Source organism: Endobacterium panacihumi, from assembly GCF_050847465.1.
Taxonomy (GTDB): domain Bacteria; phylum Pseudomonadota; class Alphaproteobacteria; order Rhizobiales; family Rhizobiaceae; genus Neorhizobium; species Neorhizobium panacihumi.
Window position 1 is genome coordinate 57,464 of the sequence record NZ_JBOZRA010000010.1, and the last position, 55,749, is coordinate 113,212.

57 protein-coding genes and 1 pseudogene (2 of these 58 only partly in view) are annotated in these 55,749 nt (G+C 59.0%); 28 read left to right on the forward strand and 30 right to left on the reverse strand.

The features are described from left to right. The 5 genes from ACRQ1B_RS27345 to ACRQ1B_RS27365 form a co-directional block, all read right to left on the reverse strand. On the reverse strand, positions 1–524 hold the 5' portion of the coding sequence (locus ACRQ1B_RS27345) for an efflux transporter outer membrane subunit (protein WP_432297346.1). The gene continues 985 nt to the left of window position 1, outside the view; only the first 524 of its 1,509 coding nucleotides appear in the window; it begins with the start codon at positions 522–524; the stop codon falls past the left edge of the window. A 107-nt stretch (positions 525–631) separates the two neighbouring features. Next, positions 632–3,787 (reverse strand): multidrug efflux RND transporter permease subunit, encoded by a 3,156-nt coding sequence (locus tag ACRQ1B_RS27350; protein WP_432297347.1) that lies wholly within the window; start codon positions 3,785–3,787, stop codon positions 632–634. Positions 3,788–3,796: 9 nt separating this feature from the next. Beyond that, on the reverse strand, positions 3,797–4,990 hold the full coding sequence (locus tag ACRQ1B_RS27355) for an efflux RND transporter periplasmic adaptor subunit (protein ID WP_432297348.1): 1,194 nt from the start codon (positions 4,988–4,990) through the stop codon (positions 3,797–3,799). 48 nt (positions 4,991–5,038) lie between these two features. Beyond that, positions 5,039–5,590, reverse strand: a complete 552-nt coding sequence (locus ACRQ1B_RS27360) for a TetR/AcrR family transcriptional regulator (protein ID WP_432297349.1) — start codon at positions 5,588–5,590, stop codon at positions 5,039–5,041. Positions 5,591–5,738: 148 nt separating this feature from the next. Further along, positions 5,739–6,275, reverse strand: a complete 537-nt coding sequence (locus ACRQ1B_RS27365) for a TetR/AcrR family transcriptional regulator (RefSeq protein WP_432297350.1) — start codon at positions 6,273–6,275, stop codon at positions 5,739–5,741. Positions 6,276–6,364: 89 nt separating this feature from the next. Between ACRQ1B_RS27365 and ACRQ1B_RS27370 the strand changes: the two genes are divergently transcribed. The 17 genes and pseudogenes from ACRQ1B_RS27370 to ACRQ1B_RS27450 all read left to right on the forward strand — a co-directional run bounded on the left by ACRQ1B_RS27370 (position 6,365) and on the right by ACRQ1B_RS27450 (position 24,588). Then, entirely contained in the window at positions 6,365–7,858 is a 1,494-nt protein-coding gene (locus ACRQ1B_RS27370) for an MFS transporter (protein WP_432297351.1), read from the forward strand. 185 nt (positions 7,859–8,043) lie between these two features. Further along, positions 8,044–8,256: a hypothetical protein gene (locus tag ACRQ1B_RS27375; protein WP_432297497.1), complete on the forward strand. Its 213-nt coding sequence runs from the start codon at positions 8,044–8,046 to the stop codon at positions 8,254–8,256. Then, positions 8,253–8,447: a BA14K family protein gene (locus ACRQ1B_RS27380; RefSeq protein WP_432297477.1), complete on the forward strand. Its 195-nt coding sequence runs from the start codon at positions 8,253–8,255 to the stop codon at positions 8,445–8,447. Before ACRQ1B_RS27375 ends, ACRQ1B_RS27380 begins: the two co-directional genes overlap by 4 nt. A gap of 129 nt (positions 8,448–8,576) precedes the next feature. Continuing rightward, positions 8,577–8,858, forward strand: a complete 282-nt coding sequence (locus ACRQ1B_RS27385; RefSeq protein WP_432297352.1) for a hypothetical protein — start codon at positions 8,577–8,579, stop codon at positions 8,856–8,858. A gap of 515 nt (positions 8,859–9,373) precedes the next feature. Continuing rightward, positions 9,374–9,664: pseudogene (locus ACRQ1B_RS27390) on the forward strand (helix-turn-helix domain-containing protein); the annotation flags it as partial. Between the two features lie 435 nt (positions 9,665–10,099). Beyond that, positions 10,100–11,149, forward strand: a complete 1,050-nt coding sequence (locus ACRQ1B_RS27395; RefSeq protein ID WP_432297354.1) for an endonuclease/exonuclease/phosphatase family protein — start codon at positions 10,100–10,102, stop codon at positions 11,147–11,149. Between the two features lie 349 nt (positions 11,150–11,498). Further along, positions 11,499–11,675, forward strand: coding sequence for a hypothetical protein (locus ACRQ1B_RS27400; protein WP_432297356.1), 177 nt, complete (start codon positions 11,499–11,501; stop codon positions 11,673–11,675). A gap of 179 nt (positions 11,676–11,854) precedes the next feature. After that, the gene (locus tag ACRQ1B_RS27405) at positions 11,855–12,889 is read left to right on the forward strand and encodes a DUF3991 domain-containing protein (protein WP_432297358.1); all 1,035 of its coding nucleotides are present in this window, start codon (positions 11,855–11,857) and stop codon (positions 12,887–12,889) included. Between the two features lie 64 nt (positions 12,890–12,953). Further along, positions 12,954–13,559, forward strand: coding sequence for a DUF1419 domain-containing protein (locus ACRQ1B_RS27410; RefSeq protein WP_432297360.1), 606 nt, complete (start codon positions 12,954–12,956; stop codon positions 13,557–13,559). An 89-nt stretch (positions 13,560–13,648) separates the two neighbouring features. Further along, on the forward strand, positions 13,649–18,760 hold the full coding sequence (locus ACRQ1B_RS27415) for a DEAD/DEAH box helicase family protein (protein ID WP_432297361.1): 5,112 nt from the start codon (positions 13,649–13,651) through the stop codon (positions 18,758–18,760). After that, positions 18,723–19,259, forward strand: coding sequence for a hypothetical protein (locus tag ACRQ1B_RS27420; protein WP_432297363.1), 537 nt, complete (start codon positions 18,723–18,725; stop codon positions 19,257–19,259). Before ACRQ1B_RS27415 ends, ACRQ1B_RS27420 begins: the two co-directional genes overlap by 38 nt. A gap of 177 nt (positions 19,260–19,436) precedes the next feature. Continuing rightward, positions 19,437–19,769 (forward strand): hypothetical protein, encoded by a 333-nt coding sequence (locus ACRQ1B_RS27425; protein ID WP_432297365.1) that lies wholly within the window; start codon positions 19,437–19,439, stop codon positions 19,767–19,769. A 381-nt stretch (positions 19,770–20,150) separates the two neighbouring features. Next, complete coding sequence (locus ACRQ1B_RS27430) at positions 20,151–21,899, forward strand: ParB N-terminal domain-containing protein (RefSeq protein WP_432297366.1); 1,749 nt, start codon at positions 20,151–20,153, stop codon at positions 21,897–21,899. A gap of 85 nt (positions 21,900–21,984) precedes the next feature. Further along, positions 21,985–22,881, forward strand: coding sequence for a DUF7007 domain-containing protein (locus ACRQ1B_RS27435; protein ID WP_432297368.1), 897 nt, complete (start codon positions 21,985–21,987; stop codon positions 22,879–22,881). A gap of 11 nt (positions 22,882–22,892) precedes the next feature. Beyond that, the gene (locus ACRQ1B_RS27440; protein WP_432297370.1) at positions 22,893–23,225 is read left to right on the forward strand and encodes a hypothetical protein; all 333 of its coding nucleotides are present in this window, start codon (positions 22,893–22,895) and stop codon (positions 23,223–23,225) included. Between the two features lies 1 nt (position 23,226). After that, positions 23,227–23,679 carry a hypothetical protein gene (locus tag ACRQ1B_RS27445; protein WP_432297371.1) on the forward strand — a complete coding sequence of 151 codons (453 nt, stop codon included), beginning with the start codon at positions 23,227–23,229 and terminating at the stop codon, positions 23,677–23,679. Positions 23,680–24,000: 321 nt separating this feature from the next. Beyond that, on the forward strand, positions 24,001–24,588 hold the full coding sequence (locus ACRQ1B_RS27450) for a hypothetical protein (RefSeq protein ID WP_432297373.1): 588 nt from the start codon (positions 24,001–24,003) through the stop codon (positions 24,586–24,588). A 102-nt stretch (positions 24,589–24,690) separates the two neighbouring features. Here ACRQ1B_RS27450 and ACRQ1B_RS27455 read toward each other — a convergent pair whose 3' ends face one another. After that, positions 24,691–24,984 (reverse strand): hypothetical protein, encoded by a 294-nt coding sequence (locus ACRQ1B_RS27455; RefSeq protein ID WP_432297374.1) that lies wholly within the window; start codon positions 24,982–24,984, stop codon positions 24,691–24,693. Positions 24,985–25,297: 313 nt separating this feature from the next. Here ACRQ1B_RS27455 and ACRQ1B_RS27460 point away from each other — a divergent pair, with 313 nt between their 5' ends. Then, complete coding sequence (locus ACRQ1B_RS27460; protein ID WP_432297479.1) at positions 25,298–26,224, forward strand: ArdC family protein; 927 nt, start codon at positions 25,298–25,300, stop codon at positions 26,222–26,224. A gap of 22 nt (positions 26,225–26,246) precedes the next feature. Here the strand turns inward: ACRQ1B_RS27460 and ACRQ1B_RS27465 are convergent, their stop codons facing one another. Further along, positions 26,247–26,423, reverse strand: coding sequence for a hypothetical protein (locus ACRQ1B_RS27465; RefSeq protein WP_432297375.1), 177 nt, complete (start codon positions 26,421–26,423; stop codon positions 26,247–26,249). A 446-nt stretch (positions 26,424–26,869) separates the two neighbouring features. Between ACRQ1B_RS27465 and ACRQ1B_RS27470 the strand changes: the two genes are divergently transcribed. Further along, a complete protein-coding gene (locus ACRQ1B_RS27470; protein ID WP_432297376.1) occupies positions 26,870–27,181 on the forward strand; it encodes a DUF736 domain-containing protein in 312 nt (103 codons plus the stop codon). A 317-nt stretch (positions 27,182–27,498) separates the two neighbouring features. Then, positions 27,499–27,669, forward strand: a complete 171-nt coding sequence (locus tag ACRQ1B_RS27475) for a hypothetical protein (protein WP_432297378.1) — start codon at positions 27,499–27,501, stop codon at positions 27,667–27,669. A 74-nt stretch (positions 27,670–27,743) separates the two neighbouring features. Here the strand turns inward: ACRQ1B_RS27475 and ACRQ1B_RS27480 are convergent, their stop codons facing one another. The 6 genes from ACRQ1B_RS27480 to traC form a co-directional block, all read right to left on the reverse strand. Then, positions 27,744–28,250, reverse strand: a complete 507-nt coding sequence (locus ACRQ1B_RS27480) for a hypothetical protein (RefSeq protein WP_432297380.1) — start codon at positions 28,248–28,250, stop codon at positions 27,744–27,746. After that, on the reverse strand, positions 28,195–28,635 hold the full coding sequence (locus ACRQ1B_RS27485; RefSeq protein ID WP_432297382.1) for a thermonuclease family protein: 441 nt from the start codon (positions 28,633–28,635) through the stop codon (positions 28,195–28,197). Before ACRQ1B_RS27485 ends, ACRQ1B_RS27480 begins: the two co-directional genes overlap by 56 nt. Then, the gene (locus ACRQ1B_RS27490) at positions 28,632–28,940 is read right to left on the reverse strand and encodes a WGR domain-containing protein (RefSeq protein ID WP_432297481.1); all 309 of its coding nucleotides are present in this window, start codon (positions 28,938–28,940) and stop codon (positions 28,632–28,634) included. Before ACRQ1B_RS27490 ends, ACRQ1B_RS27485 begins: the two co-directional genes overlap by 4 nt. Positions 28,941–29,363: 423 nt before the next feature. Further along, positions 29,364–31,316, reverse strand: a complete 1,953-nt coding sequence (gene traG, locus ACRQ1B_RS27495; protein ID WP_432297384.1) for a Ti-type conjugative transfer system protein TraG — start codon at positions 31,314–31,316, stop codon at positions 29,364–29,366. After that, positions 31,306–31,518: a type IV conjugative transfer system coupling protein TraD gene (gene traD / locus ACRQ1B_RS27500; protein WP_132280347.1), complete on the reverse strand. Its 213-nt coding sequence runs from the start codon at positions 31,516–31,518 to the stop codon at positions 31,306–31,308. Before traD ends, traG begins: the two co-directional genes overlap by 11 nt. 4 nt (positions 31,519–31,522) lie before the next feature. Then, the gene (gene traC / locus ACRQ1B_RS27505; protein ID WP_132280473.1) at positions 31,523–31,795 is read right to left on the reverse strand and encodes a conjugal transfer protein TraC; all 273 of its coding nucleotides are present in this window, start codon (positions 31,793–31,795) and stop codon (positions 31,523–31,525) included. Between the two features lie 252 nt (positions 31,796–32,047). Here traC and traA point away from each other — a divergent pair, with 252 nt between their 5' ends. Genes traA through ACRQ1B_RS27525 form a run of 4 tightly spaced genes read left to right on the forward strand, consistent with a single transcriptional unit; the run spans position 32,048 to position 38,029 of the window. Then, the gene (gene traA / locus ACRQ1B_RS27510; protein WP_432297385.1) at positions 32,048–35,680 is read left to right on the forward strand and encodes a Ti-type conjugative transfer relaxase TraA; all 3,633 of its coding nucleotides are present in this window, start codon (positions 32,048–32,050) and stop codon (positions 35,678–35,680) included. 17 nt (positions 35,681–35,697) lie between these two features. Then, positions 35,698–36,243 (forward strand): conjugative transfer signal peptidase TraF, encoded by a 546-nt coding sequence (traF, locus tag ACRQ1B_RS27515; RefSeq protein WP_432297386.1) that lies wholly within the window; start codon positions 35,698–35,700, stop codon positions 36,241–36,243. Beyond that, a complete protein-coding gene (locus ACRQ1B_RS27520; protein WP_432297387.1) occupies positions 36,233–37,396 on the forward strand; it encodes a conjugal transfer protein TraB in 1,164 nt (387 codons plus the stop codon). Before traF ends, ACRQ1B_RS27520 begins: the two co-directional genes overlap by 11 nt. Before the next feature lie 27 nt (positions 37,397–37,423). Beyond that, positions 37,424–38,029: a TraH family protein gene (locus tag ACRQ1B_RS27525; protein WP_432297389.1), complete on the forward strand. Its 606-nt coding sequence runs from the start codon at positions 37,424–37,426 to the stop codon at positions 38,027–38,029. A gap of 29 nt (positions 38,030–38,058) precedes the next feature. Here ACRQ1B_RS27525 and ACRQ1B_RS27530 read toward each other — a convergent pair whose 3' ends face one another. The 12 genes from ACRQ1B_RS27530 to ACRQ1B_RS27585 form a co-directional block, all read right to left on the reverse strand. Next, positions 38,059–38,898 (reverse strand): transporter substrate-binding domain-containing protein, encoded by an 840-nt coding sequence (locus ACRQ1B_RS27530; RefSeq protein WP_432297390.1) that lies wholly within the window; start codon positions 38,896–38,898, stop codon positions 38,059–38,061. Between the two features lie 24 nt (positions 38,899–38,922). Continuing rightward, a complete protein-coding gene (alr, locus tag ACRQ1B_RS27535) occupies positions 38,923–40,083 on the reverse strand; it encodes an alanine racemase (protein ID WP_432297392.1) in 1,161 nt (386 codons plus the stop codon). After that, positions 40,080–40,838 carry an ABC transporter permease gene (locus ACRQ1B_RS27540; RefSeq protein WP_132280368.1) on the reverse strand — a complete coding sequence of 253 codons (759 nt, stop codon included), beginning with the start codon at positions 40,836–40,838 and terminating at the stop codon, positions 40,080–40,082. The genes alr and ACRQ1B_RS27540 overlap by 4 nt, the downstream gene beginning before the upstream one ends. 10 nt (positions 40,839–40,848) lie before the next feature. Continuing rightward, positions 40,849–41,526: an ABC transporter permease gene (locus ACRQ1B_RS27545; protein WP_432297395.1), complete on the reverse strand. Its 678-nt coding sequence runs from the start codon at positions 41,524–41,526 to the stop codon at positions 40,849–40,851. Next, on the reverse strand, positions 41,523–42,329 hold the full coding sequence (locus tag ACRQ1B_RS27550) for an ABC transporter ATP-binding protein (RefSeq protein ID WP_432297396.1): 807 nt from the start codon (positions 42,327–42,329) through the stop codon (positions 41,523–41,525). Before ACRQ1B_RS27550 ends, ACRQ1B_RS27545 begins: the two co-directional genes overlap by 4 nt. A 140-nt stretch (positions 42,330–42,469) precedes the next feature. Next, positions 42,470–42,982 (reverse strand): hypothetical protein, encoded by a 513-nt coding sequence (locus ACRQ1B_RS27555; protein ID WP_432297397.1) that lies wholly within the window; start codon positions 42,980–42,982, stop codon positions 42,470–42,472. 71 nt (positions 42,983–43,053) lie between these two features. Beyond that, positions 43,054–44,058, reverse strand: coding sequence for an Abi family protein (locus ACRQ1B_RS27560; RefSeq protein ID WP_432297398.1), 1,005 nt, complete (start codon positions 44,056–44,058; stop codon positions 43,054–43,056). A 163-nt stretch (positions 44,059–44,221) separates the two neighbouring features. Continuing rightward, positions 44,222–45,039 (reverse strand): IS5 family transposase gene (locus tag ACRQ1B_RS27565; RefSeq protein ID WP_432297399.1). Its coding sequence is split into 2 segments (ribosomal slippage): positions 44,222–44,943 and positions 44,943–45,039, totalling 819 coding nucleotides; the frame shifts between segments, so codons are not numbered across the junction. A gap of 134 nt (positions 45,040–45,173) precedes the next feature. Beyond that, positions 45,174–45,968: a helix-turn-helix domain-containing protein gene (locus ACRQ1B_RS27570; protein WP_432297401.1), complete on the reverse strand. Its 795-nt coding sequence runs from the start codon at positions 45,966–45,968 to the stop codon at positions 45,174–45,176. Positions 45,969–46,063: 95 nt separating this feature from the next. Further along, positions 46,064–46,588 (reverse strand): helix-turn-helix domain-containing protein, encoded by a 525-nt coding sequence (locus ACRQ1B_RS27575; RefSeq protein ID WP_432297403.1) that lies wholly within the window; start codon positions 46,586–46,588, stop codon positions 46,064–46,066. Positions 46,589–46,941: 353 nt separating this feature from the next. After that, positions 46,942–48,159 (reverse strand): MFS transporter, encoded by a 1,218-nt coding sequence (locus ACRQ1B_RS27580; RefSeq protein WP_432297405.1) that lies wholly within the window; start codon positions 48,157–48,159, stop codon positions 46,942–46,944. A gap of 107 nt (positions 48,160–48,266) precedes the next feature. Then, complete coding sequence (locus ACRQ1B_RS27585; RefSeq protein WP_432297406.1) at positions 48,267–48,986, reverse strand: helix-turn-helix domain-containing protein; 720 nt, start codon at positions 48,984–48,986, stop codon at positions 48,267–48,269. A 402-nt stretch (positions 48,987–49,388) separates the two neighbouring features. Here ACRQ1B_RS27585 and ACRQ1B_RS27590 point away from each other — a divergent pair, with 402 nt between their 5' ends. Together ACRQ1B_RS27590 and traR are read left to right on the forward strand one after the other, a co-directional pair. Next, positions 49,389–50,390: a class I SAM-dependent methyltransferase gene (locus ACRQ1B_RS27590; RefSeq protein WP_432297407.1), complete on the forward strand. Its 1,002-nt coding sequence runs from the start codon at positions 49,389–49,391 to the stop codon at positions 50,388–50,390. 140 nt (positions 50,391–50,530) lie between these two features. Next, the gene (traR, locus tag ACRQ1B_RS27595; RefSeq protein WP_432297409.1) at positions 50,531–51,235 is read left to right on the forward strand and encodes an autoinducer-binding transcriptional regulator TraR; all 705 of its coding nucleotides are present in this window, start codon (positions 50,531–50,533) and stop codon (positions 51,233–51,235) included. A 7-nt stretch (positions 51,236–51,242) separates the two neighbouring features. On the opposite strand, the gene ACRQ1B_RS27600 is transcribed toward traR, so the two are convergent. After that, the gene (locus tag ACRQ1B_RS27600) at positions 51,243–51,545 is read right to left on the reverse strand and encodes a transcriptional repressor TraM (RefSeq protein ID WP_432297483.1); all 303 of its coding nucleotides are present in this window, start codon (positions 51,543–51,545) and stop codon (positions 51,243–51,245) included. 234 nt (positions 51,546–51,779) lie between these two features. Here ACRQ1B_RS27600 and ACRQ1B_RS27605 point away from each other — a divergent pair, with 234 nt between their 5' ends. Further along, positions 51,780–52,088: a type II toxin-antitoxin system TacA family antitoxin gene (locus ACRQ1B_RS27605; RefSeq protein WP_432297485.1), complete on the forward strand. Its 309-nt coding sequence runs from the start codon at positions 51,780–51,782 to the stop codon at positions 52,086–52,088. After that, complete coding sequence (locus ACRQ1B_RS27610; RefSeq protein ID WP_432297411.1) at positions 52,088–52,639, forward strand: GNAT family N-acetyltransferase; 552 nt, start codon at positions 52,088–52,090, stop codon at positions 52,637–52,639. Before ACRQ1B_RS27605 ends, ACRQ1B_RS27610 begins: the two co-directional genes overlap by 1 nt. Positions 52,640–52,855: 216 nt before the next feature. On the opposite strand, the gene ACRQ1B_RS27615 is transcribed toward ACRQ1B_RS27610, so the two are convergent. The 4 genes from ACRQ1B_RS27615 to trbI all read right to left on the reverse strand — a co-directional run. Continuing rightward, positions 52,856–53,194 (reverse strand): DUF6616 family protein, encoded by a 339-nt coding sequence (locus ACRQ1B_RS27615; RefSeq protein WP_432297413.1) that lies wholly within the window; start codon positions 53,192–53,194, stop codon positions 52,856–52,858. 20 nt (positions 53,195–53,214) lie between these two features. After that, positions 53,215–53,994: a DNA alkylation repair protein gene (locus tag ACRQ1B_RS27620; RefSeq protein ID WP_432297415.1), complete on the reverse strand. Its 780-nt coding sequence runs from the start codon at positions 53,992–53,994 to the stop codon at positions 53,215–53,217. After that, positions 53,994–54,503, reverse strand: coding sequence for a MarR family winged helix-turn-helix transcriptional regulator (locus tag ACRQ1B_RS27625; protein ID WP_432297417.1), 510 nt, complete (start codon positions 54,501–54,503; stop codon positions 53,994–53,996). Before ACRQ1B_RS27625 ends, ACRQ1B_RS27620 begins: the two co-directional genes overlap by 1 nt. Positions 54,504–54,656: 153 nt before the next feature. Continuing rightward, positions 54,657–55,749, reverse strand: partial view of an IncP-type conjugal transfer protein TrbI gene (trbI, locus tag ACRQ1B_RS27630; RefSeq protein ID WP_432297418.1) — the 3' portion only. It continues 209 nt past the right edge of the window; 1,093 of the gene's 1,302 nt are visible here — the last part of the coding sequence; the start codon falls outside the window, past its right edge; its stop codon occupies positions 54,657–54,659.

The following is a 55,749-nucleotide window of genomic DNA, read 5'->3' on the forward strand; positions in this document are numbered from 1 at the left end:
TTACGGAGTTCTTCTTCTGCGGCATCAAGGCCATACTTTGCCGCTTCGACGCCGCGGCGTTTGCCACCGAACAAATCGATTTCCCAGCTTACATCGAAGCCACTCTGGTACTGAGTAAAGACATTATCCGTGTTTGCAACCGCGGCCGTTTCGGACGTCTTGGTTCTGTTGACCCTTGACGATGTTTCGAGACTTGGCGCCAGCTTACCGGTCTCTTGACCAAGAGTAGCACGAGCTTCCCTCACACGAGCCTTCGCGACGTCGACGGATTTGTTGCTATGGATGGCACGCGTGATCAACAGATCGAGTTGCGGGTCTCTAAGGTTTGCCCACCAGTACGCCAGTTCGGCCGGACGGGTGGACTGGTTGTCGCGGGCGGTCGACCAGTTTGCTGGGACAAACAGATTTGGCGCTTGGTAATCTGGTCCGACCATGCAGCTTGCGAGCGTAGCCACGAGCGTGACGGTTGCTGTGAGCTTGGCAGCCCGTCTGAGGCCGTTCGCTGGGAGGGATCGCTTCAACATTTCTACTTTCCTGGGGGGTCTTGCGGAGGAAGTTGCCCCACCCCGGTGAATAGGGGTGTAGGGTGGGGCTTACCGGTCGGGTGGGGTTTGCCCGGACGGATTCCTTGTCAGTGAGGTGCGTCTGGCGAAGCCTGTGGTGTCGGACTGTGATGATCAGCGTCATCGGCTTCCGGACGTTTTGTTTTGAACAGGTTCAACACAAAGACGAAGAAGGCTGGCACGAAGAACACTGCAAGGATCGTGGCCGATATCATCCCGCCAAGGACTGCCGTACCGATGGCGTTCTGGCTCGCAGCACTAGCGCCCGAAGCGATCGCCAGCGGCACTACGCCGAGCGTGAAAGCGAGCGACGTCATGATGATCGGACGGAAGCGGAGCTTTGCAGCCTCGATCGCCGACTCCAACAGCGGCTTGCCCTCGGCGTAGTTGTCCTTGGCGAACTCGATGATCAGGATCGCGTTTTTGGCGGACAGTCCGATGATCGCGATCAGACCGACCTTGAAGTAAATGTCGTTGGGCATGCCCATCAACATCACCGCAAGGACGCAGCCGATGACACCGAGAGGCACCACGAGCATAACCGAGAGCGGGATCGACCAGCTTTCGTACAGACCTGCGAGAAGCAGGAAGACGAACAGAAGGCTGATGCCGAACAGGAAGGGTGCCTGTGAGCCAGACTTGATCTCCTCGAGGGATTGACCGGTCCACTCAAAGCCGATGCCATCCGGCATTTCGCCTGCGAGACGCTCCATCTCTGCGATGGCCGCACCCGACGAGTTGCCCGGAGCAGGCTCACCGGCGATACGCACTGTCGGATAACCGTTGTAACCGACGATCTGCGGCGATCCCTTCTGCCACTGTGCGATGGCGAATGATGACAGCGGAACCATGCCGCCGCTGGCGTTGCGAACGTTGAGCTTGAGCAGGTCCTCGACCTGAAGGCGGCTCTGATCCTTCGCTTGCACGATGACGCGCTGCATGCGGCCAGCGTTCGGGAAGTCGTTGATGTAGGACGAACCGAGGTTGGCCGTGATCGTGTTATTGATATCCGTGAAAGTGACGCCAAACGTGTTCGCCTTCTCGCGGTCGATCACCAGCAGAACCTGTGCGGCATCGGGCAGACCCTCGACGCGCATGCCTGTCAGCAGCGGGCTCTGGCTGGCCTTCGCCATCAGATCGGCCCCGGCAGCAGATAGTGCCGCCTGGCCCACGCCGTTACGGTCCTGCAGGCGGAAGGCAAAACCGCCGGTGGCACCAAAACCTTCGATGGCCGGGGGCGACAGAGCATAACTGGTCGCATCCTTGAGACCGAACAGAGACATGTTCACGCGGTCGGCGATCGCCTGTGCGGAATTGTCCGCGTCGCGCTCGCTCCAGTCCTTCAGGGTCACGAACATCAATGCCGCGTTGGCGCCCGAGCCGGAGAAACTGAAGCCCTGGATGGCGATAACGTCCTTCACGCCCGCTTCCGCCTTGAAGATCTCTTCGATCTGCTTCACGGATGCCTGCGTACGGTTGGCACTCGCTTCCGGTGGCCCCTGAATGTCGACCAGCAGCGTGCCCTGGTCTTCTGCCGGAACGAAGGCCGATGGCAGGTTGATGAACAGGTAGCCGAGGCCTGCGACGAGTGCGAGATAGATGACCATCATCCGGCCCGCACGGCGCGCCATGCCGAGCGTGACCTTGGTATAGCCGTTGGTCAGCCCGTCGAACTTGCGATTGAACCAGCCAGCAAGCCCCTTCTTCTCATGATGTCCCTTGGGGATCGGCTTGAGGAAGGTGGCGCACAGTGCAGGTGTGAGCGACAGTGCCAGGAAAGCAGAGAACAGGATCGACACGACCATGGTCAGCGAGAACTGGCGGTAGATGATACCTGTCGACCCGGGGAAGAACGCCATCGGAATGAAGACGCAGGCAAGCACCAGCGTGATGCCGAGGATCGCGCCCGTGATCTGGCCCATGGCCTTGCGGGTCGCGGCTTTCGGCGACAGGCCTTCGTCGGCCATGATGCGCTCGACATTTTCGACCACCACGATTGCGTCATCGACGAGAATTCCGATCGCGAGGACCATGGCGAACATGGTCAGCACGTTGATGGAGAACCCGGTCGCGTACATGATCGCGCAGGTGCCGAGCAGCGCCACAGGCACAACAAGTGTCGGAATGACTGTGTAACGAAAATTCTGCAGGAACACGAACATCACGATGAAGACCAGCACGACGGCTTCGATCAGCGTATGAACGACCTTCTCGATCGAAGCCGAGACGAACGGGCTTGTGTCGTAGGGTGTTGCGTACTCAACTCCCTTCGGGAAGAACTTCGACAACTCGTCAAGCTTTGCTTTCACCGCTGAAGACGTGGCGACAGCATTGCCCGTCGATGACAACTGAATGCCGACTGCGGCACTCGGCCGACCATTGAGGCGGCTGGTGAAGTTGTAGTTTTCGGCGCCAAGCTCGATCCGGGCGACGTCCTTCAGAAGGACCGCGCTTCCGTCCGGGTTGGCACGCAGAATGATCTCGCCGAACGCTTTGGGATCGGAAAGCTGGCCCTGGACAAGGACTGTGGCCGTCAGATCCTGACTGACCGGGTTGGGTGCAGCGCCGATCTGCCCTGCGGCAACCTGCGCGTTCTGAGCTGTGATGGCGGCGTTGATGTCGGCGGCGGTCAGGTTGAGGCCGACCATCTTGTCGGGATCGATCCACACGCGCATGGCGCGCTGGGCGGCAAACATCTGGGCGCGACCGACGCCATCAAGGCGGCGGATTTCGCCGAGCACGTTGCGATTAAGGTAATCGCCAAGCTGGACTTCGTCCATGCTGCCGTCGGTGGACGTCAGCGTGACCATCATCAGGAAGCCAGAGGCGGCTTCTTCGACGTTGACACCCTGAGATGTGACGGCTGAGGGAAGCCGTGACTCGACACGTCGGATGGCATTCTGGACGTTAACCGAAGCCTGATCGATGTCCGTTCCAGCCTCGAACGTCGCGTTGATGCTGACTGAGCCAGACGTATCCGAGGTTGACTCGAAATACATCATATTGGCGACTCCGTTGAGCTCTTCCTCAATCAGACGTGTCACGCCTTGGTAGATTTCCTGCGGCGACGCGCCCGGATAGGCCGTCGAAATTGTAAGCTGCGGAGGCGCGACCTTCGGGTACTGCGCGATGGGCAGGAAGGGCAGGGCGATGATGCCCGCAATGGAGATGAACAGCGCGAAGACCCAGGCAAGGATCGGTCTGTTGATGAATAACTGTGCCATGGTCCTACCTTATTGGCCCGTCGCTGCCGGGGCTGTTTCCCCGCCGGACTGCTTCTGTTCGCCCGGTGTCCAGGGCTCCGGAGCGACCTTCGCCTCCGGCTGCAATTTCTGAACGCCATCGACGACGAGCTTTTCGCCGTCCTTCAGGCCACTTTCGACGACCCATTCCTGGCCGAGAGCCTGGCCCAGCTCGATGTCACGAAGTTTTGCGGTGTCGCCTTCGACCACGTAGACCTGCGCCTTACCGTCCTGCGTCCGCAGCACTGCGCGCTGTGGCGCGGTGATTGCATCCTGCCGCACGGCCTGTTCGACTTTCACGCGGACATACATGCCGGGCAGGAGATCGCTGTTGGGGTTGGGGAATTCGGCCCGCAGCGTGACCTGGCCGGTTGTGGAGTCCACATTGGCGCTGGAAAACAGCAGCTTGCCCTTTTCCCCATAGACATCACCGCCATCGAAAACGAGTTCCACGCTGGCCTGCCCGGGGGCGGGGCTTGCGAGTTTGCCGTCGGTGACCGCGCGCCGGAGCGACAATAGATCCTGTGCGGATTGCGTGAAGTCCGCATAGGCAGGATCGATTTGCTGGATAAGCGCAAGGTTTGAAGTACCGTCGGCGGTGACGAGCGCACCTTCAGTGACAAGTGCGCCACCGATGATGCCGGTAATAGGGGCCCGGACCTCGGTGTATTCGAGATTGATCTTGGCCTCTTCAAGCGCTGCCTGTTGAAGGGCCACGTCTGCTTCGGCCTGCGCGAGATTGACGGCGGCAGTATCGTAATCAATGCCACTGGCGACATTGCGTTCACGCAGAGTCTTCTGACGTTCAAGCTGGACCTTTGCATTGTCGCGTGTAGCTTCTGCACGGCGCAGTGTTGCTTCGGCGCTCGCGACCCGAACTTTGAACAATCGCGGATCGATCCGGTAGAGAACATCGCCTTCCTTAACCAGTGCGCCCTGTTCAAAAACACGTTCCTGGAGAATGCCGGACACGCGAGCGCGAACTTCCGACACGCGCGTGGCGGCCACGCGTCCGGGTAACTCGCTGATGACGGGGATTGGATGGGCCTTCAGGTCAATCACGCCCACGGCGGCAGGCGGCATTTCTTCACCTTCCTGCGCGTTGACGGTCGTCGCTGTGAGGGCGAGAATGGAGGTCGCGATAAGGCACGCCTTTAGGCGCGGCAGTTGTCTGCTACGGTACATGGTTTCTTCCTTGGATCATTGTGTTATCGGCGCGCTCAGGGCTATCGATTAACTATCGGGGTAAGACTTGTAGATGCTCTCAACCCCTTCAAGTATCTGCGATTGTTCTTCGTCACTCCATGCGTAGAACCCGAAGGTCTGCATGGAATAAAAGCCGCAAAGGGCCAGATAGGACATTAGCGCTGCATTCGGGCGCGGACCGCGTGCCATTGCGTCGAGGTCGTTCTCAGAGTGCCCTCTTATTTTCTGCTGCAACCCTTCCTCACTTGAAACGGAGATTGCGATTGCCAGAGCTGCGGCGCGTTTGTCATCTTTGAGCGTCACCGCTGCCGAACTAATCCGGCCAAACAGCTCAGGATGTTCCGTGCCGGCCGCGTTTGCCACGAACATCGCCTCCCGCTCAAGCTCTGAGTTCAGCCAACGATCGACAACCATCTCAAGAAGCGAATGCTTGCCTCCCCCGTAAACGACGCGCGATTTGCTGACACCTGCCTCTTTCGCTACGGTGTCAATAGACAGGCTCTTGGTGCCCTTACGAAGCACAACGCGTTCCGCTGCGTCGAGAATTTCATCGTCTTCGACTATTTTCGCTCTGCCCAACGCATCGTCTCCTAATCAGAATAATTATTGAACGATCGTATTCATAAACGCAAGCTTAAAAATACATACGTATGGATATTATTGCGCTTGTCGTTCGCTATGATTTCGGAATCGGACGTGCGCCCCAAGGTGGGGTGGTCTCTGGAGATCAAGGCGTCAGCTTTTTGATGTCGTCAAAGATCGAAGACCAAGTCTCATCGTCAATTTTCATCAAACCCATGTGCCGAAGCAGAAATGCTCCTTCGGCGGCAAGAAACGCCAATCGCGCGTTACGACCGCTCTCCGTATCAATGTCCAGATGTTGGATGCGCTCTCGATACCAGTTTCTCGTTCCCGCCAAGTGCTCGGGAGATTGGGTGAGGGACGCCATCAGTCCTGCCGCTTTGGCCATTGTCGATTCATCTGAGAGGGCTGTCGCCTGGATGTGCGCCTTCACGACGCCGACGGGAGAGGAATCTTGCTCCAGGAAGTGATCGACAGCCAGGTTATAGGCTTGTCCCCATCGCTCAAACATTGCATCCAGTATCGCATCCTTGGATCCGAACGAGTACTGCACGCCACCTTTTGTAATCCCGATTGCCTTTGCAAGCGCGTCGATCGTCAAGGCTGCCGGACCACGGCTTTGCACAATCTCTTCGGCCGCATCGAGAATAGCGTCTCGGTCAATCGTTTTTTTGCGGCCCATGGTTTTCCCTCTATTTTTTCCGTACGTATGTATTTATATGATGCGGACAGACTTATAACCAAACATACGCATTCTCCATAGGTGAATTGATGGCATCCGCCAATCGCTGGCTCGTTTTAGCCGCTGTTATGACGGCCTTCCTGCCGGTCGTTGTTGATCTTACTATCCTCCATATCGCCGTTCCATCGCTCACCGTGGCACTTCAGGCTACAGGGACCGAAGTACTTTGGATCATCGATATTTACGCACTGGTGATGGCAGGCCTCCTTGTGCCTATGGGAACACTGGCGGACCGCATCGGCTATCGAAAAATACTGCTCATTGGGCTTTGCGTATTTGGTCTGGCATCCTTTGCTGCCGCGTTTTCAACGACACCGGCAATGCTGATTGCCTCGCGCGCCGTGCTCGGGATCGGTGCATCAATGGTGATGCCCAGCGTGCTTGCGATTATTCGTACGACGTTCGAGGACGATGGTGAACGAGCAAGGGCACTCGGGCTATGGAGCGTGGTCGGCATGGCCGGCGCTGCCATTGGCCCGCTCGTCGGCGGGCTGCTGCTTGAGCATTTTTGGTGGGGTTCTGTTTTTTTGGTCAATCTTCCAGTGCTTGCCGTTGTTATTCCGATGGTTTGGTGGCTCGTTCCCCGCAATGCTGGCACAGGAATGGGCGACTGGAACATCGGACAGGCAGCCTTGCTCGTAGCGGGCCTTGTTCTTGCGGTTTACGGTATCAAGACCAGCATGAAGGTCGGCCTCGACGCCGTTGGTCTAGGCACTTTGGTCGGAGGTCTTGCGGTACTTGTATGGTTTGGCAGGCTGCAAGTCTCGTCTCCCGCTCCGATGCTCGACCTCTCCCTGTTTCTAAAGCCCGCTATCTCCGCCGGCATGCTCATGGCATTCGTGGCGTCCGGCGCGCTCGGTGGGTTTGAACTCGTGCTCGCTCAGGAGCTTCAGTATGTTCTTGGAATGACACCGCTCGATGCCGGATTGTTCATGCTTCCTCTAGTGGTCGCGGCGGCTGTCGGAGGGCCGTTGGGTGGAAGCATGGCACAGCGCTTCGGTCTTCGCGCGGTAGCAACGATATCAATGGGTGGTGCGGCCGCTTCTCTCTTTGGCCTTGCGTCGATCACTCTGATGGCATCGACAATCCTGACGGCTGCGCTGCTTGCGCTGCTCGGACTCTGCCTCGGTGTCGGTCTCCTCGCTTCATCTATCGCGATCATGGGGAGTGCGCCGCCGGATAAAGCCGGTGCTGCCGGGGCACTTGAAAGCACAGGTTATGAGCTTGGCGGGGGGCTTGGCATCACCTTTTTCGGCGTGTTGGTGAACTCGATCTACCAAGGATCCTTTCTGCGAATCGAACCCGAAGCTGGTGCCGTGGCTGGATCGATTGGAGAGACGATGACGGAGGCACATCGCTTGGCCGGAGCAGAGGGTGACGCACTGAAATCTGCGGCCAGCGCCGCTTTCAGTCAGGCCCACGGCTCCGTTTTATCCATCACCGCTTCGATGATCGCTATCCTTTCGCTCGCAGTGTTCATTGCACTCAGGAATACCCGGCACCTGGCTTCGAAGGGGCATTGAAAGTCCTGCGGCGAAAGCTGCCGCGCTGAATTTGTAGTCAGCACTTTAAGGAAGAGGACAAATCACAATGAGATTGAAACTTACGGCCTTAATGCTCTCGTTTGTCATGTGTTTTAGCGGTATCGGGCCTGCACATGCTCTTCCGGTGACACGCCATGTCGATGTCAGGATTCCCGAACAGGTCCATGTCCAGTGGTACGGTGATGATCGCTGGGGCGAGCGGCGCTGGGAGCGGCACCGCGATTGGGGGCGCTACCGTGACCGGGACTATCGTGGGCATTGGGGTGACCGCAGAGACTGGGGTGATCATCGTGAATGGCGTCACCACCGCTACCATCATGACCGACACCACGGGAGGCGGTACTATCGCGATCGCCGACCGGATGTCGGCGCCATGATAGGTGGGTTTGCTGCTGGAGCCATCATCGGCGGAGCCCTTGCGCAACCCCGGCAAGCGCCCGCGCGCCGCTATGTTGGTGGCAGCTCCCACGTGACTTGGTGTTACAACCGATATCGATCCTACCGAGCCTACGACAATACTTTCCAGCCATACAATGGCCCGCGCCAGAGATGTTACTCACCTTTCTGACCCCGCTGCAGCAAGATTAGGCCCGCACGAGAATGGGCGGATCGTTAGCGGGCCTTTCGATCATGCCAAACATCACCGGTTGTTGCAGACGCACGGCTGATGTGTGCTCTCTCAATCGGACGTTCGTTCATGCAATTTATGGCACTCACGGCGCAGGTAATGAAGCTCATCAACAAGCGTGATGCGCCTTCACGGATTGAATGCGCAAGAATCCTGTCTCAGATCATTGAAGAACTCAACGCTTCGGAAAGCCTGGCCCGTAGCAATGCGGACGTAGGAGTGGCGATCTTGGCGCTCAGCTATGCCTTACAGAACATCGAGGCCGCCAGCGATGCGCAAGCGCGCGAGGTGCTGCGGAAGGCCGCATCGATGCTGGGGCGGTACCATCGTATATCTGCGCAGAGTAAATAAACATGATAGAAAGATTTAATATAATCTTGGCATTTTTATTTCTGGAAATGCAATTTTTCATTGATGGCAAGATGTGTTGCATATAAGTTTTTCATGAGATATCTTTGAATATCTAAGTAGGTGACGTAAATGGTTGATATACTTGAATTCACTTTGAAGCTTTTCTTTGGGTGCTTCGTAGTGGCAAGCTTGATCATGTTTGGATTTCGAGATTACTGGAATGGTAATCCGAAAGAAGTCTACATGCGCTTCAAGGACGCGAGGCGGTCTTCTTTTGCCAGTAACATGAAATTTAGCGTGGTCATGCTCGTTATGCTGATGAGATTCGTCGTCATTTCGATCGTGATTGTCGTTTTCTCTATGGTTTATTGGCGATTGCTCTACATATAGGGCCGGTCGCTGTGCTCCGGCATTTTTTGCATCGAGCACGGGCCAGATGACACCGCGCTAATGTTTCGACACCCGGTAAACACACGCCTTGTCCGCCCCATCCCGTCGGGGAACTTGCGGCGAAGGTCGGGTTAAGCAGAAGACAGTTTGAGCGTCAATTTCAAGATAGCGAAAAAGCACCGCCTGGGGCCGTTTATCGAAAAGTCCGCATGGATCGCGCGAGACATCTCCTGCTTCATACCAGGGCTGATCTGATCGAAATCGCATTGCAAGTCGGGTTCATGTCCTCTTCGCACTTCGCTGCAGCGTTTCGCAAGCATTTCAGGCAGACACCTACGCAGATGCGCAGCAAGGCGATGGAGCATACCGATCGGCTTCCTTTGTCGGGCGAACTAGCGCTTGCACTCGCCGAGTGACCCGCCGTCCTTAAAGGTTCAACAGCTTTCTCGGCTCCGGAAACTAGCCGTTAGACCCAAACAATTGACTCAAGGAAGAAGAAATGGATCGGAGCCCATAACAAATCTTCTTTAACTAGCTCGCGAAAAGTTCCATAAGTGTTATTATCACAAATTCATTAAGTAGTTGATATATATAACCTATAACGTCATATACACGCCTTCAATATAGCAGAGCCTTCCCCTTAATTTGGGCTGACCCGCCAGAACGACGGCGTAGAGCATCACAAAACCTCTTTCGCTCGTGGCGTGAGGGGCAAAGCGAAGTTCAATAGCGTCACATCAGTCTAATGATGCTGCACTTCCCACAGAATTGCACGCAAAGCGGGAATTTAACCTCGACTGGCGGTACGGCAGACATTAACATGAGCCATGATCAGAGCTTGGGGGGGAGATATGAAAAGTAAACTTCTCATTGCAGCGACATTCGCCACCTCGCTTGCATCCATCACGCCTGCGGCGGCACAAGCCCAGACCGAGCGGGTGACGGTCATGGCGTTCAACGTTGAGAATTTCTTCGACAATGTCGATGATCCCCGTATGCCGAATGGTGAGAATGCCGAAGTCATAAACACGGCCGAATGGGTCGCTGCAAAAGGCGCTGCCATAGCGAGAGTTATTCAGCGGTTCGACTTTGGGAAGGGTCCAGATATCATTGTACTGCCGGAGGTCGAGAGCGATGTTGCTCTGCAAGCTATTCGGACGTCGCTCGACGCCGGTGGAGCGGCCTATCCTACAGCAGTGCTCGTCGATGTGGATCCCAACAGGCCTGAGCCGAAGCCTGATCAACGCGGCATCAAGGTTGGCATTCTGTCGAAATTGGCGGCAAGCAGCGAACCCAAGAGCATCGCGGTCGACTTGACTACGGAGCCGGCGTGCAATCGGCAGGACGGTTCCAAGGGCGTCACGAGAGACCTTGTTCAGGTGGACCTGGCAATGCCGGACGGTTCGACGCTGACCTTGATCGGAGCGCATTTGCCGTCGGGAGGGAATCCCAGAATCTGCCGTGAACTCGGAGCTCAAGCTATCGCGACGGCCGCAGCTCACTTGCCATCCGACAGGGTTGTCGTTGCTGCCGGCGACTTCAATTTCAACTGCGCGCCCGACGAACGGCGCGCCCTTGCGAACTCCCTCCCAAACTGGATCCTGCCGGCCGAACTCGATAACGGTTGCCGCGGTGATGGCAGTCAGTATTTCGCGCGAGAAAATACCTGGTCTTATCTCGATGTCATCACTCAGCCACCCGGCTTAGCTCAAGGCCAGTGGAAGATGGATCCACGCAGCTTCCAAGTCGTGCATGACGATTTCGAACAGTTTTTTTGGGACGAGAACAACAAAGTCATGCGTCCAAAGGCATTCCGCTTCAATCAGCAGAATGGAAAAGGATCGGGTGTCTCGGACCATTGGCCGATTGCAATCGACCTCGTTAAATCCGCTGCACCATAGGCGTCTTTTCGACCTTCTCTCAATCACTACACGGCAAATGTTTGTCCGTCGGTTGCGCTTTTCCGGCTTAATTCCGGACTGGCGTTGATGATGGCCGGTGTTGCATGCTCTTGCGTTCAAGAGTGCGATATCGCCCAAACTCCACGATCTTGCAGTACCGCAAGCAGTCCAATCCCGCTTCGATTGATGGCGTCCTGGATCAGGTCCGGATCTCCGTCGATCAACCCGCAAGGGGTCGGCAGCTAGGCTGCCGCCGCTCTGCCTTCGTCTACGCGGTGATCGTGACCGTCTCTGTTCCATTGAGGAGCCATCAGCGGGAATTGGCCCGCTTCCGATGGAGCATTCGAACATGGCGCACGATCTTTCCCTCGCTCAGTCCCACGCCTTCCAGCTTTGCCGCGACCTGATGGTCCCGATCGCCCTTTTCAAATCCGGCGACGAATTCGGTGCCCTGCCGTCCGACGAACTCGATGATGACGATGATCTGGAGATCATCTTCGAATTCGAGCCTCGCGGGTCTCATTGAGACCCGCATGTTCTTGCCGCTGACGCGCTGTCGGCCGCAAGGGAAGCTGCGCCGCGGCCGGTGCAAAATTGCACCTTGATTGCCGCGCCCTTGCCCCCTCCGCTCTTCGCGGCGGGCGGAACTGTACCCGCAAACTTGCGGGAGCTAAAAAGGGACGGCCGCCAAGCGGCTGAAAGAAAATGAAGCGAGAAGAGTTGGAGGCGCTGCGCGCCAGGGTAAGCTGCGAAGCCGTGCTCGAGCGGGCCGGTTATGAAATTGACCTGAGAGAAAGCACGCGCCGTGCAGTCAAGTACCGACATGGCAGCAACATCATTATTGTGACGCATGATGGCCGAGGCTGGTTCGATCCGCTCAGCGACGAAAAGGGCGATGTCTTCGGCCTTGTCATGTTCCTCGATAAGGTCGATTTCCCGACCGCGGCGGACACCGTCGCAGCGCTTGTCGGGTTTCGACTTTTCCGGCCAGAATGGCAGTCATCGCGGTCTGCAGCGCCGGTCGCGAATATTTGCGATCGATGGCGCAGTCGACGCGTGCCCTCGCCCGGATCCGGGGCCTGGCGATATCTATGTTGGGCGCGCTGGATCCCGGCTGTCATAGTTCGACAGGCCGTCTGGGAAGGCGTCCTTCGGGAAGGCCCGTTCGCAAGCATGTGGGCGGCCCATGTCGATGGCGACGGTGCTGTTATCGGTTGGGAAGAACGTGGTCCCGACTGGCGCGGTTTCTCGACTGGCGGATCGAAGGCTCTTTTCCGCTTCGGACCTAGCGATGCCTCTCGTCTCTGCGTCACCGAGGCCGCGATCGATGCGATGAGCCTGGCAGCACTCGAGGGCCCACGAGAACGGACCCTCTATCTCAGCACCGGCGGCGGATGGTCGCCTGCGGCAGACGCCGCTTTTGCCGCGCTGGCGGCACGTCCATCGACCATACTCGTCGCCGCAACCGATGCCAATTCTCAAGGCGATGCCTATGCGGAACGACTGCGTGCGATCGCCGTGGCGTCCGACTGCGACTGGCAGCGTCTGCGACCACCGGCGGAGGATTGGAATGAGGTTCTTCAGGCGAGGGAAAAGGAAAACCGGGAGCGGAAGTTAGGAAGGAAACAGGCCTGCCGCATGCGCGCCGGCCGCATCAAGGGAGGCTTCGCCCGGCGGAAGCCGGCCCTTGACCCGGCCGGACACGAGGCTGGCAATCCGGAAGGGGTCATGAAGGACTGAAGAGAAAGGTGAGGTCGATACGATCGTGCCGCCTTCGGTTCCAAACGCCGAAAGGAAAAGGCATATGACCTCAACGTCCCTCCCCCGAAAAGTCTTCCAGGGCGTGGCCAAACGCTCGGACATGTTCCGGATGTTTGACCGGCATCGTGATCGCCCCGACCGCCTCGACGGCGACCAGTCCAGCATCTACGCCGGCGAATGGTTCGAGATCGATGAGACTTCCTACAACTACATGCTCGATATCCTGCCGCCTTTGTGGATGCGCGGGCCGACCTTCGCGATGCGCGAGTTCATGACCGGTTCGGTGACCTCGATATTTTACGCTCTCCGGATCGACGGAGTTCTTCGCCGCTTCCACGCCTATTGCGACCTTTCCGATCGCAATTCGGAGGAGGCGATGCGTGCTGCGATCGTCACCCGCGAAAGCCCGCCGGTCCGGGCAATGAGCCGTGAGGAACGCCTCGAGCATATCTGGAGCACGGCCACTAACGACTATCGCGGCTATGCCGGTGTCCGTTGGCCGAAGCAGATGCAGGGCCATCGTACGGTGATGCTTTATGGCGGCAAGGAAGGGACAGTCCTGAAGCTGCTCGACACGCTGACCGACGACGAGATCGCGGCCAAGCTGCCGGTGCATCTGCGCCATCTTCCCTCACCGCTGGCCGCATAAGCCAGATCAATCCCCGCAATTGGGCGATGCAGCCGGTCAAATTCTCGACCGGACGTTTGCGCACGCCCTCGTTTCAAAGGTGCTTTCCTATGCGCAATGACCCCTTTACCTTCGACATGTTCGGCAGCTCGGCCCTGTCCTCCGGCCTTGGGCTCGGCGTCACCGCCTTTGGCGGCTTCGACCCCTTAGCGGCCAACGATGACGATCCCGATCCGACACCGCCGGCACCAGCACCTGCCCTCCCCGCTGCGGCTGCGGCTGCGGCTGCGGCTAAGCCTGTTAGGCGCGCTGCCCTTCGGGCAAACTTCTATCTCGATGGTGACCGCGAGCTGGGCGCCTCCTGGAAGGATCGCGCTCGCGCCAATGTCGCGGCGATCCTCGTCGCCGACGGCATCGTGAAACAGGACCGGCCAGCGACGCCAAATGAGCAGGCGCAGCTTGTTCGTTTCACCGGCTTCGGCGCCGGCGAGCTGGCCAACGGCATGTTTCGCCGTCCGGGTGAGGTCGATTTTCGGCAGGGCTGGGACGATCTTGGTTCCTCACTCAAAACCGCCGTCTCCGAGGCAGACTATGCGTCGCTGGCGCGCTGCACCCAGTATGCGCATTTCACGCCGGAGTTCATCATCCGCGCGATCTGGGCCGGGGTTCAAAGGCTCGGCTGGCGCGGCGGCCGCGTTCTCGAACCGGGGATCGGTACGGGTCTGTACCCGGCCCTGATGCCGGCGGGGTACCGTGACGCTGCCTATGTCACCGGGATTGAGCTCGATCCGGTAACTGCCCGTATTGTCGGCCTGCTCCAACCGAGGGCGCGAATTATCAATGGCGACTTCGCGCGCATCGACCTGGCGCCGATCTACGATCTGGCCATCGGCAATCCGCCCTTTTCCGATCGCACAGTTCGCTCGGACCGTACCTATCGGTCGCTCGGTCTTCGCCTGCACGACTATTTTATCGCCCGATCGATCGACCTCCTGAAGCCCGGCGCTCTTGCCGCCTTTGTCACCTCACATGGCACGATGGACAAGGCCGATACGACGGCGCGGGAGCATATCGCCAAATCAGCCGATCTGATCGCAGCGATCCGGCTCCCCGAGGGCAGCTTTCGCCGGGACGCCGGCACGGATGTCGTCGTCGACATCCTGTTCTTCCGCAAGCGCAAGCCCGGCGAGCCGGAAGGCGACCAGATGTGGCTTGATGTCGATGAGGTCCGTCCGTCCACAGATGACGAAGGCGCCATGAGGGTCAATCGCTGGTTCGCCCGTCATCCCGACTTCGTGCTCGGCACCCACGCGCTGACGTCCGGCCCGTTTGGCGAGACCTATACCTGCCGGCCGCTCGCTGGCGAGGATCGAGAAGCCGCCCTTGCCGCTGCCATCGAGCTTCTGCCGGCCGACCTCTACGACGGCGAGCCGACGCCCATCGATCTCGATCTCGAGGATGAACTCGCCGAGATCGTCGACCTGCAGCCGAAGGGCGGGCCTGTTCGCGAAGGCAGCTTTTTTCTCGACCGCTCCAAGGGCCTGATGCAGATGCTCGACGGAACGGCTGCGCCGGTCACGGTCCGCAAGGGCCGCACCGGAGATGGCATCTCGGAAAAGCACGTCCGGATCATCAGCAAGCTGATCCCGATCCGCGACGCCGTGCGCGAGGTGCTGAAGGCACAGGAAACTGATCGGCCCTGGCGCGATCTGCAGGTGCGGTTGCGTATCGCCTGGTCAGGCTTCGTGCGCGATTTCGGGCCGATCAACCACACGACTGTCTCGATCCTGGAAGACGCGGAGACCGGCGAGGTCAGGGAAACCCACCGCCAGCCGAACCTCGCCCCGTTCCGCGACGACCCGGATTGCTGGCTGGTCGCCTCGATCGAGGACTATGACCTGGAGACTGACACGGCGAAGCCCGGTCCGATCTTCTCCGAACGCGTAATTGCGCCGCCGGCGGCCCCGACCATCACATCGCCGGCAGATGCGCTCGCCGTTGTGCTGAATGAACGCGGCCATGTCGATATCGAGCATATCGCCGAGCTCCTTCACAGCAATCCCGCTGATGTGATCGACGAGCTGGGCGAGGCCGTGTTCCGTGATCCAGCCGATGGGTCTTGGAAAACAGCGGATGGATATCTCTCCGGCGCGGTGCGCACCAAGCTCGCGGCGGCGCAGGCCGCGGCCGAGCTCGATCCGACCTATGAGCGCAATGTCCGCGCTTTGACCGATGTCCAGCCAGTCGATCTTCGCCCCTCCGACATCACCGCGCGGCTCGGCGCGCCATGGATACCTGCTGCCGACGTCGTCGCCTTCGTGAAAGAGAAGATGGAAGCGGACATCCGCATCCACCACATGCCGGAGCTCGGGTCGTGGACAGTGGAGGCCCGCCAGCTCGGTTATAGTGCTGCCGGCACATCCGAATGGGGGACCAGCCGCCGCCATGCCGGCGACCTGCTGGCCGATGCGCTCAACAGCCGAGTCCCGCAGATTTTTGACGTGTTCAAGGACGTCGATGGCGAGCGTCGGGTGCTCAACGTCGTCGATACCGAAGCCGCCCGTGACAAGCTGCAGAGGATCAAGCAATCCTTCCAGGACTGGGTTTGGACGGACCCCGATCGCACCGATCGGTTGGCCCGCGATTACAATGATCGTTTCAACAATATCTCGCCGCGAAAATTCGACGGCTCCCATCTTAAACTTCCCGGCGCCTCAGGCGCCTTTGTTCTTTATGGGCACCAGAAACGTGGCATCTGGCGGATCATCGCCGATGGTTCCACCTATCTCGCCCACGCCGTCGGCGCCGGCAAGACGATGACGATGGCCGCCGCTATCATGGAGCAGCGCCGTCTCGGCCTGATCGCCAAGGCGATGCTGGTCGTCCCCGGCCATTGCTTGGCGCAGGCCGCCCGTGAGTTTCTTGCGCTCTATCCGAATGCCCGCATTCTCGTCGCCGACGAGACCAATTTTACCAAGGACAAGCGTGCTCGCTTCCTCAGCCGTGCGGCGACCGCGACCTGGGATGCGATCATCATCACGCATTCTGCGTTTCGCTTCATCGCCGTGCCCTCGGCCTTCGAACAGGAGATGATCCAGGACGAGCTGCAGCTTTACGAGGATTTGCTGACCAAGGTCGACAGCGAGGACCGCGTCTCGCGCAAGCGCCTGGAGCGGCTGAAGGAGGGATTGCAGGAGCGGCTCGAAGGTCTCGCCACCCGCAAAGACGATCTGCTGACAATCTCTGAAATCGGTGTCGACCAGATCGTCGTCGACGAGGCGCAGGGATTTCGCAAGCTGTCCTTCGCCACCAATATGTCGACGCTGAAGGGCATTGATCCCAATGGCTCGCAGCGCGCCTGGGATCTCTATGTCAAATCCCGCTATATCGAGACGAAGAACCCTGGCCGGGCGCTGGTTCTCGCCTCCGGCACGCCGATCACGAACACGCTCGGCGAGATGTTCTCGATCCAGCGTCTGCTCGGCCATGAGGCACTTGTCGAACGCGGGTTGCACGAATTCGATGCATGGGCAGCGTGCTTTGGCGATACGACGACCGAACTCGAAATCCAGCCGTCGGGCAAATACAAGCCGGTCAGCCGCTTCGCTTCCTTTGTGAACGTACCCGAGCTGATTGCCATGTTCCGGTCCTTCGCTGACGTCGTCATGCCCGACGATCTTAGGCAATATGTGAAGGTGCCGAACATTTCCACCGGGCGTCGGCAGATCCTGACGGCCAAGCCGACGGTGCTGTTCAAGACCTACCAGCAAATGCTCGATGGCCGGATCAAGGCGATCGAGAAGCGCGAGGGGCCGGCCAAGCCTGGCGACGACATCCTGCTCTCGGTCATCACCGATGGTCGCCATGCGGCGATCGACCTTCGCTTCGTCATGCCGGCTGCCGACAACGAGGAGGATAACAAGCTCAATCTGCTCGTGCGAAACGCCCACCGGATCTGGAAGGAAACCGGTGAGGCGATCTACCGCCGTCCGGACGGCAAGGATTTTGACTTGGCCGGCGCTGCCCAGATGATATTTTCCGATCTCGGTACGATCAATGTCGAAAAGACCCGCGGCTTCTCGGCCTATCGGTTCATCCGCGACGAGCTGATCCGGCTCGGCGTACCGGTGTCACAGATCGCATTCATGCAGGACTTCAAGAAAACCGAGGCCAAGCAGCGGCTGTTCGGCGATGTCCGCGCCGGCAAGGTTCGTTTCCTGATTGGTTCGTCGGAAACCATGGGCACCGGCGTTAATGCCCAGCTCCGGCTAAAAGCGCTTCACCATCTCGACGTGCCGTGGCTGCCGTCGCAGATCGAGCAGCGCGAGGGCCGGATAGTGCGTCAGGGCAACCAGCATGACGAGGTCGATATCTTCGCTTATGCCACCGAAGGCTCGCTCGACGCCTCGATGTGGCAGAACAACGAGCGCAAGGCCCGGTTCATTGCCGCAGCACTCTCCGGCGACACCTCGATCCGGCGGCTGGAGGATGCCGGGGAAGGTGCCGCCAACCAGTTTGCCATGGCCAAGGCCATAGCGTCCGGAGACGAGCGGCTGATGCAGAAGGCTGGACTTGAGGCCGACATCGCTCGCCTCGAAAGACTGCGGGCCGCCCACGAGGACGACCAATATGCCGTCCGTCGGCAGATGCACGATGCCGAGCGTGAGATCGAGGTCTCGACACGGCGCATTGGCGAGATCGGCCAAGACATCGAACGGCTACAGTCGACGTCGGGCGGCGCTTTCAGTATGACCGTGCTCGGTCAGATCCATACCGAACGTAAGGAGGCCGGCCGCGACTTGATGAAGGAGATCCTCACGCTGGTCCAGCTCCAACAGGAGGGTGATCTTCATCTGGCTACAATTGGCGGGTTCGATCTCGTTTATGAGGGCGAGCGCTTCGGCAAAGGCGATGGTTACCGCTACGAGACGCTTCTACAGCGCACTGGTGCCGAATATGAGATTGATCTGACCATCACGGTGACGCCGCTCGGCGCGATCTCGCGACTGGAGCATGCACTCGACGGCTTCGACGATGAACAGCGCCAGTATCGGCGGCGGCTTGAGGAGGCGCAGCGACGCCTGAGGTCCTACCGATCGCGAGAAGGTGGCAGCTTTGCGTTTGCTGGCGAGCTGAGTGAAAAGCGCGAGGCGCTCCGCGAGATCGAAATGCTATTGGCGTCCGATGCTGCCGATCACGACAGCATGCGAAAAGACGCATGATGTTATGCGCAAATTCTTCGTGCAGATTGACCAAGTTTCAGGCATAAAGTCGATAGCTGATGCGTTTGGCGGCGCCTTCCCAGTGCCGCTGCAGAAGCTGTTCCCCTCTGGAGGTTTCTTTGGCCTCCATATCTTATGGGCCGCGTTATTCGTGGCCCTTTTTTTCTTTGAGACCATCACTCGGCAAATGCAGAAGTGTGTCGTCAACGACGGGTTCGTCGCGGCGCATCCGCCGACCTCGCCGCTCAACCGCCTGCTGCTTGAGCAGCGTGCTGTGACGTTGACGCATCTCTTCGAAATCAATGTCTCCACGTACCCATTCATCGAGCAGCGCGATGAATGTCGGGTTCGTGTCGATCGGTGCACCCCGTTCTCTGGCGTGGTCGATGGCCCGCTGGGCAATTGCTTTTCGAGTTTCAGGATCCGTAGCCATATCATCTCGACTGCATTTTACGACGGCGGCGAGCTGTACCAGTCGGACGTGTTCAACGCGAACTGAATATACAAGATGGCAAGAAAAAGCTGAGGACGGATTGTGTTCGCTTCGCTGCTCGACGCGTATCACGGCGCGTTTGCTGGCCGCGGCGTGTTGAGAAGATTCATCATGCTTGGAGTGCCGTTTTTCGCGGGCGCTCTATTGACCGATCCACAAGGTCGATGGGATCAAAGATGAAAAATGATGCGGGAACCAATGCCATTTTATCTTGTCACCCAAACCTCTCTGATCGAAGCCCCAGATGAAGAGGCCGCCGCGCAGAAAGTAATTGAGCGGATCAGATCCGGCGCTCAAGTCGCCGTTTCGGTCAGGTTCGATGAAGCGACAGTGTCGCATCTCATCGTGGCGGCAAGGAGCGAGTGCCGAAGCGATACGCCGTCGCCTATCCCGCTGCCGGCAAATGTGCCGCAATTCCTGGAGACAGAGGTCGCCTCAACCGGCTTGGGCGAAAAGCAGCTCATCTTAAAACGCATGATGGCGAATGCCTGGGCGCTGGTGATGTGGCGCAGATAGCGCGATTCTATCTTGGGCCGGTTGGTGTGGAACCGGTAAATTAGCTGCTGTCGCTAAATGCCTGGATACGCGATCATTCGTGCGGGAGTACATTCCTCCCCTTCCCCCAAATGTGAGGAAGGAATCAGGGGATGAGAAAGTGGAAAAAGGCTGGTCGCCCATCGATCCTCCTGCCGCCGCTTCACTCAACCGCCGCCTGCGCGATCCCGGCAGCTTGTCCTTCGCAGAGCTAAGCCCCGCTCGTCCTGTGCCGCAGGGATGCTCGGCCGCAGTTGCGGCACTCCGGCCGCTCGGCGGTCCAGGAGGTGTCTTCGAGAAAAATGAAGACAGGAAGGGCTGGCAACGCGCCGGTCCGGAGCTCTCCAGACAAGGAAGAATCCCATGCAGATCATGAAAGTTGACCCGCGCGCTTTGAAGGAAAATCCCGACCGGATGCGCCAGACCAAATCCTCACCGCAGGCCGATGCGCTGATGCTCGCGACGATCAAGGCCGTCGGTATCGTCCAGCCGCCGGTCGTCGCTCCGGAAGCAGGTGGTGGCAACGGCTATATCATCGACGCCGGGCACCGTCGCGTCCGCCTCGCGATCGCAGCCGGGCTTGAGGAAATCGAAATTCTCGTCGTTGATGCTGCAAACGACAACGGGGCCATGCGCTCTATGGTCGAAAACAGCGTGCGCGAAGCGTTGAATCCGGTCGACCAATGGCGCGGCATCGAACGGCTCGTCGCCCTCGGCTGGACCGAAGAAGCGATTGCCGTCGCATTGGCACTTCCCGTTCGCCAGATCCGCAAGCTGCGGCTGCTGGCCAAGGTTCTGCCGGCCATGCTCGAACAGATGGCGTTGGGGGATATGCCCTCCGAGCAGCAGCTGAAGATCATCGCGGCCGCCGGCGAGGTCGAGCAGAAAGAGGTCTGGAAAGCGCACAAACCGAAGAAAGGTGATACTGCCGCCTGGTGGTCGATGGCCAACGCGCTGACGAAGAAGCGCATGTATGCCAAGGATGCCAGCTTCGGCGACGATCTGCGCGAGGCTTATGGCATCGAATGGGTTGAAGATCTGTTCGCGCCGGCCGATCAGGACAGCCGCTACACCACCAATGTCGAAGGCTATCTCGGCGCCCAGCACGAGTGGATGACGTCGAACCTGCCGAAGCGCGGCGCCATCGTCGAGGTGAACAGCTGGGGCCAGCCGGAGCTGCCGAAGAAGGCTGCCCAGGTCTACGGGAAGCCTTCCAAATCCGACCATGTGGGCCTCTATCTCGACCGCGACGGCAAGGTCCAGACTATCCATTATCGCATGCCGGAGGCAGCGAAGCCGAAGGGTGGCACGACGCCTAGTAGTGACGACGTCATTGATGGCGATAGCGCCGCAGCAACGAAGGCACGCCCCGATGTCACCCACAAAGGCCAGGACATGATCGGTGATTTCCGCACCGACGCCCTGCACGACGCGCTCAGTCGTGCCCCGATCGAGGACGACATGCTCATGGCGCTGCTCGTCCTCGCCTTTGCCGGTCAGAACGTGCGCGTCGATACCGGCGCAGGCGGCGCGCTCTATGGCGGGGCTCGCTTCGGCCGTCATGTTGCTCGTCTGTTAACTGAGGATGGCAGGCTCTCATTTGATATGGATGCCGTCCGCGTTGCGGCGCGAGCAACCTTGATCGACGTGCTTTCATGCCGCCGTGGCATGTCGAATAGCGGCGTCGTCTCTCGCCTTGCGGGCGAGGCGATCGGCGCAGACAACTATCTGCCGAACATGGGGTCTGAGGAGTTTTTCGCGTGCCTGTCGCGCCAGGCGCTGGAAACCGTTGCCAAGGATGCTGGTCTTGAACCGCGTGCCCGTGTCCGCGAGACCCGCTCCGTTCTCGTCACTCATTTCGAGGGTGACAAGAACCTCGTGCATCCGTCGGCCTTCTTCGCGCCGTCGCCGGCGGATACGCTCGCCCTTCTCAAGTACCTTGATCAGGACACCGGTGCGCAAGATGAGGTCGGCACCGCGAAGGATGAGGCGGAGAGCTTCTCCACGAATGACGCCGGGGAAGAGGCGGGTCTCTCCGAGATTGAGGACACCGCGGAAGACGCGGCAACGCTGGACGATCACGAGGCGGCATACGGTATCGCAGCCGAATAGTCCGCAACCCTTCCAGATCAAGCATTCCGCCGCCGGCTCCTCGCCGGCGGTTCGCTTTCCCGAACCTTTACCAAGGAGCCCGGCAATGAACGGACCTTCAAACCCACCTGCCAACAACTCGGTATGCACCAATCCTGCCGCCGACAGCGTTGAATTCGGGACAAGCGCCGACGGGTTTCCCGTCGCGCGTATCGGTGAAATACTCCTCGGCCTTATTTCCAATGGAAGCGGCGACGTCTTCCTCGCCAGCGCCTGGCGTTTTACCAAGCCTCTCGCTGAAGCGCGCCGTCATCATTTCTGCCGACATGATGGCCGGGTCGATAACGAAGCTGCCTTTCGTCTTCGGGCCATCGAGACCGCGGAGCACATGGCGGAACTCTCAAGCCTCGCCCGTGTCCAGACCCGCATGGCAGGAAGCACGCCCTGGGGCGGATCACAGTTGGCCATGTTCTATGCCGAGGGAGTTGTCAGCCACTCTACGTCAGGACATGGAGGCTTCCACCTTTCTTCCGATCGAAACCGTCTGGTCGACGCTTCTGTCCGCACCGCAGGCGGCTGGTACGAAGAGGATTGCGAATGGGCGATCATCGCCCTGACCTTTCCTGATGTTTTCACCGGCTATGAACGCCGATGTGCCGATCAAATCGCCAAAGATACCTTTCCGGCCTTCTGGGAGAAGCTTCGCGGTCGCCAGCTTGAACCCGGGGAATCCCGATCGAAAGATCGCGCGACCTTCGAGCGCAACCATGCCGGCGATTGGATCGTGATCTCGGCAATCACCTCATCTCACCATACAGGCATGACAGAGGTGGTCGCCACGAGAGGCGGAAGGCGGGAGTTCAGTCAGCAAGAGCGGCGTTTTCTCATCCCCGACGTAGAATACAGCAAGCGTGGCAGTTTTGGCTTCGTCATCGATCTGCAGCTGCATGCTGTTTATGAAGGGCCGTCGCGCTTTTTGGGGTGGAGCGCGAGCACAGCATGATGAGATCATCCATGTTATCCGAAACACAGCTCTCCCGAATGGAAGATGCTCGCCGCCAGACCCAAAAGCAGCTGCAGATCATCGACCGGCAAATAACCCGTCGGATGACGGCGATCCTGCCACAGATCGCCAGGCGGCAAAGCGGCTATCGTAGGGGAAAAGCACCCGATGGCCGCGCGTTGCTGGAGCGTTACCGCGCCAATCTTGCCGGCATCACGGCGGAGCGACAGCCCGAGGTCGATGCGCTCTCGCGTAGGCTGGCCCGGCAGGAGGCCGCAATCGCAGCGCTGCGCGACCGTCTCTCGTTGTCAGGCCCTTATCCGCACACGAACCGGGAGGGGTGAAATGGCAACGATCGGCGAGCTCGAACAACAAGCTGGTGTTGGATCTACCGACGCTGAACGGACGGCGTTCTGGCTGCGCTTCCATCATCTCGAGGGTAAAGCATGTCTCGATGCAGGCGTGGCCGAGCTCAAGCGCATAATCGCAGCCCGCGATGGGACGGCTCCTCGAGCGACCAGACACAGGCGTGAGAGGTGGCCGGCCCTGAGCCACGATCAGGAGGCTGCGCTCCGTACCTATGCCGTCAAACATGGCCGACGCTGGAAGAGCATCCTTGGCAATGTCTGGATGGGTGGACCGCCTCATGACGATGGCGGGATCCTGCGTAGGCTTCGAAACACCCACGGCCCGACCTGGCTTCAATCCTATCGGTTGCCCAAGGCAGACATGGGGAGCGGACCGGACGGCAGCACAGCTGTATCGAGCGAGCACACCAGTGAGGTCAAGGAGTGGTAGTCGAGCGGGCTGGAGCCATTTCCCTTTCCGAGTCCAGTCATGGCACCGTGACGGTTTGTCCTTCGGGTTTGCTGCGGTCTGAACCAGCGGCCGTGCGCTTCAAGGCCGCTATCGCGCCGCGGGGCGACCGGACCCGCCATCCTGCACGGAGCAGCTTCGCTCGACATCGCAGGGCTTCTGCCCTGCTCGCTTGCAAATCGGCTCCGCTTGGACTGGACGAGCCCGGACCTTGAAGCGCCCGTTTTCCGCCGGTTCGGGTCGACCGCACCGAAGGGCAAGCCGGCACGGGGCCGGAACCGCTTCGGCTCGAAAGGAAGAAACATGGCCAAGCCCGCAACCAATCCTCGCCAGACCGCCCGGGTCGTGCAGCTTCGCAAAGGCGCAACGGTCGAAATGGTCTGCCTCACCTGCCCGGACAGCGCCCAGGCGATCAAGATCGCCGAGAGCTTCGGGACCGCGGTCATCGACAGCGACGGAATCCGCGACCTCCACGAACGTCTCATCTGCGAGACCGCGGATGCGCTCAGCGAAGGCCTTGGCGAACGCGCCATGCAGATCCACCTGCAGCGGATCGCCGGCGCCTATGTCGGCTCCGCGCACGGCGCCGGACAGTTCTACAGCAATGCCGTCACCCAGGCACGCGATGCCACAGCCAAGGCTGCAAACGACGCGCGCGACGAGGACCTGGATGGTCCCGTCGGTTACGACAGCGCCGCTCACCGCAAGCGGGAGTTCGCAGCCGGTATGGGCATCCAGGCCCATGCGTTGCGGATGGCAGCCGAAGGCGCCGTCGCCGCCTACAAGCAGATCGTCGGAGAGAGCTGGAAGCCCTTTGATCGCCCGATCGAAAATCCCGGGCAGTCCGTCGATCGCAAGGCAGCTGAGGCACAGATGTCCGCCTTCGACTAAGGACACGCACCATGGTGGGGCTTCGGCCCCGCCTCTCCATCCGTCATTCAACAATGAGCGGTGACGTTCCACCGCTCATTGTTGTTGTGGCTGCAATTCAAGTCACCTCTTTCCATCGCCCTTGGCGACGGGAATGAATGGGCTGGGAAACTCTGTATCATCGGGGAGCTCGGCGATCTTTGCGGTCAGTTTTCGTATCCTGTCGATCGTAAAGGCGTTGTCGGCGAACCACAATTCGATCACCGCAGGATCAAGGGAATCGACCATGGCGGAGGTTGGGACGGCACAACCGGATGCCCTGATGGCGCGAATGTTTTCCTGATATCGCCGGACACGCTCTTCCATGGGAAGCTCTGGGCCATGTTTTAAAAGCTTCTCTTTGGGCCATTCCGGCATGTCTGTATCCCCTGCCCCTCCTGTCGCTCCGATATTCTGGCTCGCGCCAAAATTGAAACGTGGGATCAATTCTAGCACATCGATGTCGTGTTGCGAGTGCGAAAAATCCGCACGGATTGGAGGTTGAGCGCCACTGAACGTGGTCCCGTCTCGTGCTTCGGAGATGCAGGAGCCGCCGGCGCCAGGCAACGGCTTCGCCGTCCTCCACGCTGTTGCGGCCGTCCCGGTGCTTGGCCCCGCCTTCGGGGCTCCTGCCTTCTGCCTCCGCGACGGGACCGCGATTGGCGCGGTTCCTGAAATTATGGAGACGGAAATGAGCAGGAACCCGGAATCGAAGCGAGCCGACATCTATACCAAGATCACCGACCGGATTATTGAGGACCTGGCAACGGGTGTCCGCCCGTGGATGAAGCCATGGAGTGCGGGCAATACCGAGGGCCGCATCACGCGCCCGCTTCGCCATAATGGCCTTCCGTATTCAGGGATGAACGTGCTTTTGCTGTGGTCGGAGCAGATGGCGCGCGGTTTTACCTCGTCGATGTGGATGACCTTCAAGCAGGCGCTCGAACTGGGGGCTGCCGTTCGCAAGGGCGAGGCAGTCTCGACGGTCGTCTTCGCCAGCCGGTTCACGAAGTCTGAGGCGGATGGGAATGGTGGCGCGGTCGATCGCGAGATCCCCTTCCTCAAGGCCTATTCTGTCTTCAATATAGAACAGATCGACGGTTTGCCCGAACGTTTCCACGATCTACCGATGCCCGATCTCGATCCGGTCGAACGGATCGAGGCCGCCGAGCGCTTCTTCCAGAAGACCGGTGCGATCATCCGTCACGGCGGCAACCAGGCCTTCTATGCGCCGGGGTCGGATTTCATCCAGATGCCGCCGCTTCAGGCCTTCAAGGACGCTGCCAGCTATTACGCTACCTTGAGCCATGAAACGACCCATTGGACTTCGCCAAAAGATCGGGTCGGGCGTGACCTGTCGCGGTACAGCAAGGACCGCAGCGAGAGGGCACGGGAGGAGTTGATCGCCGAGCTCGGAAGTTGCTTTTTGTCTGCCGATCTCGGTCTTGTGCCCGAGCTCGAGCCCCGGCCGGATCACGCTGCGTACCTCCAGTCCTGGCTGTCGGTGCTGGCTGACGACAAGCGGGCGATCTTCCAGGCGGCGGCCCACGCGCAACGCGCGGTCACATTCCTGCACGGTCTTCAGGCCACCGGGTCCGAAATCAGGGATGCAGCCTGATCAGCCCGTCTGAGCAGATGCGCTAGGACCGGTCGCTAGCGACGATGGCGGCCGGCTCGTCTGTCCGGTCCACCTCGGCTAAGCGATCATCGGCCATCCGCAGGTCCAACGAGCCCCAGATCGACGGTTTTTGAACGCCGGTCTTCACTCTCCGGGACTGCTTGATTTCGACGATGAACGGTTTCGTCTGCTTTGCCATAAATCCTCCAGGCGACGAATCGCCCGGCAACTCTACCGAGAAGGATTGGAGCCGCAAGCCTGGTTGGCCGGGAGATCGCGAATATGAGGTGCCTAGGCGGTGAACTCAGCGATCAGGCCGATCCGGTAATGCGTTCAATCGGGGCATGGTGTTGTCGGACGCCATTGACATATCCCTTTCCCTTGGCGACAGGGCTCCATTCGCGGGCTCGATGAGGCATGTCTGGCCGGAGAACGGCTTCGCCTCGCTCGTACTCCCGCAACGGTGCTGCGAGACTTTCATCCCCTGCCGGCTCAAGCCGTCATTCCTCGCGAAACAAGAAAGTCTCTCCACACCGCCCTCCACGATGTTTCGGCCCTCTGGGTGCGGTCCAATCGTCCCCGGCCTTTGCGACTGCCATCGAGGCCGCAATGGAGCGGCCCGAAACAGCGAAAAGGAATAGGACAATGGCTACCATCGGCACCTTCACCTCCACCGAAAACGGCTTCACCGGCTCGATCCGCACCCTCGCCCTCAACGTAAAGGCCCGCATTGCCCGCATCGAAAATCCCTCCGACAAGGGCCCGCAGTTCCGCATCTTCGCGGGAGCCGTTGAACTCGGCGCCGCCTGGCAGAAGCGCTCGGAACAGACCGACCGCGACTACCTCTCGGTCAAGCTCGACGACCCGAGCTTCCCAGCTCCGATCTACGCGACGCTCTCCGAGGTCGAAGGTGGAGATGGCTACCAGCTGATCTGGTCCCGCCCGAACCGGGACTAAGAAGCCCGACCCCGCCCGAGAGGGCGGGGTCATTCCTTCAGCGAAGAACGAAAGCCGGATCAGGCATTGAGCCTGGTCCGGCTTTTTTGGTGGCACACGAGAGGGAGGCATAGCTGCTCAGGAACGGGGAGTGTGCCGCTCGCGCATGCCGGCTTCAAGGATGAGCGGTTCCCCCAATTTTCTCCAGCCGCCTGCGGCGCCTTCCGAAAATCGGCTCCCCCACTCCCCGGCCCTGCCGGTCGCTTGCGCGATCCCTGACCCCGCCATCCCCTTCCGGCTGGTGACCTCGTCTTTCACAAACTCAAGGAGATGAGACGATGACGTTTTCCCTGGAACAGCACATCGAGGAACTGCGGGCAGAGCTTGCGAATTGCCCGGACTGGGACGAGCGACTTGAGATCGAGGCGGCCATGGCCGGCGCAAGGCAGGAGCTTGCCTTTGTCAACGCAAAGCTTGACGCCCTGCTTTCGGAAGAACCGCCTTCTTGAAAGGTGCCCATCCACATACCTGAAAATCAAGCCTCAAATTGAGACTGCAGCGGCGGTAACGCGTTTGGCATTCATCAACGTTTCTTCTTGTGATCCCACTTAATCGACATCAGGGATGGTGCAACCCGGTCGTCACGCCGCAACCTTCCGGCATCAGAATTTTCCCCGGCCTTCGGCTTCCGCGCGAAACAAAATTCAGTGGCCTCCAGGTCCTCCGCTTTCGCTTCGGCCGTCCCGGTGCGGCGCTCCTTTCCCGGTCTGCTCTTCATCCTCGCGATGAAACGCAACCAACAGGAGAAACCGCCATTCAACAGCTCGCCAAGTTCCTTACCGCCACCGGCCGCCGTCTGCGTACTCTCGGCAAGATTGCCGGTCACTTCTTCCGCAAAGGAAAGCTCGGCTTGAAAGTCGCGATCAAGGTCCCCTTCTTCGTCGACATCGAGATCAACTTCGAGACCGACTGGAGCCGGCGCCGAAAAGGCGCCACACCGCTGAGGATCTGGCCCGCTCCGGCGGGCCGTTTCTTCAGCACCAGGGCTCGGGGCGGCCTGACCAGGCTCGCGCCAGGCCTTCTGAGACAAGACGGTCGCCGAGACTTTGGCCATTGCGGACGAGCACCCGGAGCTTGCGGCCGTAGCGATCCGTATCGCGGCCAGGCCTCGCCTGAAGCTGGAACGGTGCCTCGTTGACGAGCTCGATCAGGCGGCGTGTGGCCCGGTTTCCGAGCGCGAGTTCCGAGGAGCATTTCGGCGTGCTGATCTCAGGAGCGTCGATATCGGCAACCCGCACCTTCTCACCGTTGATCCAAAGCGTATCACCGTCCACGACGCAGTTTTTCCGGACACCGGTAGAGCACTTTGCAAACTTCGTGGTGACGCTGGATTGCGCTGCTTCGACAGCTGGGACAAGCGATACTGCATAGAGAATGATCGCGACGGCGGTGAGGCCCGTCAGGGTTCGTTTCAACGGACTGTTCCAAGTTCGATTTCAGTTAAACGAGCGCAGCTATCAGATTCGTGAGCGGCTGATGACTTGGTTCGATAACCTCGGGCTCGCTTCTGTCGGATCAGGTCCAGGAAGAGAGCAACTGCATCCTGTTCCCGCTCGAAATGGTGGATCAAGGTCTGGCCTTTGGCGCCGATCCTGCCCCACCGCCGTGTGAGGCAGAGCTCTCCGAAGAGATTGGCGTCGATCGACATCGAGTAGAAGCGGGCCATGTTCCTGGCGCGATCCTTCCGTTCTACATAGAGCTGATAGGGCTGTGCGATCATGACCGAGATTCGCGCGTTTCGAATCGGCGGTCCAACGACAATTATGAATCGGTCTCGCATGATCGATTCAATCCGGTGAAGCGTTCCATGAGGGAGGTGTTTGGCGATCCCCCTTCGGCGTACGGCTCTATTCGCCGAGGCGAACGAAGCCCCCAAGCGGTCTTCGCCCATTCGAGTCACGATCGTCTCGCGGGCACTGCGGCAGATTTCAATACCCAAGATATCCGAGGATATCCGCACCATAATACTCACCCTCTTCGTCGGCATAAGCAATGACCTCGCCATTGGCTGCGTCGATAATGCCTTATCGTCGCAGCGGACCGTAGCCGCGACTTCGTGGATGCGGGATTCCTCAATGGCCTCTTCTGCCGTAACCTGTGCCTCGCAGGCTTCCCAATATCGCATCGGCCGATCCTCCTGCGCTCAGATTGTTTCGGGAGAAACAGGTTCGTCGACACCCGCTTCGCGTTGCTGAAACCTGTTCTTCCCCACGCACGACGTCATGTCCGGCCGACGGAACCAGATCGCGCGACCGCATCGCAGCGGCGCATTGCCCGCCGTGAAGACGATCTGCTCGTCGGCGCGCATGCGTAGGACTTCGTGAGGCTGGATCAACTGCCGCGAGGCAAGCTGTTTCGAGCGTGTCCGCGATGAGCCGCGCGATTGGAAACTGCGGCTGACCTGGTCGATTTCGACCGTGGTCGTGCCGCACCGACGCGAGATATAGTCAGCTGTTTCCGGGTCGTTGATCCCGGCGAATGAGATCCAGCTGGCGCTCTCGAACCACTTGCTGGACGCGTCGCGCCCACCATAGGTTTCCCGCAGCTGGCCGATGGACTGGTAGATCATCGTCAGCGTGATGCCGTACTTTCGGCCGGCATCACGCGCGGTCTCCAGCACCCGCATGTAACCGAGCCTTGCAACCTCATCGAGGAGAAACAATGCCCGGCCTTTGATCGCTCCATCCCGGTTGTAGATTGCGTTGAGGAAGGAGCCGATGATGACGCGCGCCAGCCCGGCATGGGTCTCCAAGGTCTTGAGGTCGATATTGATGAACACGTCGGTCTCGCCATCCGCCAGTGCGTCGGTGGAGAAGCTCGACCCCGACACCAGCGCGCCGTAGTTCGTGTAGCTCAGCCAGTGCGTCTCCTTGATCGCATTAGCGTAGACCCCGCTGAACGTTTCCGGTGTCATGTTGACGAAGGCGGCGACATTCTCCTTCACGAAGTCGGACGCGGAACTATCGTAGATCTCTTGCAGGCGTGCGCGAAGCTTCGGCTCAGGCTCCGACAGATTGGCGCGGACCTGGCGCAAAGTCTGGTGCTTCGCGTCCGTATGTCCGGAAAGGCAGACGTCGGCGATCATCGCCGTCAGAAGCTGCAAACCAGATGCACGGAAGAAGTCATCGCGGACGCCGGTGGCGCGACCACTGTCGCTCATGATCCATGACGCGACGGCGGCGATATCCTCTTCCTTTGTGCCGCCATGGCGACCGATCCAGTCGAGTGCATTGAAGCCAGAACCAGCATTCTTCGGGTCGAGGACAATGACGCGCCGCCCCGCCTTGCGTCGGTGCTCCGTCACCATCGGCGCGACCTCGTTGGACGGATCGAGCACGATGAGCGAGCCGCCCCACTTGAGAGCGGTGGGAACGGTCACAGACGTCGTCTTGAAACCACCCGAACCGGCGAAGACGATCCCGTGCGACGAGCCGAACGAGCCGTCGAAACACAACAGCGGCGCGGAGCCACCCTTGCCCCAGGTTGTCGGCTCACCCGGTCGAAACGCCGTCGCCGCCGGATCGTCCCGGTCGACACGATAACGCTCGCCGATGACGATACCGCCCGTTTCCGCAAAGAGCTTCTCCGCCTCCTGCATCCGCATCCAGTCCGCCTCCCCGTGCAGGGCGCGCTTGCCACGGATGCGACGCGGCTCGCTTCGCAAAAAGGCCGCATTGCCCATCCTGGCGACGCGCAGCGCGAAGAATGTGGTGAGCAGCGCTGCGCCCGCTCCTGTGATGGTCGAAGGATCGGCATAGGAGAGCAGCGTCCTTTCCGTGGGGACTTGCTCGGCAAACGCAAACAGGCGTGAGCCCTCTCTGATTGCTGCGACGATGACCACGCCGGAGCCGCCCGCGGCGACGCTCCACCCGGCCGCCTTAACGTTGATTAAGCCCCTGGTTCCGAAGAGAAACAGGAGACCGCAGGCGCCGGCGAGCACATAGGGCAATGCCAGCCCGATCCGCCCGAGCATCAGCTTCGCCTGATCGGTCGTACCGAACGCTGAGAGCCACCGTTCGATGCCGGGCATGCCCAAGCAAATGGCAGTCATGGCAATGGCCGGAACGCTTGCGACAAGCATCTTCCTAGGCGTCATCGGCGAATGCCTTCGCACCGAGTTCACTCAGGCGGCTTCGCTCCGCCTCGTCCGATTTGATCCGCGCGCCGGCATCGATCAGGAGCCCGAGCAGCAGCGCACGCTTCTCGTAGCGGAGGCCAGCCTTGACGATCAGGCCGCCGAGTTCGATTTTCTCCCGCGCGTCTTTCTTGCGGGCTTCGGTCGCAGTCATCTTCTGCATGCGCTCAAGCCTCAGGAGATTGGACCGCAGCCTCGCCAGCGCCGTTCGGCGACGTGGTCGCAGGCTTGCGTCCTTGGGCGGGTTTCGTTCCTTCGCGAAAGCGGCCGGCGACCTCCTCGAACGCGGACAAAAGGTCGGCCTCTTCGATCTCGATCTCCCCGAGGCCTGCCCGTATCGCGATCCGACCGATGCGCTCGGCGTCACGTGTTTCCGCCTCCTTCAGCTTCTCCTGCAGGCGAGCAATTTCTTCCCGGATTTTGGCAGTTGGCTTCTTCATGGGCTTGGCTTCCTCGTTGCTGATGGTTCGATGGAGACGAACCGTGCCCCGCATTTTCTACCGCTGGAAAGGTGCAGATTTGCACCTCGCCAAAGCGCCAGCTTTTGGCGAATGATCCCGCCGTTTCGAAGAAGCGGATCCAAGGGCGCAATTATACGTCGCTGACGCGACGTGCTCGAAAGAGCGGATTTGCGGGGCCGCCTCTATCTTCGAACAGATTGGAAACGTTCGTTAAATAGAGAAGATTAGCTCGTGGCCGTCCCACATTTCTCAGTCAGCATCGTCGCCCGTGGTTCCGGCCGCAGCGCCGTGCTGTCCGCGGCCTACCGGCACTGCGCGAAAATGGATTTCGAGCGGGAAGCAAGGACGATCGACTATCGCGCCAAGCAGGGGCTCCTGCATGAGGAGTTCGTCGTTCCCGATGACGCGCCAGCCTGGGTGCGGGCGATGGTGGCCGATCGATCTATCTCAAGTGCGTCCGAGGCTTTCTGGAACAGGGTCGAGGCTTTCGAGAAGCGGTCCGATGCTCAACTGGCGAAGGACGTCACCATGGCCCTGCCGATCGAGCTGTCAGCCAAACAGAATATCGCGCTGGCCAAGGATTTCGTCGAGCGGCATATCAAGGCCAGCGGCATGGTCGCCGACTGGGTCTATCACGATGCGCCCGGCAATCCGCATATCCATCTGATGACGACGCTGCGGCCGCTGATCGACGACGGGTTCGGGGCGAAGAAGGTCGCAGTCCCCGGCTCCGATGGAAAGCCGCAGCGCAACGGTGCCGGGAAGATCGTCTATGAGCTTTGGGCCGGCGGTGCCGATGGATTTAACGCCTTTCGCGACGGATGGTTTGCGTGCCAGAACCGGCATCTTGCCCTTGCCGGCCTCGACATCAGGGTCGATGGCCGTTCCTTCGAAAAGCAAGGCATCTCGCTGGAGCCAACCATTCACGTCGGGGTCGGTGCGACGGCGATCGAGCGGAAGGCGGCTGGCGCGGGTGAGACCGCGCCGCCCGCTTCGGTAAAGCTGGAACGGATCGAGCTTCAGGAAGAGCGCCGCGAGGAAAATGCGCGGAGGATCCATAGCGATCCCGGTCTCGTCCTCGATCTCATCACCCGCGAAAAAAGCGTCTTCGACGAGCGAGACGTCGCCAAGGTTTTGCACCGCTACCTCGATGATCCAGCCCAGTTCCAGGATTTGATGGCGCGGGTTTTGCAGCATCCGGATGCGCTGCGGCTGGATAGAGAGCGGATCTCGTTTTCGACGGGTGCCCGGTCGCCGGCGAAATACACGACGCATGATCTTATCCGCATCGAAGCGGAGATGGTGAACAGGGCTTTGTGGCTCGCGCGGCAGCGCTCTCATCATGATGCAGCCCAGGTCCTGACCCAGGCTTTCGAACGGCATGGCCGGCTTTCGGAGGAGCAGAAATCGGCGATAGAGCATATCGCTGGCTCAGAGCGGATTGCCGCCGTTGTCGGGCGCGCCGGTGCCGGCAAGACAACAATGATGAAGGCGGCACGCGAAGCCTGGGAGGCGGCCGGATATCGAGTTGTCGGCGCAGCCCTTGCCGGCAAGGCCGCCGAGGGACTGGAGAAGGAAGCCGGCATTGCGTCCCGCACTCTGTCTGCCTGGGAACTGCGTTGGGATCACGACCGCGACCATCTCGACGACAAGACCGTTATGGTACTCGACGAAGCTGGCATGGTGTCGTCGCGGCAGATGGCACGCCTCGTCGAGGCCGCCACGATATCAGGCGCGAAACTCGTTCTCGTCGGCGATCCCGATCAGCTCCAACCGATCGAGGCGGGTGCGGCCTTCCGCGCCATTTCCGAGCGGGTCGGCTATGCCGAACTGGAAACCATCTATCGGCAGAGCGAGCAGTGGATGCGTGATGCGTCGCTGGAGCTCGCTCGCGGTAACGTGTCGTCTGCGCTCGCCGCTTACGCGGGCCAGGGCATGGTTCGAACGGGCTGGACCAGGGACGAGGCGATCACCACTTTGATTGCCGACTGGGACCGCGAATACGATCCGGCCAGTTCCTCGTTGATCCTCTCGCACCGCCGCCTCGACGTGCGAATGTTGAACGAGATGGCCCGCGGCAAGCTAGTCGAGCGCGGCCTCATCGATGCCGGACACACCTTCGAGACGGAAGATGGTCACCGACAATTCGCAGCTGGCGACCAGATCGTCTTCCTGAAGAACGAGGGATCGCTCGGCGTCAAGAACGGCATGTTGGCCCGCGTGGTCGAAGCGCAGCCCGGGCGTATTGTTGCCGAGATCGGTGGTGGCGATGATCGTCGTGAGGTCGTGGTCGAACAGCGCTTCTATGCCAATGTCGATCATGGCTATGCCACCACGGTTCACAAGAGCCAGGGCGCCACTGTCGATCGCGTCAAGGTCTTGGCATCGAGCACGTTGGACAGGCACCTTTCCTATGTCTCCATGACCCGCCACCGCGAAACGGCCGAGCTCTATGTCGGCCTGGAAGAGTTTGCCCGGCGGCGCGGTGGGGTGCTTCTCGCGCACGGGGAAGCCCCCTACGAGCACAAGCCGGAAAACCGGGCCAGCTACTATGTCACGCTCGGCTTTGCCGATGGACAGGAGCGGACGGTTTGGGGTGTCGATCTTGCCCGCGCGATCGATGAATCGAAAGTCGAGATCGGAGATCGCATCGGTCTCAAGCATCTCGGATCGCAGCGCGTCACGCTGCCTGACGGTACCGAGGCTGATCGCAATTCGTGGAAGGTCGTCTCCGTCGAGGAGCTGGCGATGGCGAGAATGCATGAACGCCTGTCACGCGACGGATCGAAGGAGACCACGCTCGATTACGAGGATGCTCCCTCCTATCGCGCGGCACTTCAGTTCGCGGACGCGCGCGGCCTGCATCTGATGAATGTCGGTCGCACCCTGCTGCGCGATCGCCTGCAGTGGACCATCCGCCAGAAGGGAAAGCTGACAGATCTCGTCTCGCGGCTAACCGCCATCGGAACGCGGCTCGGATTGGGTCGTGGCGTCGCCGAGGAACCCCGCGCTCGTAGCGCCTCCGAAACCCGAAATCAGACCAACTCTGTCATCCAGAAGGACGGGACGCCCATGGTTGCCGGTATCACCACATTTACGAAATCGATCGAAAAATCTGTCGAGGACAAGGTCTCGGCCGATCCCGCCTTGAAGAGCCAATGGCAGGAGGTCTCGGCCCGCTTCCACCTCATCTATGCCGATCCGCAGGCGGCGTTCAATGCTGTGAATGTCGATGCCATGGTCGGAAGCCCCGAGATCGCGAAAACAACGATCGCGACGATTTTTAAGCAGCCGGAAAGTTTTGGTTCGTTGAAGGGCAAGACCGGCCTTTTCGCCGGCAAGGCAGAAGTCCAAGCGCGAGAGACCGCGCTCGTAAACGTCCCGGCACTGGCGCGTGATCTGGACGGGTACCTGTGCAAACGGGCTGAAGCCGAACGTCGCTATGAGGCGGAGGAGCGTGCTGTTCGCTTGAAGGTCTCGATCGATATCCCCGCGCTCTCCGGCGCGGCCAAACAGACCCTTGAGCGGGTGCGCGATGCCATCGACCGAAATGATCTCCCCTCCGGCTTGGAATACGCCCTCGCCGACAGACAAGTGAAGGCCGAACTGGAAGGATTTGCGAGAGCCGTCTCCGAACGTTTCGGGGAAAGATCCTTCCTGCCGCTCGCGGCGAAAGAGGCGGACGGCAAGGTGTTCGAGAATCTTTCCGCCGGCATGGCGCCGGCTCAAAAGGCCGAGCTGCAATCGGCCTGGAATACGATGCGGACGGTGCAGCAATTATCCGCCCATGAGCGGACGGTGACGGCCCTCAAACAGGCCGAGACCATACGCCAGACCAAGACCACCGGGCTCTCCCTGAAATGAGTGCCGAACCATTGAACATGCGTCGTTCGAGACGCGCTGGTCGTCGTATGGCGGTCATCCTGCTTGGCGCCGTTATCGGCCTTGCAGCGTTCCTGGTGATGGGCTTTGGTGCTGGAATCAGGGTCAACACCACGCCAAGCGAGCCGCTCGGGCTCTGGCGAATCGTCCCGGTCAATCGTCCCGTCGAGATCGGTGATCTCGTCTTCGTCTGCATGCCCGATACCGCCGAGCGCGTAGAGGGAAAATCGCGGGGCTATCTGCGGCGTGGGCTCTGCTCCGGTGGAACAGGGCCGCTCATCAAGCACGTTGTTGCTGTCGCCGGGCAGGAGGTCGAAATTGCCAGCAGCGTATCGATCGATGGAGCGGTTCTCGGCAATTCTCGGCTCGTCGAGCGTGACGGTCGTGGCCGGCCGCTGCGGCCTCATTCCGGTGGGACCGTGCCGCTTGGGCAGGTGTTTATCCACTCTCCGTTCCCGGGGTCTTGGGACAGTCGATATTTTGGCCCGGTTCCGGTTTCCGGGATCCTCGGACTGGCGCGCGAGGTCCTGACCTATGCGCCATGACCGGCAAAGAGCAGCGCTCATGGTTGCCGGCGCGATCGCATGCGGCTGGATCGGATGGAGCGGTTATATGTTGCTCCTGCCGGTCTCTATCGCCTTCCCCTATCTGTGGTCACGGGCGCCGGATCGGACTTCTGCGGCGCTTGTGTCTACGGGATATTTCCTGGCGGCGTCGCGGGGATTGCCGCAAGGCGTTGCGGCCTTCTATCAATCGGACATTTGGCCCGGACTGATCTTGTGGCTTTTGGCGTCGAGCGGCTTCGTTTTCGTCCATTCCGTTCTCTGGACGGGGCGACGGGGTGTTCGAAGCGTATTGGCCTACCTCATCGCCATGGTCCTCATGGCTCTTCCGCCATTCGGCATTCTTGGCTGGGCCCACCCAATTACGGCGGCAGGTGTCATCCTTGCTGGATGGGACTGGCTCGGTCTATTGGCAATGGCAGCCGGCCTATCGATCATGACGACGCGATACTGGCCGGCTGCTGCCATCACCTTCGCAGGTTGCTGGCTCTGGTCCGCCGCTTTCTGGATGCAGCCGCAGATAGGGCGCGATTGGCAAGGTGTCGACCTCCAACTCGGGAAAAGATTGGGTCGAGACGCGGGCCTTGCCTATCATCGTCAGCTCCGTGCATCGATCGGCCGAAGCAAGGTTCGCGACCGGATCGTCGTCCTTCCGGAAAGCACTCTCGGCTTTTGGACGCCATCTGCCGCAGCCCTTTGGCAGACATATGCGAAAAGCAGCACAATGACCGTTGTCGCAGGTGCTGTTGTCGTCGACGAAACCGGTTACGACAATGTTCTTGTCCAGATTACCGGACAGCGCAGCGATATCGTTTACCGCGAGCGGATCCCGGTGCCAGGTTCGATGTGGCAGCCGTGGCGCCGACTGGTCGGGCAAAGCGGAGGAGCCCGCGCGCACTTTTTCGCTAATCCTGTGGTCTACATTGCCGGGAGAAAGTCCGCGCCGCTGATCTGCTACGAGCAGCTCCTCGTCTGGCCGATCCTGCAATCCATGCTGCATGACCCAGACATGATCGTCGCCATTGGTAACGGCTGGTGGACGCAAGGCACTTCCGTTGTCGAAATCCAGCGCATGAGCGTCGAGGCCTGGGCCCGCCTCTTCGACCGACCTTTCGTTATGTCCTTCAATACCTGATGCCGACACTCAAGCGGGAGAGATCAAATGGATGCGGAGCTGATAGAAAAATGCCGCGATCCGGCATTAACGCCGGCTATCGTCGAGCAGTTTGTTGCGGCGGCCGGGTCAGACGACCCTCTAGCCATAACGATCAAGGCAGATGGCCGGCTGGTGCTGATCCCGAAACCTCAATCGACCGAAGGCGCATTGGCAGTGGTCAAGGAGTATGCGGGGCACGCGATGGTCAGGGTCGGGCTGACCCAATTTCCCGCCGGCTTAGGCATCCGTGATGTTTCCCATATGCAGGCAAGTTTATTCGAACCGTGCGAAAACCTACGCACGGGCACCGCCTTGTTCGCGAAAGTCGCGCGCATCGTGACCCAATGGTACGGGCAACCGACCAATCCGGAACTCTTGCCGCAACTGTTTGATGACGCAGTGGTTGCCTGGCGAAACGGCAGTTTCGAGGGAGAAAACATCTTCAAGGCCGATGATCCTGGCGGCCCGACGTTTTTCACCGGGGAGGCGGTTCCTCCCCGGTCTCCTCTCTTCAATGCAAGCGTTCCCGCAAGGCAACCGCTGTCTGACGATGCCGTCCCGGACGTCGGCATGCGTGTCGACCTGTCCCGGATACAGGGAGATCGGCAATAGAGGTGTTGCGGCAATACAGGTGGAGGCAATCAGTCCGAGACGAGGTCCGCACCAAACCATCGGTAGCTGATTTCTTCAAGGGTACCGTCCGCCTTGATGGATCGTAAAGCCGTGTTCAACTCTTCCGCGAGATGCGCACTGTCTTTGCGAACACCAATTCCAACTCCAGGACCAAAGAGCCCGCCGGAAATGCGTGGTCCATAGATCGCGACTGTCGCGTGGTCATCCGTATCGAGGAACGCTTTCCAGACCGAATAATCCGCCAAGCCTGCATCGATGCGGCCCACCGAAAGATCGATGTTGAGATTATCCTGGGTGTCATATGTCCGGACCTCGACGGCATCGCCGAGATATTCCCGAACGAAGGCTTCAGCATTCGTTGACCCCTGGACACCGATGACCTTGCCTTGCAGGTTGTTTTTTAGCGTCTGCAAAAATGCCTTGTCGCTGTCGGACGCAGATGAGAGATCGATCCGTGTGTTTTCGGGAAGTTCAGGCAGCCTGCTGGCCTTCGAGGCCACGAAATAGTTGGATGTCAGCGCATAGGGTTCAGAAAAGGCAATAACCTGCTTGCGCTTGTCGGTGATCGACATGCCGGCCATGATCGCGTCGAATTTGCCGACCGTCAGCGCGGGTATGATGCCGTCCCATGCCTGCGTGACGAAGGTGCAATCGAACTTCGCACGCTTGCAGAGCGCCTTGCCGACATCGATATCAAAGCCGACCGCCTGACCAGAAGCGTCGACCGCATTCCACGGCGGGAAGGCCCCTTCCGTGGCAAATGTCAGCGATTTCTGATCCTGTGCTCGCGCCTGCACGATAACAGTCAGCGAGGCCAGCATGGCGATTGCAGCGATGGTGGTTTTCATGGAATTCCCCTTTTTGTTTTTCATTCAGACATAGAGTTTCGGAACGTGATCCCGCAATCCCGCATACAGCCCAATGAGGTCGGTCCCCCATCGCGCTGCAACTTCGTCCCGTGTGATCATCGCTTCCCCCTGACGCCCAAGCAGAACCACTTCGTCGCCGAAGCGCGCTTCCGGAATGTCGGTGAGATCGATCCGGACATGCTCGAGATGTGATGGACCGATCAAGTTTGCGCGCCGCCCCCGCACGAGACCGACCATCCCGTTGGGCAGATATCTTGGCAAACCGTCACCCCAACCCATTGCCATGACACCGAGTATCATCCCCGAGCGAAAGCCGGGACCATCGGGCACGGGACCAAGTGACGCATCGACGCGCTTGACCGAAACGAGCCTCGTTGCGATTGCCTTCAGCGCCGGGCGCAAGGCAATTGGACGCGCTGGCTCACTGATTTCGGAAATACCGAAAAGGAGCGCGCCGGGATCGACGGCATCGAAATCCATATCCGGATGCTCAAGGACACCTTCCGTGCTCGACATCATCACGAGCGCCGGCCGATGACCGGAGGTGTCGATCGTGCGTAGAGTGTCATGCATTCTTGCGAGTTGTGCCTCGGCCTTGTCGTTCTGCGAACCGGGCAGCTCGCTCATATGCGCGTAAAGCCCCTCAACTTGAACATCGGGATACTCGGCTGCGATCCTTAGAAGCTCAGGCAGCTGAGCCGGCGTGGTACCGGCTCGAAAGAACCCTAGATCGAGCTTCATGAATAGCCTGGTCGTCGTCAGCACTCGTCGCCACTGCATCAATTCCTCGATGCTCGAAACGCTGATCGTAAGACTGTTTGCCTCAATCAATCTTGCGTCCTCGAGACCCGGACCGGGATACAAGAGAATGGGACTTGAGACGCCACGCTGGCGAATGGCGATCGCATCGGCGATGGATGCAACGGCAAAACCGTCGATACTCTCCTGTGCCAGTGCCGCGGCGACGACCCCGGCCCCGCAGCCATAGGCGTTGCGCTTCAGGCATCCGTAGATCTTGACGTGTTGCGGCAAATTCCGACGAAGCTGACGATAGTTGTGACGTATGGCGTTGATATCGATCTCGACCCAACATCCGCGGATCCGAATGTCTGCTACGGCGTCGGCTTGATCGGTATAGCGGTTTTGATGTTCAAGAAGGTTCATTTGCCACCTTCCTGCACGGCAAGCTTCATTCCGGTCCGCCCGCGAGCAAATGTAATGCGCGGCCCAGACCTCGGCCGCCTGTCGCTTCTTGATATCCGTCCCTCAACCAACCGGAAGAACTGCGTGGTCAGAAGCGTGATCGCGAGATAGATCAGAGCTGCCGAAATGAAGACCTCGTACGGCGAGAAGGTCTGCGCGACGATTTTACGCGCGTTTCCGGTCACCTCCATGATGGTGATGGTGCTGGCCAGCGAGCTGGCTTTCAGCATCATGATAACCTCGTTGGCATAGGCAGGGAGTGCAAGCCGGATACCGGTTGGCAAGACCAGACGCCTCAATCGAAGCGTATAAGACATGCCCAGGGCCTTGCCGGCTTCGATCTCACCTGCAGGTATGGCGCGGATGCCGCCACGCAATATTTCGGCGGTATAGGCGGCATGGTTCAAAGAGAACGCAATGACGGCGCACCAGAGCGGGTCTCTGAGGATTGGCCATAAGAATCCGAACCGGACCCAGCCGATCTGACTGGCGCCGTAATAGATGAGAAACAGCTGAACGAGCAAAGGCGTTCCGCGAAACACAAATGTGTAGATCTGAGCAGGCAAATACACGATAGCGGACGATGATGTCCGCATCAGCGCCATGGGAATGGCCAAGGTGCCGCCAATGACAACAGCGGCCAGCGTCAGGCCTATTGTGAGGACCAGACCATCCATCAACCGCGGGATCACATCGATAATCAAGGAGAGATTCATGGTTGCATCCTCACATCGCAAACCGCGCGCCGCGGCTGGCGCGGTGCTCGAGTTGCGCCAAGCCGATGATTGAGGCGGACGTGAAGGCCAGATAGATTGCCGCCGCCGCGCAATAGAATGTCAAAGGGTCATGCGTTGCGCCGGCGGCGATGCCGGTCTTGCGCATCAGGTCTTCCAGTCCGACCACGGAAACGAGCGCCGTGTCCTTGAGCAGAGTGAGCCAGAGGTTTCCAAGGCCCGGCAGGGCGTGCCTCCACATCTGCGGCAGGATGACGAAACGCCAGATCAGGACACTTGGAAGTCCGAGTGCGCGTGCTGCTTCGATCTGACCATGCGGGACTGCCCGGATCGCCGCCCTGAACACTTCGGTTGCATAGGCACCAAACACCAGAGACAGGGCGAATACACCGCTGCTGAATGCATTGATCTCGGCATAACGACCGGCCAATGCGGTCAGCGCGACTGTCCCTCCGAAATAGAGGATGAGAATGATGAGCAGTTCCGGAATGCCGCGTATGACCGTGGTGTAGAGAATGGCTGCCGCCCTTATCATCGCGACATCGCTCTGCTTGGCAATTGCCCCGCAAAGCCCGACGGCGATGCCGAAAACAAGACTCGTTGTGGCGAGCCCCAAGGTGGTGGATGCTCCGGCGACGAGCTGGCCTGCAAAACCTTGCAATTCGATCATCGGCCAGGCTCCTGCATATGGCTGGAGAGGAACCGCGCCAGTCTCGGGGAAGAAGGCTGCCGGAAGAATTGTTCTGGTCTCCCCTCCTCCTCGATCTGGCCCGCATGAAGAAAAACAACGCGGTGAGAAACCTGCCGGGCAAAGCCGAGTTCGTGGGTCACGATCAGCATTGTACGGCCCTCCTCGGCGAGAGCCCGTATCACTTTCAGAACCTCGCCGACGAGTTCCGGATCGAGCGCGGATGTCGGTTCATCGAACAGCAGGATCTCCGGCTCCATGGCCAGTGTCCGTGCTATAGCGATGCGCTGCTGTTGCCCACCGGAGAGATGGGCGGGGTAGGCCGACCGATGACTGGCCAGGCCGACTTTTTCGAGCAGGCTCAGTGCCCGCTCATTCGCCGCTCGCCTTGAGAGGCCGAGGACGTGGATGGGTGCTTCGACGATGTTCTCGAGCACGGTCTTGGCCGGCCACAAATTGAAATTCTGAAATACCATGCCGAGCGAGGTGCGAAGCGCGTTGATCTGCCGCTGTTTGGCGTTCCCCCGACCCATCGAGACGTGGCGGCCGCCGACCCAGATTTCACCGCTTGTCGGTTCCTCAAGGAAGTTCAGGCAGCGCAGGAATGTGCTTTTCCCCGAACCGCTGCTGCCGAGGATCGAGATGACTTCGCCGCGTTCTGCCGTTAATGACAAGCCCGTGAGGACCTCGACCGGTCCATACTGCTTCTTCAAGTTGACGACACGCAAGGCAGTCGTCCGAAAGTCTTGAGTGCTCTGTACCCTGCCACGTGAGTCAATCGTCATGTGCCCCTCTTTTTCCAGGAGGGTGCATGAAGTGCGATTGCAGTGCTTGCACGCATTTGATGCAGATGCGGTTTTTGATCGCCGAATGCGTCGACCCTGCCAGCGAAATGGATCGCGAAACGGGTCTTTTGTAAATGAGATCAGTTCTGCGCGAAGGGCTTTACTTGCTCAATACGATATCTCTTCTCGAATTCTCGCAGGGCCATCTCGAGCGTCGCCGCGAAGGCTTCCTGATCGAACAACATCGACTCTTTCGCCTCGTGTAGGTAGCGCCAATCAATGAAGGCGTTCCGGTGCTGAGCGAGAATGTGATGAATGCTGTAGCCTAAATGCAGTCCGCTTGGATGATACGGTGCAACTGACGCCTTGAACTCTGCGTCGAGCTTTTTCTGACTGTCGGGTTTTAGGCGCCCAAACAGCTTGACGAGGTCGTGGGATCTCATGAAATTGGCATCATCGTAGTCAAATACGAACCATGCTTTTAGAGCCAATTCCATTCCAAGCGCCAGAAGCATGGGTTCGACACCTACGTGTTCGGTGTCGTCCACATCGCCAAACTTACCAAACTGGGCTTCTGGAAAAGCTCGGGATTTGTTGAGGATGGCCCGCGCTGCCCTTCCAATCTTGATGGCGGTCGTCAAACGCGCACTCATTTCATATCCTCAGTTGTCGAGGCTTCAAAAAGAATGTGGCCTATGGCCAGCGAGCGCCTCGGGATCTCATTTCAGGCCCATACAGCATTCGATTGCCAATTGGCTGGGAAGCCCATCTGATCGATTGGAATATTCGGATGATCGGCAATCAGCTCACGGAAGCGGTCGACCCAATGCGTTTCAGAGGAAATGATCTTCAGCAAAGATTGTATCGCGACCGCGTGATTATAGAACTTCTTTGGGTGATGGACATGACTTGCATCCGCTTTTGTAATTGAAGGGACGACGCCAAACTCCCTGTTCCAAACCCGGCTGTGATGTGCGCAAAGATTTCTCAAGTGCGACGCAGCATGGAGCCACGATCCGAGACGGTTGCGCGGTATGCCGAACGCGGCAGCCACGCTTTTCTTCTCACCGTCCACGAGATTTTTGTAGACCTTCGAGATGGCACCAAACGATAGAATTTCCATTACCATCCAACTGGGTGGCAACAAAGGGGGATCGTATGTTCTGAAATAGTGGGCGATGAACTCGGTTTGCTTGTGCTGATCGAAAGGCGCTAGGCCAGTTTCCCGACGAACCAGTGTCATGAACCCGGCATGGTAGGCGGGTACGAAATGGACACTATCCATATACCAGTGCGGACCGTGCCGCTGTGACATGACGTCCGAAAGCGCGGATCGAGCCGCTACCTCAATCCTCTCGATTGCATCCATGGCAATACCACGGAGCCGCCGATCGAATATGTATCGATCCAAAACCGTATCCAGATCAGTGTTTGGTCTGAAATTGCTGTGGTTCGCTGTGCCGTCGCGAAACTGGAAAGGAAACCAGTAACCGGACAGGCGATAGTAGCCGACGTAAGTCAGAAATTGCGCCGCTTTTCCCGGATCGGAAATCAACATCCCGCGCTGTTGGAGCAAGGCAAGTTGGTCCGGAACGCTCAAGGCCGGTTTGTTGAAAGGAATTTTGGCCAATAAAAAACCCGCCTGTTGCGCTTCGTCGAGAGGCGTGGCGGGTGTGTTGCGCCGAATATGCTCTCGATTCAGTTCGTAGTCAAGGTCTGTCACCGCCATAAGTCGCGACGGACTCAAGGCGGCTGAAACCCATATATCTCTTGAAAATGCACGAGGCAAACGGGCTTTGTCGAGGCAAGGATTACATCTGTAGAACAAAGGTCGAGAGATAGTTTACGCTGCTCCCTATAATGACGGGATCACTAAAAGCCTTAGAGTCTGTTCAAGAAAGCAGGTATCGAGCCAGCCGCCGTGTCATAAGCTTGATCATTGCGGTGTGGATGAAGGCGAGGCTTGTTTTTGAAAACCGCTCGAAGTCCTTTGCCAGACGCCTGTTGATGCCAATCCATGCAAGCGTACGCTCAACTATCCAGCGCTTTGGCAACACCTGGAACCCAACCTGATCACGCTTTACGATCTCCATCGGTCTCGGGCTTGCCTGCTCGACCTTTGGACCTTGATAGCCGCCATCGCCGCAGATTTTCTCGACAAAGGGAAAGCGGCTGGCGAGCTTGTCGAAAACCAGCGCTGCTCCGTCGCGATCCTGAATGCCCGCCGAATGAACCTCGGCTTTGAGAAGCATACCCAGTGTATCGACCAGAATATGCCGCTTTCGGCCCTTTGTCTTCTTACCCGCATCGTAACCGATATCGCGGCGGGCATCCGGGCCAGTCCTTACCGATTGGCTATCGATGATGGCAAACGATGGCTGCTCGTCGCGCCCCTCCAATCGCCGCGTTCGGCAATAGAGTGCGTCATGAATCCGTCGCCACGTCCCGTCCCGGCAGAACCGCTTGAAATAGTGATGGACCGTGCTCTTCGGTGGAAAGTCGTGCGGTAGCAGCGCCCATTGGCAACCCGATTGCAGTAGGTAGAAGATGGCGTCCATCACAGCTCGAAGCGACGTCTTGCGTCGGCGGCCCCGCAGTGGCTGAGATGGCATGAAGGCTCGACCATGCTCCATTCCCGATCCGTCATGTCACTTGCGTAGCACATCCGGCTTCTGTCATGGTGACGCCGAGTGAAGGGTGTCCAGGCCATTTGATCTCTCCGTATTTGTCGCAAAATACAAAGAATCTTATTGCCGCCCTTCACTCGACCCGTGCCATCAGAGCCATTCTTGGACAGACACTTAGACTATTTCTCCGGCCACGGCAGCATTCGCTCAAAGCGCGCTAGCCTAGCGACCAGCTATGCCGGTAGTTGAGTGGTGTTGTCCCGACAACGCGCTTGAATGCATTGGAGAAGTGGCTGGAACTGGAAAAGCCACACGACAAGGCAATGTCAGTGACCGACAGATTTGTTGCACGAAGCTGGTGCTGTGCCTGTTCCAACCTGCGTTGAACGATGAAGGTATGCGGTGGACAGCCAACCGTCTGGCGGAATGCGCGGCAGAAATGCGGGACGCTGAAGCCGATGTGTTCGGCGAGCTGGACGAGTGACAGTTCTGCTGTCAGATCCTCGTCAATGAGCTCAACCACACGGGTGAGATGGCGGTTGGTAAGGCCGCCTTTGCGTGCCGGCGTGACGAATCTCTGCTTGCGCAACAATTGAGCGAAGATGGTTGCGATGAAGCTTTCGGTCAGCATGGTGCTTACCGGATTGCGATCGTCGATTTCCGAGGCGATGCCGCGTGCAGCATTCATGATGACAGGATCCTCAAAGCCAAGGTCGGGCGACAGTGCCGGTGGCTGTCCGCCGGAAAGCTCGGTGCAAAGTTTTTTCACCAGCGCGGGCTCGACGGAAATCGACAGATATGCGGCGTTGGGGGCGCCCTCTTCCCAGCCGTGCCACTCACATCCTGCTGGAATGAACAGGATGGCGCCCGGTTTACGACGCACGAACTCTGCTTTCCTGCCATCAAGAAAATACTGACCTCTCTCTGATGCGCCTTTCAGGTTCAGTAGGAGAAGATGCCGACTTGAGACGGCGGTGGTTTCCTCTTTTCCCAACCCCGCGCGTTCGACCAAGTCTGCTCGAGACAAGCGCCATGATCGTGATCGATGCGAAACCACCTGGCACGCGGCCTGTTTGAAGCGGGGTGGCTGTATATCTGGGAGCGCGTTCAATGATTGCACTCCTCTTCGCACTGCTGCCGATGCATCGCCGGATCACATTCTGCAGCGACGGCATCCGAGAGCTCCTCACCAAGGGCCGCCACAAACGACGAGATCCGATGTCGAATTCGAGGAGGTAGCGCCAGCAATCCGTCATTGAGGCGCTGCCCCTCCATGCTTGCGGCAAATGCGATGTGTTCATGTATCGGCGGATGGGCCTCTGGGGCGGAGGTTCCGTTCCCCGGCAATCCGTCGAACAGGCGGCTGACAGGGGCACCGAAAGCTTTGGCAATCTCGAACAGCATCGAGGCGCTGATACGATTGCGGGCGCTTTCATATTTCTGGAGCTGCTGGACGCTGATCCCCACGCTTCTGGCGAGTTCAGTCTGCGTCATGCGCGATTGCAGCCGAAGAAGGGCCACCTGACGGCCGACATGGCGATCAGCCGCGTGGGCCGCGCCGCGCGGTGGTGTTTGAGATTGCTGCGAATGAGGCTGCTGCTGTGTCTGCTGTTCCTTGCGGTCCCGCATCATGCACTCCCCGTCGAGTGAGTTAGTCGCGGTACGCCCCCGCGATAGACTCACTTAACCTCCGAATGATCGGGGAGTTCGAAACCGTCCGTGACAGTCCTGCGGCCTTTAGTTCCGGGGAACCTGGACATACGCCACAGGCTCCCCGACCCGAAAGGATCAGAGAGTTCGGCGCTGAAACGACCAGCACCAGTCGCACGGAGGGGTTTCGACACCCCGGGGCAGCACGTACTGCCTTGCCGAAAAGAATAGTCGATGCGGACAGAGGTCGCCAGTCTTTTGTGACGAAATTGCAAGCTGCTGTCGTGATTTAGAAGCCGCTTTTGGACGAGATGCCTGGCATCACCCGATGATGATCAGGTTGCATCCGGGCTCGGAGACCGTCGCGCACCCGCTGCATGCTTCGGTCGCAGCAAGATCAGGATGCCAGTGGCGATCAGTATAACGAGGCCATAGAGCAGAAACATCGTCGACGGTTCGAGGCGGTGTGCTCCGAGTGAAACAGCGCTGAACAATATCAGCCCCATGGCGACTCCAGAGCAGTGAAAGATTCCCTTTGCTCTGCCCAAGGCAGAATTCGAAACCGTAGCCTGCAGCATAACCTCGACCGCTACTCGGCCAAGATTATAGAAAGTGCCCACTGCTGCGAATGTCACAAGGGTCCATAGCAGCGGCGAAAGTTTTAAGCTCGCGAACGAGAGCGCGATCAGCATCAAGGCGCCGATCAACAGAGCGGAGTGTTTTGCATAGCGCGCCAGCAGAATGAGGAGAACGGCGCCGACGATTGATCCTGCTGACCAGGCGCTTTCGAGCTTTCCGAAATCGAGTGCGTTGCCGCCGAACTCGTCGAAGATGAGGCCCGCCCCCAGGATGCTGACAAGTGTGCCCCCTCCATAAAGAAAGGCATAGACGCAGGCGAGGTAAACGAAACACGCATCAATTTTCAGTCGCCGAGGGTCATTAGTGTCGGTGGCCCGAGGACTTGAATGCGTGTCAGACACAAATCCCATACTGACGGCAGAGATGAAGAAGGCAGCCGCTATCGTCGCAAACGCCGCGGGAGCCGAGAAGATATGGATCAACACGCCGACCACTCCTGCGGCGATCAGGCCGCCGACCTGCATGCAGAAGAAGCTGATCGAGTTGGACGTGTCGGGCTTCAGGTGCGCGCCAACGGATGGGATCATCGCCTGCGATGCGGTGAGCGCGATGCGATCGCAAGCGGCGAACAGAACAGCTGCCGAACATATTACCCAGGGCAGGTCCGTCGACATAAGCGCTAGTGATGCCAGCATTCGAATGACGTCAGCTGCAATGAATACGGGACGTCGTTTGAAGCGATCGGATATCCATCCGGCAATCGGACTGACCAGCAGCTCCGTCAGGCTGACGACCGCAACAAAAGTGGCAACCGCGGCACTTCCGCCGTTCGACGCCACGAGGATCCAGGTGCAGGCAACGGCGTATCCATTTCGACCCAAAGCGGACGCCAAAGTGCAACTTAGGAACCAGCGGAATGACGGGTAACGCAGGATAGGGACGATAGCAGAGCGCAGTATTCGGATTGGAGCCATGTGCGGCCCTTGAGGCGAAGCGGGTGCCTTGGACTATCAGCACAGCTCCTTCAGGGCTTTCGAATTCGCGCCATGATAGCGAAACTGTGCCAGCAAACATGCCCGCATCAACGTCGCCAGGTGCGTCGGAACTCGAGTGGGCTGGACCCGAAAGCTTTTTTGAAGGTAGCCGTGAAATGGCTGGAACTTCCAAAGCCGCTTTCGAATGCGATGTCCGTCGCCGACAAGGTGCTTGTGCGCAGGAGATCCGCTGCACGGTCCAAACGCTGATCCAGCAAATAGGCATGTGGCGTCTTGCCGGTGGATTGTTTAAAGGCCCTAAAAAATTGACGCCGGCTCAAACCGACCTCCCCGGCCAGTTCGCTGAGGCTCGGTGGGTCTGCAAGCCTCCCATCTATCGTCGCAACCACCCGACGGAGATCGAACCCGGACAGTCCGCCTTTGGTCGTGTCGAAACCGAGCAACTGCAATCGAACCAGATGAATGATCATCTGTATAGCCTGGCTTTCGACCATCATCGTGCTGATGGGGTCAGGATTCGCAAGTTCGTTCGCGACCAGCTTCAGCGACGCCTCGATCATCGGGTCTCTCAGCCCGATGACCGGTTTCAGGTCGGGCAAGTAGTCGATCCCGAAAGACTTTGCGATGAAGGTGCGATGGATGGTGACCAGGAGATAGGAGCCGGTCCTGTCTCCTTCGTCCCAGCCACGCCACTCGCTAAGGGCCGGCACAAAAACGATGGAGCCCGGGCGGCGCGGCGTGAATGATACCCTTTGCCCATCGACGAAATCCTCGCCGGTTCTCGCCTCTCCCTTCAAGTTGATCATGACAGCATGATGCCTGGGCGCGAGCAGCGTCTCCTGACGTGCCAGACCGGTTCTTTTGACAAGGTCGGCTCGCACCGATCCCCAGTCCATATACCTATGAATCAAGCTACGACGATCCGCACGTCGCACTTCGTCTGGTTTGAAATCGCGTGTCTCTGGCAAACTGTGAGCTGCCCCGCAAGATAGTTGGCACTGCAACGATATAAAAGCCCACCGGAAGTTATTGTGCAATGCGATATTAACCGCAGGTGGGGCGAAGATGGCACTTTTGTGACAATGTGGCAGGTCTCCGAAAGCGTGATCGTTTGCGTGGACTTAGCTTCTTCGAGCACGCTGGTTGTCCAGAGCTCACATGGGATGAACGGCGCTGCACCGTGATGTCATTTGAAGGGGTGTGTTGCGATGCAAGATTTCAACGAATTCTTTGATGAATGCGATCAGGGTCCGCGTCTCAATCAGCTGCCGGGCTTTTTCAGCGAAACGGCAGCCGGCAGGAGCGGCATGCCGCTGCGTCGACCTGCGGTCGATATGCGACTCCTCTCCAACGACGCACTCCTCCTTCAACTGGTGGAGATACATTCCCGTCGGCAAGGATTTTTCGATCAGCACTATCACGCCAGCATTCCTTATCGCCTCGAGGAGGAGTGCCGAATGGCGCATGCCTTGCTGCGGTATGGCCAGACACGTCCGAGCGATCTTCTGGTCTATACCCTTGGGACCGCCGAGGGCACGATGGCGAGAGTGATCTCCGAGATGAGCGGCGGCAAGATCCAATCCCTGGCCTGCAGCCCCAGTGAAGAGAATTATAAATGCTTCATGGCATATGGGGACCCGCTCGGCGCTAGCTTTTTCCTCGGGCCGTTCCATCGGCTGACCAAGGAGCACCTGGCCTCGACGGCGAACCTCGCACGCTTCTCGGATGGCTTCGATGTCATCCTGGAAGACACCACATTCCAGATGTATTCGCCCAATCGCGCCGCGCAAGTGGAGTTTATCGCGCAGCATCTCAAGCCTGGCGGCATCCTGCTTTTCCTGGAAAAGTTTCGCGCCTTCGATGCACTCGATTATCAGGCGCGCGAGGAGCAGAAGAATCTCGGGTTCAAGGCGCATTACTTCGGCGCAGACGAGATCGCCCGAAAGACCGCGCTTGTGCTGAACACCATGCACGAAAGCGAAGCCACTTTGCCTGACATGGCGGATGCTATCTACGCGCATTTTTCCCACTGCATCGTGACCTGGAACAGCGGCAATTTCTATGGTCTCGCGGCGAGCAACGACGCTGACAATCTTGGCCGCTACCTGACGTCGATGCTGCAGCCTGCGATACCGGTCGAATATGTCTACGAGCCGAAACCCTATTCCGATCTGGCGGGATGGCTGAACCGACACAACGGCCGATCCTGACCGCCGAGCCAATCATTCGCTGCCGGCTGTTGCGGGTACGTCCGGCTGCCTGAAAATTGATAACAGAGGCCGGCACAAGCTTGGCGAGAAGGATACCGCCTTCTGACCCACCTTGGTGCCACATGATACAGAGGCATTCAGTGGACAAATTGATTGGAAAGCTCCTGGATATCAACGCAGTCGCCCGAAACCAGACGACATTGAAGGCAGCGCTTGCGGCTCTTGCCGAGACGTTCGGTTTCAGTGGCTACGGCTATCTCAACCTGCGGCCCGGCGATCTTCATGCCGTCTCCAATCTGAGCGACGCATGGCAAGAGCGATATTTTAAAGACACGTTGAGGTTGCTGGATCCGCGGGTCAGGCGCGCACAGCAGGAGAAAAGGGCTTTCGTCTGGTCTACGGATGGGCCGACTGGCAAATGGTCAAAGGAGGACAGAGAATTTTATACCCTGGCGGCCGAGTTCGGTATTCGATCCGGTCTTGTCATGCCGGTGCAGGTCTCGAATGGCGCGATTGCCATGCTTAATTTTGCGTCGGCAGAGCCCGTACCGACCAGGGAATGGAAAATCGATGCAGTTGCCGCAGCTTCGGCAGTTGCGCAATTGCATATGCTGATCGGGCACCTCAGAACCAAGCCATCCATTGAAGAGCATATTTACCTCGGCCCAAAGGAAGCGACCTTCGTGCGTTGGCTTGAGCTCGGCAAGACGGTGGAGGACGTCGCCGATCTGGAAGAGGTCAAATACAACACCGTTCGCATCGCGTTGGTTGAGGCAAGACGACGCTACGATCTTTGCAACAACACCCAATTGGTGGCGCTCGCAATTCGCCGCGGGCTGATCTGACGTTTTTCTACTGAACCGCCGGCGTGCGCCCGAGGATTTTCAGAAGCGTCGTCAGCGCCGACATCTGTGCATGCATCTCGATCGTCGCATCGAGATAGGCGACGTGGTCTTTGCCGACAGTTTCCCGGCCTGTTCTGATGGCCTCGGGGAGGCCTTGGAACAATTCTTCTGCCTTTGTGACGAGGTGCCGGTGCTTCTTGATCGCCTGGACAGTCAAATGCTCGAGAACGGGGTCAGATACTCCTGACAGCAGACCGAACAATGGTCTAAGATCGAATTCTGGCCGTTCAGCGTTTTCGTCGCGGATCATGGCGATACTTTCTTCAACGCGGCGCGATGCGCACATGCCGTCTCTCTGCTTTTCCATGTTGTAGCGCGCTTGTGACGGGGTTTCCACGCGCAGATTTGCAGTGTTGGTCATTGGATCATGAGACACATCCGCGTCCGCTCCCCTCGAAAGGCTTGTGTCCTCCTCAGGGGATTACTTGACGCGTACGTCATTTTGACGTACGTATTGGCCAGAGATCAAAAACAGGAGGCGACGATGTTTGCTTTCAAGGACGCAACCAGCGAAATCGATGAACCCAATGACGCCCGAATGAACTTTCGGACGAAACCACGGATAAAGGATGCAATCCAGCGAGCGGCAGCGCTTTCCGGCATGGACGATTCCGCTTTCACCATCAATGCCGCTTACAGGTCCGCACTGGAAACGATCGCTGCCCACGAAACGACCAGGCTCAAGTCGGTCGATCACGCGGCATTTTTTGATGCGCTCGACAATCCCGCCGCACCGACCGCAAATCTGAAAAATGCCTTTGAGCGTCACCGCAAATCGGTGATCGCGAAGTAATGTCAGATAATGCAGCGGCGACGCTCGTCATCGAGCCGCTTGATCCTGAAAAGCACGATCGGGCGGCTTTTTCGTGTGGTATCGGCCCGGTCGACAATTTTCTGAAGAAGACAGCCAACAAGCTGTCAAAGGCGGACAATCTTCGGGTCTGGGTCATGACCGAGGATGGGAAATCAATCATCGGATTTTACGCGATCAACGCGCATTCGATCGATTTCAGGGATCTGCCGGAGAAATACGCACGCAATCGCCCAGGCCATGGTTCGATACCGGCAGCATATATTTCGATGATCGGGCGCGACCGACGACACCACGGAAACGGCTACGGCGGTGTGCTTCTTGCAGATTGTCTGACACGGATCGCGACTGTCGCTGAGCAGATCGGTACGGCAATGGTCGTTCTCGATGTGCTTGATTGTGGCGATGCTGAGCGAACGAAGCGACGCCAAGAACTATACGCGGGCTATGGCTTCCAGCCTTTTCCGTCTTCGCCCATGCGCATGTTCCTACCCGTTGCCACGATCAAGATGCTTGCCGTGCCACCAGGATAGGCTGGGTGCGCGACTACCGTGAGCGCGAGAGTTCTTCGGCAAGCTTACACACCGCATAAGAAATTGTTTGATGCGTACGGAGGAAACTAGGCTCTTCTGAAGAGCCGTTCAGAAGTGAACGGTCATGTCGAAGCCCTTCTCTCGATGGCCGGTTAGGGCCGTCAGACTTCCGCTTCGCGCCAATAGGAGACATCGTTCCATGCCGGAGACCACGTTTCAAATCGCCACAAGCTGAGCCAGATGGCCACCGAAATCACCACCTTCGCCTGCTGCATTGATCGTTTCGAAGTAGTCGTGCCAGCCAGTGGCAGCGATACCTGATATAAGCGCGTTCATGGACGTTGAATCCGGAGCGCGCCATATCGCAAAGAACTGATGCTTGGGGGCATAAAGGATACTTGCGTCGGTTTTGCCGAGTGTGACCGCCTCTATCCCAAGTGCAGCCAGAGCTTCCATTCCAGAGGCGATGGCTTCGAAAAACCTGTGACGTTGCGTGACGTCAAGATCGAGCCATGCGCTTTTGGGAGAATAGAGTTCGGCTAGGTAGTACGTCATGAGGTGTTCTTTCCTGTCTTTCAAATCTTACGTTCGATCGAGCGCAACGCGCGTTTGCAGATGCGCGAGGTTGCGGTTGTCGGTTCACCCGCGCTCCAGCTAGAGCAAATCGAACGAACCCATTTGGGTTGATCCTTGCTGGCATCGTTCAACCAGTTCCCGACGGAATCTTGAACGTAAGTGGCAGCATCGTCGTGCAGGGGGGCAAGAATTGCCAGCGCCTTTTGAGGCATGCGCCGCAAAGCACCGATATGAGAACACCAGACGCCGCGAGGGCGGGTCGCCTCGCTGGCGAAACGCCGCAATCGCTCCGACGGTTCAGATGTCCATTCGGCAAGCTGCGCAATAGCGTTATCGAGATCGCTTGCGATATGAGGCCGAACCGCCATCCAAGACCATTCCCTGACTCCGAAATGGTGGTCATCGGCAAGCGGCCGGATCAAGATAAGACGCTCACGTAAGCATTTCTCCCCAATCGCGCCGATCATGAAGCAGGCCCATCCTCGAATGGTATCGGACCTATGTTGCTGGAGGTCATAGAGGGCCGTCATGCCATACCGTTCGAGAATGAGGTGTCCTGCCAATGACATGCGTCGGGAAATTCCGTCCGCCTTCGCCTGATGCATCGTCTCAATGGCGTTCTGCCCGATATCCGGAAAGGCCGATTGCATCAGAACCGCGAAATCCACGGCCAAGCACTCCGTCAGGGTGGTTGCTTCAGCGGCACCCGCGTCAAGAAGGGCAAGTCGCGATGGATCGATATCCGCCACACGGCGGCCCGTTGATCTGACTTCAATCATCACGAAGCCTCGCTGTTCGCGGATGATGCCAGGCCTTGTCCAACGCGCGCCAAGAGGTCGCTGAGTGTGGCACGTTCCGATTGAGTGAGTTCGGCAAACAGAGAGCCGATCCACTGGCTATGTTCCTGGAAAAGCTCCTGGGCTATGGCCTGTCCCTTAAGCGTCAATCGCACCGACACTTTGCGTCGATCCTTGCTGTCATTATGGCGGGCAAGAAAGCCATCTCGATCAAGACCATCCAGAAGCCCGGTGATGGTTGCGCGCGTAACCCCGGCCCGTTCTGCCAATTCATGCGGGGCAAGTCCATCTGGCAGGTCGTTGAGAAGAAACAGCAAGGTGAACTTGCCCTCCGATAACTGATAGGGCGCGAGCCGCGCTGCACAGGCACGGTCGATAGACGACGCCAGAGCCAGCGCTTCGAAACAGAGCCGAATGCTGTCGATATCCTGCTGTCCACGGCGTGCTACCTCGTGAAGAATGGCAAGGTGTTTTTGTTCAAGTAATGTCATGCGGCGGCATATAGTATGGCGCCTAACAAATGTCAACTTGAAACGCTATACGCATTCATCACCAAACAGGGATACGCGTGGCAACGTCCGCTCAGGGCCGAACCCGGACTGCGCCGTTGGAGGGTCATTCCACCGTTTGCCAGAACCGTTCTCTCAATTGGCATACATACCCGGGAAGACGATGTCCTGATCGACAAGGACGTTGAAGATATAGCCGGGCCGGATCCTGATCGTCGGCTGGACATTGAGGTTTTTCGAGATCGTCTGCTCGGCCACACGGCCAAAGGTTTCGGCGAAGTTTCGTCGTGCTGCGTCGGATGCCGTATCCTGTGTCGCAAGCGTCGAGCTTTCAGGCATGGCCATGTCGATGCCGGTCCCGATGAGCGCGACGAGAGCGGCGGATCCGAAGGTACGCAGATAGTGATTGTCGACCTTGTCGCGAAACCCTCCATAACCTTGCGCATCCGTGCCGGCCATGCCACCGATCTGCAGTGTCGATCCATTGGGAAATATGATATCGGTCCAGACGACCAGCGCGCCGTTCTGGCCGAACGACACCTTGCTGTCATACCGGCCGAACAGTTTCGTGCCCTGGGGCACCAACAGATAGTGACCGGTCGCGCTGTCATAGACATTTTGGCTGACCTGCGCGGTTATCCGTCCCGGAAGATCCGAATTGAGGCCGGTGATGAGGGTTGAAGGTATGACCGATCCCCGCTTGAGCTCGAACCGGGACAATGGTGCAACAATCTGATTGGGCAGATAGCCGAGTTCTTTGATATCGGCGTTGAAAAAATCCGCCTTCGATGCCTGGCCGTTCTGATCGCCCATCTGACCGGCAGTGCCCGCTTTCAAGGCTGCAGCATAAAGGTCCGATGTGCCGCCTGATGATCTGGCGCCATTCGTGTGGTTGGGTGCGTTGCCGGCGTCTTGTCCGTTTGCACCCAGCTCTGCGGTATCGACCTTGAGTGGAGAATCGAGCGCAGCACTCTTGGCCTGCAGGCTGGCCATACGCTGACGTTGCTGTTCACGCAGGATCTGCTCTCTCTGCTCGCGCAGGATCCTGGCATTCCAGTCGTCCTCCGATTCCATCCGCGACTTTCGGTTCTCACGCGGTTCGACTGGTGCGATGTCCGTCGGTGTCTTCGCAGACGGGGCGGAAGGGACCGGGCTGGGCTGGAAAACGGGCTGCGGCTCGTCCGGATCGCCAATGATCCCATCTCTCACGCCGCGCTTCATCCGCTCC

What these genes read in the sequence shown, in the direction of transcription:
- ACRQ1B_RS27600 (WP_432297483.1), bottom strand. Translation starts at nt 51,545, where the DNA reads ATGATCCGCGACGAAAACGCTGAACGGCCAGAATTCGATCTTAGACCA.
- traG (WP_432297384.1), bottom strand. Translation starts at nt 31,316, where the DNA reads ATGACGCCTAGGAAGATGCTTGTCGCAAGCGTTCCGGCCATTGCCATG.
- ACRQ1B_RS27625 (WP_432297417.1), bottom strand. Translation starts at nt 54,503, where the DNA reads ATGACATTACTTGAACAAAAACACCTTGCCATTCTTCACGAGGTAGCA.
- ACRQ1B_RS27620 (WP_432297415.1), bottom strand. Translation starts at nt 53,994, where the DNA reads ATGATTGAAGTCAGATCAACGGGCCGCCGTGTGGCGGATATCGATCCA.
- ACRQ1B_RS27555 (WP_432297397.1), bottom strand. Translation starts at nt 42,982, where the DNA reads ATGAGTGCGCGTTTGACGACCGCCATCAAGATTGGAAGGGCAGCGCGG.
- ACRQ1B_RS27355 (WP_432297348.1), bottom strand. Translation starts at nt 4,990, where the DNA reads ATGTACCGTAGCAGACAACTGCCGCGCCTAAAGGCGTGCCTTATCGCG.
- ACRQ1B_RS27590 (WP_432297407.1), top strand. Translation starts at nt 49,389, where the DNA reads ATGCAAGATTTCAACGAATTCTTTGATGAATGCGATCAGGGTCCGCGT.
- ACRQ1B_RS27550 (WP_432297396.1), bottom strand. Translation starts at nt 42,329, where the DNA reads ATGACGATTGACTCACGTGGCAGGGTACAGAGCACTCAAGACTTTCGG.
- ACRQ1B_RS27445 (WP_432297371.1), top strand. Translation starts at nt 23,227, where the DNA reads ATGGCAACGATCGGCGAGCTCGAACAACAAGCTGGTGTTGGATCTACC.
- ACRQ1B_RS27425 (WP_432297365.1), top strand. Translation starts at nt 19,437, where the DNA reads ATGATGCGGGAACCAATGCCATTTTATCTTGTCACCCAAACCTCTCTG.
- ACRQ1B_RS27455 (WP_432297374.1), bottom strand. Translation starts at nt 24,984, where the DNA reads ATGCCGGAATGGCCCAAAGAGAAGCTTTTAAAACATGGCCCAGAGCTT.
- ACRQ1B_RS27525 (WP_432297389.1), top strand. Translation starts at nt 37,424, where the DNA reads ATGGATGCGGAGCTGATAGAAAAATGCCGCGATCCGGCATTAACGCCG.
- ACRQ1B_RS27435 (WP_432297368.1), top strand. Translation starts at nt 21,985, where the DNA reads ATGAACGGACCTTCAAACCCACCTGCCAACAACTCGGTATGCACCAAT.
- ACRQ1B_RS27470 (WP_432297376.1), top strand. Translation starts at nt 26,870, where the DNA reads ATGGCTACCATCGGCACCTTCACCTCCACCGAAAACGGCTTCACCGGC.
- ACRQ1B_RS27575 (WP_432297403.1), bottom strand. Translation starts at nt 46,588, where the DNA reads ATGATGCGGGACCGCAAGGAACAGCAGACACAGCAGCAGCCTCATTCG.
- ACRQ1B_RS27520 (WP_432297387.1), top strand. Translation starts at nt 36,233, where the DNA reads ATGCGCCATGACCGGCAAAGAGCAGCGCTCATGGTTGCCGGCGCGATC.
- ACRQ1B_RS27540 (WP_132280368.1), bottom strand. Translation starts at nt 40,838, where the DNA reads ATGAATCTCTCCTTGATTATCGATGTGATCCCGCGGTTGATGGATGGT.
- ACRQ1B_RS27415 (WP_432297361.1), top strand. Translation starts at nt 13,649, where the DNA reads ATGCGCAATGACCCCTTTACCTTCGACATGTTCGGCAGCTCGGCCCTG.
- ACRQ1B_RS27410 (WP_432297360.1), top strand. Translation starts at nt 12,954, where the DNA reads ATGACCTCAACGTCCCTCCCCCGAAAAGTCTTCCAGGGCGTGGCCAAA.
- ACRQ1B_RS27400 (WP_432297356.1), top strand. Translation starts at nt 11,499, where the DNA reads ATGGCGCACGATCTTTCCCTCGCTCAGTCCCACGCCTTCCAGCTTTGC.
- ACRQ1B_RS27585 (WP_432297406.1), bottom strand. Translation starts at nt 48,986, where the DNA reads ATGATCAACTTGAAGGGAGAGGCGAGAACCGGCGAGGATTTCGTCGAT.
- ACRQ1B_RS27430 (WP_432297366.1), top strand. Translation starts at nt 20,151, where the DNA reads ATGCAGATCATGAAAGTTGACCCGCGCGCTTTGAAGGAAAATCCCGAC.
- ACRQ1B_RS27490 (WP_432297481.1), bottom strand. Translation starts at nt 28,940, where the DNA reads ATGATCGCACAGCCCTATCAGCTCTATGTAGAACGGAAGGATCGCGCC.
- ACRQ1B_RS27350 (WP_432297347.1), bottom strand. Translation starts at nt 3,787, where the DNA reads ATGGCACAGTTATTCATCAACAGACCGATCCTTGCCTGGGTCTTCGCG.
- ACRQ1B_RS27580 (WP_432297405.1), bottom strand. Translation starts at nt 48,159, where the DNA reads ATGGCTCCAATCCGAATACTGCGCTCTGCTATCGTCCCTATCCTGCGT.
- alr (WP_432297392.1), bottom strand. Translation starts at nt 40,083, where the DNA reads ATGAACCTTCTTGAACATCAAAACCGCTATACCGATCAAGCCGACGCC.
- ACRQ1B_RS27370 (WP_432297351.1), top strand. Translation starts at nt 6,365, where the DNA reads ATGGCATCCGCCAATCGCTGGCTCGTTTTAGCCGCTGTTATGACGGCC.
- traF (WP_432297386.1), top strand. Translation starts at nt 35,698, where the DNA reads ATGCGTCGTTCGAGACGCGCTGGTCGTCGTATGGCGGTCATCCTGCTT.
- ACRQ1B_RS27440 (WP_432297370.1), top strand. Translation starts at nt 22,893, where the DNA reads ATGTTATCCGAAACACAGCTCTCCCGAATGGAAGATGCTCGCCGCCAG.
- traD (WP_132280347.1), bottom strand. Translation starts at nt 31,518, where the DNA reads ATGCAGAAGATGACTGCGACCGAAGCCCGCAAGAAAGACGCGCGGGAG.
- ACRQ1B_RS27385 (WP_432297352.1), top strand. Translation starts at nt 8,577, where the DNA reads ATGCAATTTATGGCACTCACGGCGCAGGTAATGAAGCTCATCAACAAG.
- ACRQ1B_RS27460 (WP_432297479.1), top strand. Translation starts at nt 25,298, where the DNA reads ATGAGCAGGAACCCGGAATCGAAGCGAGCCGACATCTATACCAAGATC.
- ACRQ1B_RS27605 (WP_432297485.1), top strand. Translation starts at nt 51,780, where the DNA reads ATGTTTGCTTTCAAGGACGCAACCAGCGAAATCGATGAACCCAATGAC.
- ACRQ1B_RS27375 (WP_432297497.1), top strand. Translation starts at nt 8,044, where the DNA reads ATGTCCAGTGGTACGGTGATGATCGCTGGGGCGAGCGGCGCTGGGAGC.
- ACRQ1B_RS27380 (WP_432297477.1), top strand. Translation starts at nt 8,253, where the DNA reads ATGATAGGTGGGTTTGCTGCTGGAGCCATCATCGGCGGAGCCCTTGCG.
- ACRQ1B_RS27465 (WP_432297375.1), bottom strand. Translation starts at nt 26,423, where the DNA reads ATGGCAAAGCAGACGAAACCGTTCATCGTCGAAATCAAGCAGTCCCGG.
- ACRQ1B_RS27365 (WP_432297350.1), bottom strand. Translation starts at nt 6,275, where the DNA reads ATGGGCCGCAAAAAAACGATTGACCGAGACGCTATTCTCGATGCGGCC.
- ACRQ1B_RS27610 (WP_432297411.1), top strand. Translation starts at nt 52,088, where the DNA reads ATGTCAGATAATGCAGCGGCGACGCTCGTCATCGAGCCGCTTGATCCT.
- ACRQ1B_RS27615 (WP_432297413.1), bottom strand. Translation starts at nt 53,194, where the DNA reads ATGACGTACTACCTAGCCGAACTCTATTCTCCCAAAAGCGCATGGCTC.
- ACRQ1B_RS27420 (WP_432297363.1), top strand. Translation starts at nt 18,723, where the DNA reads ATGCTGCCGATCACGACAGCATGCGAAAAGACGCATGATGTTATGCGC.
- ACRQ1B_RS27405 (WP_432297358.1), top strand. Translation starts at nt 11,855, where the DNA reads ATGAAGCGAGAAGAGTTGGAGGCGCTGCGCGCCAGGGTAAGCTGCGAA.
- ACRQ1B_RS27475 (WP_432297378.1), top strand. Translation starts at nt 27,499, where the DNA reads ATGACGTTTTCCCTGGAACAGCACATCGAGGAACTGCGGGCAGAGCTT.
- ACRQ1B_RS27530 (WP_432297390.1), bottom strand. Translation starts at nt 38,898, where the DNA reads ATGAAAACCACCATCGCTGCAATCGCCATGCTGGCCTCGCTGACTGTT.
- traC (WP_132280473.1), bottom strand. Translation starts at nt 31,795, where the DNA reads ATGAAGAAGCCAACTGCCAAAATCCGGGAAGAAATTGCTCGCCTGCAG.
- ACRQ1B_RS27395 (WP_432297354.1), top strand. Translation starts at nt 10,100, where the DNA reads ATGAAAAGTAAACTTCTCATTGCAGCGACATTCGCCACCTCGCTTGCA.
- ACRQ1B_RS27560 (WP_432297398.1), bottom strand. Translation starts at nt 44,058, where the DNA reads ATGGCGGTGACAGACCTTGACTACGAACTGAATCGAGAGCATATTCGG.
- ACRQ1B_RS27545 (WP_432297395.1), bottom strand. Translation starts at nt 41,526, where the DNA reads ATGATCGAATTGCAAGGTTTTGCAGGCCAGCTCGTCGCCGGAGCATCC.
- ACRQ1B_RS27450 (WP_432297373.1), top strand. Translation starts at nt 24,001, where the DNA reads ATGGCCAAGCCCGCAACCAATCCTCGCCAGACCGCCCGGGTCGTGCAG.